Source organism: Marvinbryantia sp., assembly GCF_047017445.1.
Taxonomy (GTDB): Bacteria; Bacillota; Clostridia; order Lachnospirales; family Lachnospiraceae; genus Marvinbryantia.
Map to the genome: position 1 here is coordinate 216078 of NZ_JBKXTT010000001.1, position 57671 is coordinate 273748.

Annotated in this window: 48 protein-coding genes (2 of these 48 cut by a window edge); 3 read left to right on the forward strand and 45 right to left on the reverse strand. The window is 52.8% G+C overall.

All coding sequences use genetic code 11. The annotated features are described in order from the left end of the window. The 3 genes in view from ACLU9Q_RS01010 to ACLU9Q_RS01020 are tightly spaced (at most 56 nt apart) and all read right to left on the reverse strand, a layout consistent with a single transcriptional unit that may run on beyond the window. Positions 1 to 730, reverse strand: partial view of a 6-phosphofructokinase gene (locus ACLU9Q_RS01010; RefSeq protein ID WP_296836817.1) — the 5' portion only. The gene continues 434 nt to the left of window position 1, outside the view; 730 of the gene's 1164 nt are visible here — the first part of the coding sequence; the start codon lies at positions 728 to 730; its stop codon lies off the left edge, out of view. Positions 731 to 732: 2 nt separating this feature from the next. Further along, positions 733 to 1890, reverse strand: a complete 1158-nt coding sequence (locus ACLU9Q_RS01015) for a class II fructose-bisphosphate aldolase (protein WP_296836814.1) — start codon at positions 1888 to 1890, stop codon at positions 733 to 735. Positions 1891 to 1946: 56 nt separating this feature from the next. Then, positions 1947 to 3209, reverse strand: coding sequence for a glucose-6-phosphate isomerase (locus ACLU9Q_RS01020; RefSeq protein WP_296908485.1), 1263 nt, complete (start codon positions 3207 to 3209; stop codon positions 1947 to 1949). A 247-nt stretch (positions 3210 to 3456) separates the two neighbouring features. Between ACLU9Q_RS01020 and aspS the strand changes: the two genes are divergently transcribed. Continuing rightward, positions 3457 to 5220, forward strand: a complete 1764-nt coding sequence (aspS, locus tag ACLU9Q_RS01025; RefSeq protein WP_296841037.1) for an aspartate--tRNA ligase — start codon at positions 3457 to 3459, stop codon at positions 5218 to 5220. A gap of 19 nt (positions 5221 to 5239) precedes the next feature. Here aspS and ACLU9Q_RS01030 read toward each other — a convergent pair whose 3' ends face one another. From ACLU9Q_RS01030 to ACLU9Q_RS01045, 4 genes are all read right to left on the reverse strand, one after another. Beyond that, positions 5240 to 5950: a hypothetical protein gene (locus ACLU9Q_RS01030; protein WP_296841040.1), complete on the reverse strand. Its 711-nt coding sequence runs from the start codon at positions 5948 to 5950 to the stop codon at positions 5240 to 5242. Between the two features lie 25 nt (positions 5951 to 5975). Next, positions 5976 to 6422 carry a DUF1934 domain-containing protein gene (locus ACLU9Q_RS01035; RefSeq protein WP_296841043.1) on the reverse strand — a complete coding sequence of 149 codons (447 nt, stop codon included), beginning with the start codon at positions 6420 to 6422 and terminating at the stop codon, positions 5976 to 5978. Continuing rightward, the gene (gene murI / locus ACLU9Q_RS01040; protein WP_412624557.1) at positions 6423 to 7271 is read right to left on the reverse strand and encodes a glutamate racemase; all 849 of its coding nucleotides are present in this window, start codon (positions 7269 to 7271) and stop codon (positions 6423 to 6425) included. A gap of 67 nt (positions 7272 to 7338) precedes the next feature. Continuing rightward, positions 7339 to 7983: a YigZ family protein gene (locus ACLU9Q_RS01045; protein WP_296908487.1), complete on the reverse strand. Its 645-nt coding sequence runs from the start codon at positions 7981 to 7983 to the stop codon at positions 7339 to 7341. Positions 7984 to 8206: 223 nt separating this feature from the next. Between ACLU9Q_RS01045 and ACLU9Q_RS01050 the strand changes: the two genes are divergently transcribed. Next, positions 8207 to 11011 (forward strand): transglycosylase domain-containing protein, encoded by a 2805-nt coding sequence (locus ACLU9Q_RS01050; RefSeq protein ID WP_296838424.1) that lies wholly within the window; start codon positions 8207 to 8209, stop codon positions 11009 to 11011. 48 nt (positions 11012 to 11059) lie between these two features. On the opposite strand, the gene ACLU9Q_RS01055 is transcribed toward ACLU9Q_RS01050, so the two are convergent. The 36 genes from ACLU9Q_RS01055 to ACLU9Q_RS01230 form a co-directional block, all read right to left on the reverse strand. After that, positions 11060 to 11992, reverse strand: coding sequence for an ROK family glucokinase (locus ACLU9Q_RS01055; RefSeq protein ID WP_296838430.1), 933 nt, complete (start codon positions 11990 to 11992; stop codon positions 11060 to 11062). Between the two features lie 54 nt (positions 11993 to 12046). After that, positions 12047 to 12982: an HPr(Ser) kinase/phosphatase gene (gene hprK, locus ACLU9Q_RS01060; RefSeq protein WP_296838437.1), complete on the reverse strand. Its 936-nt coding sequence runs from the start codon at positions 12980 to 12982 to the stop codon at positions 12047 to 12049. Positions 12983 to 13140: 158 nt separating this feature from the next. Continuing rightward, positions 13141 to 14979, reverse strand: coding sequence for an excinuclease ABC subunit UvrC (gene uvrC, locus ACLU9Q_RS01065; protein WP_296838443.1), 1839 nt, complete (start codon positions 14977 to 14979; stop codon positions 13141 to 13143). 36 nt (positions 14980 to 15015) lie between these two features. Further along, positions 15016 to 16032: a UDP-glucose 4-epimerase GalE gene (gene galE, locus ACLU9Q_RS01070; RefSeq protein ID WP_296838452.1), complete on the reverse strand. Its 1017-nt coding sequence runs from the start codon at positions 16030 to 16032 to the stop codon at positions 15016 to 15018. A gap of 104 nt (positions 16033 to 16136) precedes the next feature. Further along, positions 16137 to 17057 (reverse strand): nucleotidyltransferase family protein, encoded by a 921-nt coding sequence (locus ACLU9Q_RS01075; protein WP_296838456.1) that lies wholly within the window; start codon positions 17055 to 17057, stop codon positions 16137 to 16139. A 12-nt stretch (positions 17058 to 17069) separates the two neighbouring features. Further along, positions 17070 to 18407, reverse strand: a complete 1338-nt coding sequence (locus ACLU9Q_RS01080; RefSeq protein ID WP_296838460.1) for an N-acetylmuramoyl-L-alanine amidase — start codon at positions 18405 to 18407, stop codon at positions 17070 to 17072. Positions 18408 to 18513: 106 nt separating this feature from the next. Then, positions 18514 to 19683, reverse strand: coding sequence for a cell division protein FtsZ (gene ftsZ, locus ACLU9Q_RS01085; protein WP_296838469.1), 1170 nt, complete (start codon positions 19681 to 19683; stop codon positions 18514 to 18516). A gap of 117 nt (positions 19684 to 19800) precedes the next feature. Next, positions 19801 to 20877 carry a cell division protein FtsQ/DivIB gene (locus tag ACLU9Q_RS01090; RefSeq protein ID WP_296838463.1) on the reverse strand — a complete coding sequence of 359 codons (1077 nt, stop codon included), beginning with the start codon at positions 20875 to 20877 and terminating at the stop codon, positions 19801 to 19803. A gap of 13 nt (positions 20878 to 20890) precedes the next feature. Further along, positions 20891 to 22168: a UDP-N-acetylglucosamine 1-carboxyvinyltransferase gene (gene murA, locus ACLU9Q_RS01095; protein WP_302225308.1), complete on the reverse strand. Its 1278-nt coding sequence runs from the start codon at positions 22166 to 22168 to the stop codon at positions 20891 to 20893. A gap of 29 nt (positions 22169 to 22197) precedes the next feature. Beyond that, the gene (locus ACLU9Q_RS01100) at positions 22198 to 23295 is read right to left on the reverse strand and encodes an FtsW/RodA/SpoVE family cell cycle protein (RefSeq protein ID WP_296833765.1); all 1098 of its coding nucleotides are present in this window, start codon (positions 23293 to 23295) and stop codon (positions 22198 to 22200) included. 24 nt (positions 23296 to 23319) lie between these two features. Then, positions 23320 to 24681, reverse strand: coding sequence for a UDP-N-acetylmuramoyl-L-alanine--D-glutamate ligase (murD, locus tag ACLU9Q_RS01105; RefSeq protein ID WP_296833762.1), 1362 nt, complete (start codon positions 24679 to 24681; stop codon positions 23320 to 23322). 39 nt (positions 24682 to 24720) lie between these two features. Next, positions 24721 to 25677 carry a phospho-N-acetylmuramoyl-pentapeptide-transferase gene (gene mraY, locus ACLU9Q_RS01110; RefSeq protein ID WP_296833774.1) on the reverse strand — a complete coding sequence of 319 codons (957 nt, stop codon included), beginning with the start codon at positions 25675 to 25677 and terminating at the stop codon, positions 24721 to 24723. 72 nt (positions 25678 to 25749) lie between these two features. Next, complete coding sequence (locus ACLU9Q_RS01115) at positions 25750 to 27522, reverse strand: peptidoglycan D,D-transpeptidase FtsI family protein (protein WP_412624592.1); 1773 nt, start codon at positions 27520 to 27522, stop codon at positions 25750 to 25752. A 113-nt stretch (positions 27523 to 27635) separates the two neighbouring features. Continuing rightward, positions 27636 to 29780 carry a peptidoglycan D,D-transpeptidase FtsI family protein gene (locus tag ACLU9Q_RS01120; RefSeq protein WP_298512108.1) on the reverse strand — a complete coding sequence of 715 codons (2145 nt, stop codon included), beginning with the start codon at positions 29778 to 29780 and terminating at the stop codon, positions 27636 to 27638. Between the two features lie 29 nt (positions 29781 to 29809). Beyond that, the gene (locus tag ACLU9Q_RS01125) at positions 29810 to 30319 is read right to left on the reverse strand and encodes a hypothetical protein (protein ID WP_296833753.1); all 510 of its coding nucleotides are present in this window, start codon (positions 30317 to 30319) and stop codon (positions 29810 to 29812) included. An 11-nt stretch (positions 30320 to 30330) separates the two neighbouring features. Continuing rightward, entirely contained in the window at positions 30331 to 31269 is a 939-nt protein-coding gene (rsmH, locus tag ACLU9Q_RS01130) for a 16S rRNA (cytosine(1402)-N(4))-methyltransferase RsmH (protein WP_296833750.1), read from the reverse strand. A 15-nt stretch (positions 31270 to 31284) separates the two neighbouring features. Then, positions 31285 to 31716 (reverse strand): division/cell wall cluster transcriptional repressor MraZ, encoded by a 432-nt coding sequence (gene mraZ / locus ACLU9Q_RS01135; RefSeq protein WP_296833771.1) that lies wholly within the window; start codon positions 31714 to 31716, stop codon positions 31285 to 31287. A gap of 307 nt (positions 31717 to 32023) precedes the next feature. Further along, positions 32024 to 32179, reverse strand: coding sequence for a Spo0E family sporulation regulatory protein-aspartic acid phosphatase (locus ACLU9Q_RS01140; protein WP_296833747.1), 156 nt, complete (start codon positions 32177 to 32179; stop codon positions 32024 to 32026). Continuing rightward, complete coding sequence (lgt, locus tag ACLU9Q_RS01145) at positions 32176 to 33045, reverse strand: prolipoprotein diacylglyceryl transferase (protein WP_296833744.1); 870 nt, start codon at positions 33043 to 33045, stop codon at positions 32176 to 32178. Before lgt ends, ACLU9Q_RS01140 begins: the two co-directional genes overlap by 4 nt. A gap of 33 nt (positions 33046 to 33078) precedes the next feature. Next, positions 33079 to 34176: a redox-regulated ATPase YchF gene (gene ychF / locus ACLU9Q_RS01150; RefSeq protein WP_412624561.1), complete on the reverse strand. Its 1098-nt coding sequence runs from the start codon at positions 34174 to 34176 to the stop codon at positions 33079 to 33081. 200 nt (positions 34177 to 34376) lie between these two features. After that, a complete protein-coding gene (locus ACLU9Q_RS01155; protein ID WP_412624562.1) occupies positions 34377 to 35021 on the reverse strand; it encodes a thiamine diphosphokinase in 645 nt (214 codons plus the stop codon). Beyond that, on the reverse strand, positions 35018 to 35671 hold the full coding sequence (gene rpe / locus ACLU9Q_RS01160) for a ribulose-phosphate 3-epimerase (protein ID WP_302225296.1): 654 nt from the start codon (positions 35669 to 35671) through the stop codon (positions 35018 to 35020). Before rpe ends, ACLU9Q_RS01155 begins: the two co-directional genes overlap by 4 nt. A gap of 70 nt (positions 35672 to 35741) precedes the next feature. Beyond that, positions 35742 to 36617: a ribosome small subunit-dependent GTPase A gene (gene rsgA / locus ACLU9Q_RS01165; RefSeq protein WP_296833704.1), complete on the reverse strand. Its 876-nt coding sequence runs from the start codon at positions 36615 to 36617 to the stop codon at positions 35742 to 35744. Between the two features lie 3 nt (positions 36618 to 36620). Beyond that, positions 36621 to 38654: a protein kinase domain-containing protein gene (locus tag ACLU9Q_RS01170; RefSeq protein ID WP_296833701.1), complete on the reverse strand. Its 2034-nt coding sequence runs from the start codon at positions 38652 to 38654 to the stop codon at positions 36621 to 36623. Continuing rightward, positions 38648 to 39391 (reverse strand): Stp1/IreP family PP2C-type Ser/Thr phosphatase, encoded by a 744-nt coding sequence (locus ACLU9Q_RS01175; RefSeq protein ID WP_296833698.1) that lies wholly within the window; start codon positions 39389 to 39391, stop codon positions 38648 to 38650. The genes ACLU9Q_RS01170 and ACLU9Q_RS01175 overlap by 7 nt, the downstream gene beginning before the upstream one ends. 2 nt (positions 39392 to 39393) lie before the next feature. After that, complete coding sequence (rlmN, locus tag ACLU9Q_RS01180; protein ID WP_302225291.1) at positions 39394 to 40443, reverse strand: 23S rRNA (adenine(2503)-C(2))-methyltransferase RlmN; 1050 nt, start codon at positions 40441 to 40443, stop codon at positions 39394 to 39396. Continuing rightward, positions 40443 to 41798: a 16S rRNA (cytosine(967)-C(5))-methyltransferase RsmB gene (gene rsmB, locus ACLU9Q_RS01185; RefSeq protein ID WP_302225289.1), complete on the reverse strand. Its 1356-nt coding sequence runs from the start codon at positions 41796 to 41798 to the stop codon at positions 40443 to 40445. The genes rlmN and rsmB overlap by 1 nt, the downstream gene beginning before the upstream one ends. Next, positions 41791 to 42531: a zinc metallopeptidase gene (locus ACLU9Q_RS01190; RefSeq protein WP_296833768.1), complete on the reverse strand. Its 741-nt coding sequence runs from the start codon at positions 42529 to 42531 to the stop codon at positions 41791 to 41793. The genes rsmB and ACLU9Q_RS01190 overlap by 8 nt, the downstream gene beginning before the upstream one ends. A gap of 98 nt (positions 42532 to 42629) precedes the next feature. Then, the gene (gene fmt / locus ACLU9Q_RS01195) at positions 42630 to 43583 is read right to left on the reverse strand and encodes a methionyl-tRNA formyltransferase (RefSeq protein ID WP_302225286.1); all 954 of its coding nucleotides are present in this window, start codon (positions 43581 to 43583) and stop codon (positions 42630 to 42632) included. Beyond that, positions 43580 to 44071, reverse strand: coding sequence for a peptide deformylase (def, locus tag ACLU9Q_RS01200; RefSeq protein ID WP_296836255.1), 492 nt, complete (start codon positions 44069 to 44071; stop codon positions 43580 to 43582). Before def ends, fmt begins: the two co-directional genes overlap by 4 nt. Before the next feature lie 15 nt (positions 44072 to 44086). Further along, on the reverse strand, positions 44087 to 46315 hold the full coding sequence (gene priA, locus ACLU9Q_RS01205) for a primosomal protein N' (protein ID WP_296836252.1): 2229 nt from the start codon (positions 46313 to 46315) through the stop codon (positions 44087 to 44089). Further along, positions 46312 to 47775, reverse strand: a complete 1464-nt coding sequence (locus ACLU9Q_RS01210; RefSeq protein ID WP_296836249.1) for a UDP-N-acetylmuramoyl-L-alanyl-D-glutamate--2,6-diaminopimelate ligase — start codon at positions 47773 to 47775, stop codon at positions 46312 to 46314. Before ACLU9Q_RS01210 ends, priA begins: the two co-directional genes overlap by 4 nt. A 200-nt stretch (positions 47776 to 47975) precedes the next feature. Beyond that, on the reverse strand, positions 47976 to 49268 hold the full coding sequence (locus tag ACLU9Q_RS01215; RefSeq protein WP_296836247.1) for a family 16 glycosylhydrolase: 1293 nt from the start codon (positions 49266 to 49268) through the stop codon (positions 47976 to 47978). A 157-nt stretch (positions 49269 to 49425) separates the two neighbouring features. Continuing rightward, a complete protein-coding gene (locus ACLU9Q_RS01220) occupies positions 49426 to 50271 on the reverse strand; it encodes a carbohydrate ABC transporter permease (RefSeq protein ID WP_296836245.1) in 846 nt (281 codons plus the stop codon). Continuing rightward, positions 50271 to 51242 (reverse strand): carbohydrate ABC transporter permease, encoded by a 972-nt coding sequence (locus ACLU9Q_RS01225; protein ID WP_296836242.1) that lies wholly within the window; start codon positions 51240 to 51242, stop codon positions 50271 to 50273. Before ACLU9Q_RS01225 ends, ACLU9Q_RS01220 begins: the two co-directional genes overlap by 1 nt. A 79-nt stretch (positions 51243 to 51321) precedes the next feature. Beyond that, a complete protein-coding gene (locus ACLU9Q_RS01230) occupies positions 51322 to 52668 on the reverse strand; it encodes a carbohydrate ABC transporter substrate-binding protein (protein WP_296836240.1) in 1347 nt (448 codons plus the stop codon). Between the two features lie 174 nt (positions 52669 to 52842). Between ACLU9Q_RS01230 and ACLU9Q_RS01235 the strand changes: the two genes are divergently transcribed. After that, positions 52843 to 53622: a helix-turn-helix domain-containing protein gene (locus ACLU9Q_RS01235; RefSeq protein ID WP_412624563.1), complete on the forward strand. Its 780-nt coding sequence runs from the start codon at positions 52843 to 52845 to the stop codon at positions 53620 to 53622. Between the two features lie 32 nt (positions 53623 to 53654). Here ACLU9Q_RS01235 and ACLU9Q_RS01240 read toward each other — a convergent pair whose 3' ends face one another. Both ACLU9Q_RS01240 and ACLU9Q_RS01245 read right to left on the reverse strand, forming a co-directional pair. Continuing rightward, the gene (locus ACLU9Q_RS01240; protein WP_296836235.1) at positions 53655 to 56069 is read right to left on the reverse strand and encodes a GH36-type glycosyl hydrolase domain-containing protein; all 2415 of its coding nucleotides are present in this window, start codon (positions 56067 to 56069) and stop codon (positions 53655 to 53657) included. Between the two features lies 1 nt (position 56070). Next, positions 56071 to 57671: the 3' portion of a GH36-type glycosyl hydrolase domain-containing protein gene (locus ACLU9Q_RS01245; protein ID WP_412624564.1), read on the reverse strand. Its footprint extends 856 nt past the window's final position; 1601 of the gene's 2457 nt are visible here — the last part of the coding sequence; the start codon falls outside the window, past its right edge — the gene reads right to left on this strand; its stop codon occupies positions 56071 to 56073.

Sequence of the window (57671 nt, forward strand, 5' to 3'; positions counted from 1 at the left end):
TTCCGTTCAGCCCGCAGATGCCCTCGCTCACTGTCACCAGAAGCCCTTTGCCCTTTGCATAAGCGTTCCTGATATCCTCCAGCATCTTCTCCTCATCCACCGGCACCTCCGGCAGATAGGTCAGTACCTCGCAGTCGGTAAGTCTTGCTGCCAGTGCACTTGCCGCCGTCACCCATCCGGCATTGCGTCCCATAAGCTCCAGCACTACTACATGAATCGGAAGCCCGGAAGCGTCCAGCGCCAGCTCGCAGGCACTCTGCGCGGCATATCTCGCTGCACTTCCAAAGCCCGGGCAATGATCCGTGATATCCAGATCGTTATCCATGGTTTTCGGGATCCCGATCACGCGGATATTAAGCCCCTCCTTCAGCGCAAGCTCGTTTACCTTATTGCAGGTATCCATGGAGTCATTTCCGCCGTTATAAAAAAAGCAGTCAATATCAAATTTTTTCAGGGTCTCCATCACGGTCGGATAGTCGTCCTCCGTCAGCTTTCTGCGGCAGGAGCCGATGGCTGACGCCGGCGTATCCTTAAGGCGCGCGATCACCTCCGCCGGAACCTCTGTAAGGTCGATCAGATCGCCCTTCAGGATCCCCTCCGCGCCGAAGCGCGCCGCATAAATTTTATCTACCTCGCCCGAAGCGCGCGCTGCTTCCACCACGCCCTGCAGAGAACAATTTATTACGGCTGTCGGACCGCCGCCATGTGCCACAAGTATGTTTTTTCCCATGCCTAAATTCCTTTCTTGCGATAGCGCTCTGCCATCTCATCCAAAGAAACCGTTTCGATGAGCGGAGCCTTGCCCACACTGTCAAATTCCACGATCAGCGTTCCAACCACCTCATGTACGCCCTTTTCGATGCATTCCACGATCAGGGCGACATCCTCATCCGGTACATTTCCGTACATTACCGTGTCCATGATCGGCGGGAAGAATACGCGCGGGTCAAAGGCCGACGGATTCTTGCACAGCAGCTCATAGATCTCGCCGATAGATGCGCTGTTCTGCAGGGACGGATTGTATTTAAACAGCTCGCGCAGGTTGCGGGTAACGGCAAGGCGAATATCCGTGTCTACGTTAATCTTGCGGATGCCAAGCTTCGATACCTCTTTCAGCTGTTCCTTTTTGATGCCGTATGCGTCATGGATATCGCCGCCGAGCGCATTGATCTCGCTGACAATATACTGCGGAACGGTGGAAGAGCCGTGGCTTACCAGCGTGCCCTCGATGCCCTCATGCATCATGCATTCCTTGGTCGCAATCGCAATTTCCTTGCGGATTACCGTGTCCTTGCCCTTATTTGCGCCGTGCTTTGTTCCGTAGCTGATCGCGAGTGCGTCCACTCCGGTATTCTTGAAGAATTTCACCGCGTCCATCGGATTTGTATAGGTGGACGTCGCTGCAAATACATGATCCTCCACGCCTGCCAGCACGCCAAGCTCACCTTCTACCGTGACACCGCGCTCATGGGCATATTTTACAACCTCGCGGGTAAGCTCCATGTTTTCCTCAAACGGAAGGGAAGATCCGTCGATCATAACAGACGTATAGCCGCCCTCGATCGCTGCCACGCAGGATTCCATCGTCTTGCCATGGTCGAGATGAAGCGCTACCGGGATCGGGCTGTTTTCCGCATATTTTTTTACAGCGTTTGCAATGTTCTGTGCACCGATCTTCTTGTCCTCCAGGGTTCCGTTTGCGAAATCAGTACGTCCTCCCATAAAGGCATTTGCCAGATCTGCTCCCTGCAGGATCGCGGCACTGCGGAACATCTCGTGCACCTCGATCACTGCTTTCGCCTGGCAGACTGCATTTACGTTAAATGCTCCCTGGGCGTAATTGTACTTTTCTGTTGCATCTAAAATTGCTCTCATTGGTACTAAAGGCATTCTTTTCTACCTCCTACATATTTTTTCTATCACGCACAGCGTGGAATAGACATTCATTATTTTCCAAGGGTCCGGAACATGTTTTTCTTATAATCCTCAACGCCGGGCTGATCAAACGGATTGACGCCCAGAATGCGCGCTGAGAGATAGCAGGTAAATTCAAAAAAATAAAACAGCATTCCAAAGCTTCTCTCATCAATCGCCGGCACGCTGAGACGCAGGCACGGATATTTCTGTGAATGCGCTTCGATCGTCGCCTCACAGGCCGCCTGATTGATCTCGTTGAAATCTCTGCCATTTAAATAGTCAAAACGGTCGTCGACATCATCCTTCCGCAAAATATAGGCGGCGCCGGTATCGCGTACCTCCAGAAACAGCTCGTAAATAATCGGGCTGCCGTCCTGAAGGAATTGTCCGATGGAATGCAGATCCTCAGAAAAATTTCCAAACAGCGGATACAGGCCCTTGTTATCCTTTCCCTCACTCTCGCCGAACAGCTGCATCCACCACTTTGCAAACCGGAAAAAACGCGGTTCAAAGAAGGAAAGCATTTCCATCCGATAGCCCTTCCGGTACAGCAGGTTGCGGATCGCCGCATAGCGAAGCGCGACATTTTCTGTGGCGTCCTCTGTTTTCAGACGTTTTTCCATATCTGCTGCCCCAGCCGCCATCGCCTGGATATTCATACCCGCCACTGCCATCGGGAACAGGCCGATCGGTGACAGCGCCGTAAATCTTCCGCCGATATCCTCCGGAAACGGCAGGAACGTAAAACCGTGCTCCCGGCTAAGCTCTTCCAGATGACTTCCCTGTGTTCCCGTACAGATGACGCGCTGCGCATATGATTCCCCGTACTGCCCGCGCAGCCAGACACGCAGGGCACGGAAACCGATCCCCGGCTCCAGCGTTTCAAAATTCTTGGCAATGACATTGATGTACACGCTTTTGCCATCCAGCTCCTTCAGCACCTTGCTGATGCTGTAGGCTGAAATGGTATTTCCCGCCCAGATGATATGTACATTGCTCTTTTCCTCAATTGCGTCGATTACGGCCCGCGCAGCCTGATTCGAGCCGCCGATACCGATCACTACCAGCACATCCGCCTTCTGCCGTACCTCCTGCGCCAGCTCCTGGTAGCGGTTCAGCCATTCCTGTCCTGCCCACTCCGATACCCGAAGCCAGCCCAGACTGTTTTTGTACTGCGCTTCCCCTTCTTTTACCTTTTCCAGCAGATCTGCATTTTCTTCCATCATAGAAGTAATCTCTCTCTCCTGCAGACAGCCCGTCGGATCTGCCAGACAAAGCTGTAATTCTTCCATTCTTCACACCTCAAAGCTAAAACTTTTTCTTTACATTTGCAAATGCTTATTTAATTATTTAAATTAATTAATTTATTAGTATCATACCCTATGATCACAAACTTGGCAAGACGGAATATTAGACAAAATTTGATGACTATTTTTAGTAATAAGTACCAGTCAAACATTGACTTCCTTCCCGCCAGATAGTATAATGAACAGCGAAATTTAGCGTGAAAATACATGCTGGAAAAGGATGGATGAAATTATGCAGGGAAGAACACATACCTGCGGCGCTCTTCGTATCAGCGACGTGGGCGCACAGGTAAAAATTGTCGGCTGGTTTGACAATCTCAGAAAAGTAAGCAAAAACCTGGGATTTTTGATTTTGAGAGACTATTACGGCGTGACGCAGGTCGTTATCGAAACAGAAGAAATGATGAATGTGATCGACGGGATCAACTATGAATCCACGATTTCCGTCAGCGGTACGGTGCGCGAGCGCTCCAGCAAAAACGCAGCGCTTCCGACCGGAGAGATCGAGGTGGTTCCGGAGAAGATCGAGCTGCTCGGCAAATGCCGCTACAACGAGCTGCCGTTCCAGATCGCCCGCTCAAAAGAAGCGGATGAGAACACCCGTCTGAAATACCGCTACCTGGATCTGCGCAATCCGGCAGTGAAGGATAAGATTACATTAAGAAGCAAAGTCGTGGCGGATCTGCGCACAAGCATGATCGCACACGATTTCCTGGAGATCACCACCCCGATCCTCACCTGCTCCTCCCCCGAGGGCGCGCGCGATTATCTGGTGCCGTCCAGAAATCATCCGGGCAAATTCTATGCGCTGCCGCAGGCTCCGCAGCAGTTCAAGCAGCTTCTGATGGCGTCCGGCTTCGACCGCTACTTCCAGATCGCGCCGTGCTTCCGCGACGAGGATGCGCGCGCAGACCGCTCCCCGGGCGAGTTTTATCAGCTCGATATGGAGATGGCTTTCGCCGACCAGGAGGACGTTTTTGCAGTCCTGGAGGATGTGCTTCCGCCGATCTTCGCAAAATACGGCGTTTATCACACCGCCTCCGCTGCTCCGTTCAGACGCATCTCCTATCTCGATGCGATGGAGCAGTACGGCACGGACAAGCCCGACCTGCGGATTGATCTGCTGGTGCAGGATGCGACCGCATGCATGGCGGACTGCGGCTTCGGACCGTTCGAAGGACAGACAGTAAAAGCTGTCGTCGTTTCCGGCTTTGAAGGAACAAGAAAGGTAATCGACAAGCTGTGCGCGGACGTTGAGGTGCAGAGCGGGAATAAAGCTTACTGGTTCCGTGTGGATGCTAACGGCGACTTTGTCGGCGGCATCTCCAAATTCCTGCAGGAACGCAAAGCAGAGGTGGTCGAAGCTCTCGGCTTAAAGCCGGGCGACTTTATCGGTCTTTCCGCCGGCAAAAAGGGCGCGGCGCAGAAAACCGCCGGCGTGCTCCGCAAAATGCTGGGCGCAGCGTGCCCTTCCCATATGAAAACAGACTGCTACGAATTCTGCTGGATCGTTGACTTCCCGATGTATGAGATCGGCGAGGAATCCGGCGAACTGGAATTCTGCCACAACCCGTTCTCTATGCCGCAGGGCGGTATGAAAGCGCTTGAAGAGCAGGACCCGCTGGAAATTCTTGCTTACCAGTACGACCTCGTGTGCAACGGCGTGGAGCTCTCCTCCGGCGCTGTCCGCAACCACGATCCGGAGATCATGGTAAAAGCGTTCAATCTCGTCGGACTTGGCGAGGACGCCGTAAAAGCGAAATTCCCGGCGATGTACAACGCATTCTGCTACGGCGCTCCGCCTCATGCAGGTATTGCACCGGGCGTGGACCGTATGGTCATGCTGATCGCCGGTGAGGAAAGTATCCGCGAGATCATTCCGTTCCCGATGAACAAAAACGCGCAGGATATCATGATGGGCGCTCCGGCAGCCGTAGAGCCGAAGCAGCTTGAAGACGTGCATATCCGCATTGAAATGCCGAAAAAAGAGGATTAAAAAGCGAAGGCTGCCGCATCTAAAAGCTAGATGCAGCAGCCTCTTCTATAATCACCAGCGAACCGTTTCTTCCGCTGATAGAAACCGTATATCTGTGTTCCGTTCCGTCCTCTGCCGTGCAGGTAAGCCCATAAGCAGTCATATCTCCGGGGAATGACACTTCCGCGACAAAGATTTCTCCTTCTTCCAGCGCATTGATCACGCACAGCGCTTCCCCGTCCTCATAATCTTCCCCAGGCACAAGGAAAAGAAAGCTTATATCTGTCAGCGGCTCATTTGCCTGGAACGCAATTCTTTCAGGATACCAGGAATCACCTTCGCTATACTCCAGAAACTCTTCATTTTCCGGAAGCGTATCCCCCGCGAAATAAATAGCGACCGGTCCCGGATCGTTCTCTGCAGCGCGCGCTCTCTCCAGATCTACCCAGCCCGCGCCGGATTTCAGCCTGCCCCAGAGATTTCCCTCTCCATCCATTTCCTCTTCCACGATCGTGTAAAGTGTGGAGCGCTCAATGTTTCTCACATAATTGTTATCATAACCCGGTCCGTCAAAAATCGGAATGGAAACGTCAAGCTGCTGAAGATAAGATGTTTCCCTCACTGCGGCGTAATCCGATATGATTCCGACAGATTCTCCGGAAAATGCGCCGTCCTCCTCCGCGAAGCAAATACCGGATGGCGCCATCATGCACAGCGCAGCAGACAACAGAACAAATCTTTTTCTTTTCATAACTGCCCTCCTTTGGATCATCATTCTAACTCAGCCGGAAGTCTCCGCCGTCTTTGGACTGAACGCTCATATTGATGGTGCAGTCCGCCAGATGCTCATAGTTGATATCCAGCGCATAGTTCACCGTCACGGCAATATTTTTTTCATCATTCTTCACGTCGATGTTTGTCGCCGCGATCCCCACCATCAGATTGCCGAAAGGCGTCTCGTAACACGTAACATTTTTCTTGTCCTTTTCAAAGACCATATGGACATTTGTCAGTCCGCGCTTCGTCACTTCCATGCCGTCCGCGTCAAGCTTTATGAGATTCTGAATGGTGCCCTCCATTCCTTCCATGACTTCCTCATAACTGATATAATGCTTTCCGTTTTTGTGCAGGTATTTTCCGCTTGTAACAACCTCCACCTCGTCCCCGTCGTCCATCGCAAGCACCTGCATTCCTTTAATGCTCACCAAAACTTCTTCTGTCATTTAGTACTCCTCGATATTAATTTTCTGTACGTTCTCAATATTTACCGGCAGGATCGAATTTGCAAAGCTGATAAAGCTCTCCGGCGCATCGCTCACGTAGAAACGATGTGGATTTTTCTCCATATCCAGCGGCTCCGTGTTCTGCAGATCCTCCCGGATCAGCAGCTCGCGCAGGCTGCACGCCGTCTCGTATGCCGGATTCACCAGCGTGACGCCGTCGCCCATGATCTCGCCGATCATGGAGCGCAAAAGCGGATAATGCGTGCATCCAAGGATCAGCGTGTCGATATCCTGCTCCTTCAGCGCGGCGAGATAGCGCCTCGCCATTTCCTCCGTCACCGGGTCCTTCATCATGCTCTCCTCCACCAGCGGCACAAACAGCGGGCACGCTTTTCCGATCACCTCCGCGTCCGGCCTGATCTGGCGGATAAATTCCGTATACAGACCGCTTGCGATCGTTCCCTTCGTGCCGATCACGCCGATGCGGTTATTTTTCGTCGCCGCGCACGCCACCTTCGCTCCCGGCTTCACCACGCCGATGATCGGGACAGACAGCTCGTGACGGATCTCCTCCAGCGCAAACGCGCTCGCAGTATTGCACGCCACCACGATTGCCTTTACCTCCTGCGACAGCAGAAAACGCACGATCTGCCTGGAATAGCGCAGGATCGTCTCTTTTGATTTACTTCCATAAGGCACGCGCGCGGTATCCCCGAAATATACGATCCGTTCTTCCGGGATATTGCGCATCACCTCTCGCGTAACTGTCAGACCGCCTACGCCGGAATCAAAGATACCGATCGGTCTTTCCTTTTCTCTGGCTCCCATATATGCTCCCCTTGTTTTCATTCAGCCGGCATCCGCCGCTGCTCTTTCGTACATTATAGCTCTATCCGTAAAAAATGACAAGCGGCTTCTAAAATATGACGGGTTCTTTCCCGACAAACGCAAAAAAGATATTCTTTTCCTCCTCACAGGCCGCTTTTCCATTCGTCGCTTCCGTAATTGCCTCCAGCAGCTTTGCCACGTCATTCTCCTGCACAAGGACCGAGGTTTTCACCACCTCGCTGTACTCGGAACCGACGATCGGAATGCCGCGCTGCCCCAGGAGATACTGCAGCTTTCCAATGCCATTATAGTCTGTCTCGATCGTCAGACGGCTGCCCTTTACTTTCTCGATCACCTCGCTGGCTGCAAGCCCCGCCTGCACCGCTTTGGAATATGCGCGCACCAGACCGCCGGTACCAAGAAGCGTGCCGCCGAAATAGCGCGTCACCACCACCGCCGCATCATGGATATCCGCGCCAAGCAGCACATCCAGCATCGGTCTGCCCGCCGTTCCCTGCGGCTCCCCATCATCGCTGCAGCGCTGCAGCTCCTGGTGCTCCCCGACCACAAAAGCCGAGCAGTTGTGCGTGGCATTCCAGTATTTTTTCTTTAAACCGTTGATAAACCCCAGTGCCTCCTCCTCCGAATGCACCGGCTGTACCGTCGCAATAAAGCGGGATTTCTTTTCCACGATCTCTCCCTCGCCGCCTCTGTAAACAATATTATACGCCATATTTCTCTCCTTGTGGTTTTATCGCGCGCCGTATTCGCGCCTCATGATTTATTAGTATAGCATTTATTTTTGATTTCTGCTATACTATGGATAACTGTTTGTAAAAACAGGTAAACTAATTGTAACATTGTCTTTACCGTTACTGTTCACGCCAGCCTCAACCACTTGCTGTGAACGGAGTGGACAGTAACTCTTTACCCAAATTCAGAAAGGAATGCTGCACATGAAATATGGCAGACACGATATCGAAAAAAAACAGCGGAATATGACAGCGGAAAAGGTAGAACAGAAGGCTGGGATGACGCTCCTTCGCCTGCTTCTCGTTGCACTGTTCGCACTGGTGATCGCCGGTGTATGCGCGGGCTACGGCATGATGCAGGGGCTTTTAAAGAGCGCGCCGGATATCTCCGCATTAAGCACTGCTCCCGCAGAGATGGCAACCTACATTTACAACGCCGAAGGAGAGCAGGTGCAGAAGCTGACAGCCCCCACCTCGAACCGCACGCCCGTTTCCATCGACCAGGTGCCGGAGCATCTGCAAAACGCCGTCGTCGCCGTGGAGGACGAACGCTTTTACGAGCACAACGGCATAGATATCCGCGGCATCCTGCGCGCTTTTGTGGTGGGCATCACCGGCGGCAGCTTCTCGGAGGGCGCCAGCACCATCACGCAGCAGCTTCTGAAAAACAGCGTGTTCCCGGACTGGGTAAACGAGTCCTCTCTGGCGGAGAGCTTTAAGCGCAAATTCCAGGAGCAGTATCTGGCGCTGGAGCTGGAAAAAAATCTGGAGCAGACCATGACAAAGGACGAGGCGAAAAAGAAGATCCTCGAAGATTACTTAAATACCATCAACCTCGGCGCGGGCGCCTACGGCGTGCAGGCTGCCGCCCATCGCTATTTTAATAAGGATGTCTCGGAGCTGACGCTCTCGGAATCCACCGTGATCGCCGGCATCACGCAGAATCCGACCGGCTACAATCCGATCGTCTACCCGGAGGCAAATGCCGCCCGGCGCAAAAAAATACTGAACGCGATGCTGGAGCAGGGCTATATCACGCAGGCGGAGTACGACGAAGCGCTCGCCGACGATGTTTATTCGCGCATCCAGGAGACGGACGTACAGACCGGCACGACCACGATCTATTCCTACTACACCGACGCGCTCATCGAGCAGGTGCTTGAGGATCTGGAAAAAGACGCCGGTTACACGGCGAGCCAGGCATACACGGCGCTCTATTCCGGCGGTCTGCGGATCTTCAGCGTACAGGATGAAGCGATCCAGCAGATCTGCGACGAAGAATTTGCAAACGCAGCCAATTATCCGGTAGAAACGCTGATCGGGCTTGATTACGCCCTCAGCATCCAGAAAGCGGATGGCAGTACGATCCATTACGGCAGCTCCGATGTGCAGGATTATTTTGAGGCACAGGACGCTTCCTTTAATATGATGTTTTACGATGAGGACGCTGCCCGCTCCTACGCGGCGCAGTTTAAAGAGGCGATGACCGCAGAGGGAGACACCGTGCTCGGCGAGCGCATTTCCCTCGTTCCGCAGCCGCAGGCGTCTGTGGTGGTCATCGACCAGTCGACCGGCTACGTGAAGGCGATCGTCGGCGGCAGGGGCGAGAAGGAAGCAAGCCTTACCTTAAACCGCGCTACGTCGACAAGAAGACAGCCCGGCTCTACGTTTAAACCGCTCGCCGCCTACGCTCCGGCAATCGACCATAACGGCAAAACGCTCGCCACTGTTTACGACAACGCGCCCTACACGTATTCTTCCGGTACGGAACTGAAAAACTGGGACAGCGACTACGGGTACAGCGGTCTGGAAACCATTCACTTTGCACTTGTGAAATCCGTGAATGTCGTCGCCGTCAAATGTCTGACAGAGATCACGCCGCAGGTGGGTATCGATTATCTGGAGCGCTTTGGCATCACGACGCTCTACAACAACGACCTGGACGAGAACGGCAACCTGCTCTCCGATGCCTACCAGCCGCTGGCGCTCGGCGGCATCACGGACGGCGTGGTAAATCTGGAGCTGACCGGCGCCTACGCCGCGCTGGCAAACGGCGGCAACTACATTAAACCGAAATTTTACTCCCGCATCGAGGACAGCCAGGGCAATGTCATTCTGGATAACACCAGCGAGGAAACACGCGTGGTAAAGGATACCACGGCATTCCTTATCACAAAAGCGATGGAGGACGTAATTAAGAGTCCGGAGGGCACTGCAAACGGCAGTATCAGCCTGGGCGACATGCCGGTAGCCGGAAAGACCGGTACCACCGACAATTCAAAGGACATCTGGTTTGAAGGCTACACCCCTTACTACACCTGCGGCGTGTGGGGCGGCTACGACAACAACGACGCCCTGCCCGATTATGACAGCAGCTTCAGCCGCTATGCAAAGACGCTCTGGAACGCGATCATGAGCCGCATTCACGCGGAACTTCCGGTCGTATCTTTCGCGCAGCCGGAAAATATCACCACGGCGACCGTCTGCAAAAAATCCGGCAAGCTGGCAGTAGACGGTCTGTGTACCGCAGACCAGCGGGGAAGCCAGGTCTACACGGAATATTTCACGACCGACACCGTCCCGACGCAAACCTGCGACGTCCACGTAGCAGTCGCTGTGTGCACGGAAACCGGTCTGAAAGCCTCCGGAACATGTCCGTCCACGACGCGTGTTTTCGTGCAGCGTCCGGCAGGCAGCGAAGGCACCACGGATGATTCCAATTATGCACCGCCCACACAGCAGTGCCCGGGCCATACGGCTGCCGTGGAAATTCTCACGGAGAAGGAATCCGAAACGGAAACAGAAAAGAAGGATAACACCGGCGACAATCCGACCGGTGAGCCAGACGGCAACACAGACGGCGTGATCCAGATCGGCGGGGATAACGGCTCTGCCGGTTCCGGAACCGCTGATAGCAACGCCTCCCAGACTGAAGCCGGCGGCGGTACCTCCTTTGAGGATATCCCTGCTGACCAGTATTACGACGATGGAGTGATCACCTTTTACTAGAAAAGAGGCGCCTTCCGCATGGAAAGCGCCTCAGATTTTTGATTTCCTTTACAGCACCAGCTTCGCCGCTCCGTAGATCCCGGCGTCGTTGCCGAGTTCTGCGAGCGCAAACGGTGTTTCCTTGCATGCGATGAACGCATACTGTTTATAGTATTTCTGGATGAATTCAAGAAGGATCGGACCTGCCTTGGAGACACCGCCGCCGATTACGAAGATATCGGGGTCGGTGACGCCCGCCACATTTGCGAGCGCAGTGCCAAGATACTTTCCAAACTCCTCAGCAATCTCAATCGCAACTGCGTCTCCCTCTTTTACCGCGTCAAATACGGATTTTGCAGAGATATTTTTTTTACGCAGCACGGACGGCGTTTCGTCCTTCGCCAGACGGCGCTTTGCCAGGAAGGTAATGCCGGTCGCCGATGCCACCTGCTCCAGACAGCCGCAGTTTCCGCAGTTGCACTTTGCCGTGAGCGAATCGGTAACGTGGATGTGCCCGATCTCGCCGCCCGCCCCATGCGTGCCGGTGATGATCTGTCCGTTGTTAATGATACCGCCGCCGACGCCGGTACCAAGCGTTACCAGAACGACATTGTGGTAGCCTGCGCCGCCGCCCTTCCACATCTCACCGAGCGCGGCAACGTTCGCGTCATTTCCGGCCTTGACCGTCAGCCCGGTAAGGCGCTCCATCTGATTGACCAGATGCACATAACCCCAGTGCAGATTTACCGCAGCCGGAACCTCCCCCTCCTCGTTGACCGGTCCCGGAACGCCAAGCCCGACGCCGGCGATCTCATCGCGGTCGAGGTCCTTTTCGCGGATCTTATCGGCGATGGTATCCGCCACATCCGGCAGGATATTGCAGCCGTTGTTCTCCGTCCGCGTCTTGATCTCCCACTTGTCCAGCACGGTTCCCTTCACATCAAACAGGCCGCACTTTACGGTAGTTCCGCCTACATCAATTCCAAAACAATACTTCTTCATTTCCCCATCCTCCATTTTTCGGGCAAAGTCCTCGCCCTTTCTCTTTCCTTATATTTACTGCTCGCGCTTTCTGGTCAGATTCTGCTGCACACGGTTGTACAGCTCCTGCGCCGCATTGTAGCCCATCTTCTTCTGACGGTGGTTGACTGCCGCAGCCTCCAAAATGATCGCCAGGTTTCTGCCGGGGCGTATCGGAAGCGAATGGCAGACCACACGGTTCCCGAGAAACTCAATGTACTCCTCCTCCAGACCGAGGCGGTCGTATTCCTTATCCTTGTCCCATTCCTCCAGCTTAATGACGATATCGATGGTCTGCGTATTCTTCACCGCCTCCACGCCGTACAGCGTCTTGACATTGATGATTCCGATACCGCGCACTTCAATGAAATGGCGCGTGATATCCGGCGCGCTCCCCACCAGGCTGACGTCGCTCACCTTGCGGATCTCCACTACATCGTCGGAAATCAGACGGTGTCCGCGGCGGATCAGCTCCAGCGCCGCCTCGCTTTTTCCGATGCCGCTCTCGCCCATGATCAGAACGCCCTCGCCGTATACGTCCACCAGCACACCGTGGATGGAAATGCACGGTGCAAGCTCCACATTCAGCCACCGCTGCAGCTCCGCCGAAAATGCCGACGTCTCCTTATCCGTAATGAAAACCGGCACGCCGTACTGGATCGCAAACTGCAAAAGCTCCTCCTCCGGCTTTGTCCTTGTCGTATAAATGATGCACGGGCTCTTATAAGAAACAAACCGCTCGTATACGGGCAGCTTTTCCTCCTTTGGGAGCCCCATCAGATAGGTATATTCCACATATCCGATGATCTGCACACGCTCCGAGGTGAAATGCTCAAAATAACCTGCCAGCTGCAGCGCAGCGCGGTTGATATCCGGCACGGTAATGCGGATCTGGCTCAGATCGACCTCCGGCGTCACATTCTTCAGATTCATTTTTTCTACCATTTTCGTCAGTGCCACACTGCTTGCCATGTTCCTTCTCCTTATCTGAATACTTTCCTGTCCGGGTTCCAAAGCAGAAACCCTATTATAAAAAAGTATAGCACACAAAGCGCCAAACTGCAACGCCGGAAATGTTAATTGCACAAAACCGCCTCCTCCCGGGCTGCAAAATCCGGCATTTTCCCGATTTAATGGAAGTAATCGTACACCCTCTGCGCCGCCTGCCGGTTCATGGTTTCCGTAGAGGCAAGCTCCTCCACCGAGGCGTCACGAATCGCCTCCAGGGATTTGAAGCGGCGCAGCAGCGCCTTGCGTCTCGTCTCGCCAATGCCCGCGATATCGTCCAGCACAGAGTGTACCTGCTGCTTGCCGCGCAGAGAACGGTGATATTCGATCGCGAAGCGGTGCGCCTCGTCCTGGATACGCGTGATCAGCTTGAAGCCCTCGGAGCTGCGGTCGATGGGGATTTCCTCGTTCTGATAGTACAGCCCGCGGGTGCGGTGATTATCGTCCTTCACCATGCCGCAGACCGGGATATCCAGATGCAGCTCTTCCAGCACGCGCAGAGCCACGTTTACCTGCCCCTTGCCGCCGTCCATCATGATCAGATCCGGGAAACGGCTGAAGCTTCCAAACTCCGCGTTTTCCTCACGCTCTGCCAGGCCGTGTGCGAACCTTCGTTCCAGCACTTCCTCCATGCTGGCGTAGTCGTCCGGCCCCTTCACGGTCCTGATCTTGAATTTGCGGTAGTCGCTCGTCTTCGGCTTGCCCTTTTCATAGACGATCATGGAGCCGACTGACTCAAAACCGCTGATGTTGGAGATATCGAACGCCTCGACACGCACCACATTCTCCAGACCTAAGAGAGAAGCGATCTCCTTCATTGCACCGATGGTCCTGCCCTCCTCGCGCCTGATCTTCTCGCTGTCCTGCGTGAGTACCATGCGGGCGTTCTGCGCCGCCAGCTCGACCAGCTTTTCCTTCGTGCCCTTCTTCGGCACCCGCAGATATACTCTGCCGCCGCGCCGCTTTGAGAGCCACTCCTCAATGACCTCCTTATCCTCGATTTCCTCCTGCAGCATGATCTCGCGTGGGATAAAAGGGGTGCCGGAATAAAACTGCTTCAGAAAGCTGTCCAGGATCACGCCCGGCGTGTCGTGCGGCGCCACGCGCAGATAAAAATGGTCGCGTCCGATCAGACGTCCGGCGCGCACAAAAAATACCTGAACCACCGCGTCGCGGTCGTCCGCTGCAAGCGCGATCACATCCTTGTCCTCGCCGTCTCCGGAGGTGATCTTCTGCTTCTGCGCGATCTGCTTCACGCTCGCCAGGAGTTCCCGCTGTTCGATCGCAGCCTCAAAATCCAGCCGCTCCGCCGCCTCGTTCATACGCTCCTCCAGCATTTTCAGCACCGGCTTATAATTCCCGTTCAGAAACTCCACCGCCTGCGCCACGCGCTTTGCGTACTCCTCACGGCTCTCATAGCCCTGGCAGGGCGCCTGACACTGTTTAATATGATAATTCAGGCAGGGACGCTCTTTTCCGATATCCCGCGGCAAAACGCGATTGCAGGTACGCAGCTTATAAAGCTTATTGATCAGCTCGATGGTATCCTTGACGGCGCCCGCGCTGGTGTACGGTCCGAAGTAGCGCGACTTGTCTTTTTTCATGGTACGCGAAAAAAGCACCCGCGGAAACGGCTCGCTCACCGTCACCTTAATAAACGGATACGTCTTATCGTCTTTCAGCATGGTGTTGTATTTCGGACGGTGCTCCTTGATCAGATTGCACTCCAGCACCAGCGCCTCCAGCTCGGAATCGGTGACGATGTACTCGAAGCGGCTGATCTTCGTCACCATCTGCTCGATTTTTGCGCCCTTATTGCGGCTGCTCTGAAAATACTGGCGCACCCGGTTTTTCAGACTGATCGCCTTGCCGACGTAGATGATCGCATCCTTTTCGTCGTGCATAATATAAACTCCCGGCTTTGCCGGGAGTTTTTTTAATTCCTCTTGGATATCAAACATGACTGCTCCTTGTTTCGAAGTATACAAAAAGGCAGCTTAATCGGCGTAACCGTTCGGATTGCTGCTCTGCCATCTCCAGCTATCTGCACACATTTCTTCGATTCCTTTTTCCGCTACCCATCCAAGTTCATTCTTCGCCTTTGTCGGATCTGCGTAGCAGGTCGCAATATCGCCCGGGCGACGCGGCTTGATCACATACGGAAGCTCTTTTCCGCATGCCTTCTCAAATGCGTGCAGTACATCCAGCACACTGTAGCCCTTTCCGGTGCCCAGGTTATAGATGCTCACGCCTTCCTTTTTCTTAAGCTTCTCGATCGCCTTTACATGTCCCTTTGCCAGATCCACTACATGAATGTAGTCGCGCACGCCGGTACCATCCGGCGTATCATAGTCGTTTCCAAATACGCCGAGTGCCTGCAGCTTGCCCACTGCCACCTGTGCGATGTACGGCACCAGATTGTTCGGGATACCCTTCGGATCCTCGCCGATCAGTCCGCTCTCATGCGCACCGATGGGGTTGAAGTAGCGCAGAAGCACCACATTCCACTCCGGATCCGCCACATTGAGGTCGGTGAGCACCTGCTCCAGCATCCCCTTGGTCTGTCCATACGGATTGGTAATTTTGCCCTTCGGGCATTCCTCTGTGATCGGCACGAACGCCGGATCACCGTAAACGGTAGCGGAGGAGCTGAACACGATGTTCTTCACGCCATGATTTCTCATAACATCGCAGAGGTTGAAGGTACCCGTCATATTGTTATGGTAGTATTCCAGCGGCTTCGCAACCGATTCACCCACCGCCTTTAAACCTGCAAAATGAATAACCGATTCGATATCCTCTTTGTCAAATACTTCCGCCAGAGCTTCCTTGTCCAGCAGGTCCACCTTATAAAATTTCACTTTTTTCCCGGTAATCTGCTCAACGCGCTCCAGCGCTTTTTCGCTGGCGTTATAAAGATTATCTACTACAACAACCTCATAGCCCTCGTTCAGCAGTTCTACACATGTGTGGCTCCCGATATAACCGGCTCCGCCTGTTACTAAAATAGCCATTCGAATCTTCCTCCCTGTTTATCTTTTTGCAGTTTTCTCTGATTCTTCTCCTGCAAAAATAAGTATATACCATTTTACATGAAAATGGTATATACTTTCTTCATTTATCCCCACAAATTTTCCGGATACACGCCCGCCGCCTTCAGATCGCGCATCGCCTGCACGACCACCGGCTTATCCTGCTTGTAGGTGACGCCGTACCAGCGGTCCCCGGTTTTGAGCACCTGCACGGACGCCTTTCCCTCTTTGATCAGGTCGTTTACCGCAAACGGCAGGAAATATTCACACTTTAAGGGGTTGACCGGCAGATTCTCTTTGAGGAAACGCGGAAATCCATCCTTCAGCTCCTTCAGCATACTGCGGCTGAAGCCCCACATATTCATGGAAACAATGCTGCCCGCCGGGATGACGTTCCAGGTCTTTCCGTCGTCCTCCGTGTATGCCGTCTCGTCGCCGCGGCGCTCAATGCGCGTGCGCTCGTGGATGTCAGTCAGAAAGCCTTTTTCGTCTGTCACGCAGATACCGCGCGCAACATGACCGTTTTCCGTCAGCGTGTTCTCCAGAATGTAGCCGACCATCGCATAGCGGTACTTGTCGTCGTCCTCATGCGTCGTCAGATAATCGTACATCTGACGGTAAGCGGAAACACCGTAATAATCGTCCGCATTAATAACAGCAAACGGTCCGTCGATGCAGTCGATCGCGGAGAGCACCGCCTGTCCGGTTCCGAACGGCTTCACTCGTCCCTCCGGCACGGAAAAGCCCTCCGGCAGATCTGTCAGACGCTGATAGGCGTATGCCACCTCGATCTGCTTCTCCATGCGGTCGCCAATGGACGCCCGGAAATCCGCCTCATTTTCCTCTTTGATGATAAACACTACCTTCTCAAATCCGGCGCGCACCGCATCATAAATAGAAAAATCCATAATGATATGTCCCTGATCGTCTACCGGATCGATCTGCTTGAGTCCGCCGTAGCGGCTGCCCATTCCTGCTGCCATAATTACCAGTGTCGGCTTGTTCATGATATCCTCCTTTTATTTACGGTTTGTGCATACGCCCTTCGCATTAAACTTGTACTTCTTTCCGCTTATGGTTTTTGTCGTGCTGACGTAAGCATAACCGTCTTTTCCGATATAATAATATTTTCCGCTCAGATGCAGCCATTTTCCCTTTACCTGCTCGCCGCTCTCACGCCGGAAGTACATCAGCTTTCCATTGGAGAGCTTCACCCATTTTTTCTGTTGAACGCCAGTGGTCGGATGAAAATAATATGTTTTCTTTCCGATCGTTTTCAGTCCCTTATACGCTCTGGCGGTCGTCGGGCTGAAATAATACGTCTTTCCGCCGATTGTCTGCCAGCCCATCTGCAGGATGCCCTTGCTGTTGGCATAGTAGTGCCTGCCCTTGTATTCTACCAGTCCACTCTGGCGCACGCCGCTCTCATTGGTAATATACGCTGTCTTGCCAATCTTAAACGGACCAGTCTTCATATATCCGCTCGCGTCAAAATAATAATATTTTCCGCCGATATTTTTCCACTTAGCCTTCAGCTTTACGCCGTTTACATAGTAGCACTTTTTTCCATTCTCCGTCTTCCAGCCGTTTTTCACAGTCGGAGCAGCAGAGCCTTTCTTTTTCAGTCCAAAATACTTTGCAATTCCCTGCGCATCCGCAACGCCGAGCTTTTTCAGCTTTGCTTCGCTGCTCAGATACTTCTGGCAGTCGCTCTTGTTATCCAGGAAGCAATGCTCAATGATCATACTCGGAAGACGATACGTACCGACGCCCTTCTTTTTTCCCTCACTTGTTTTTACGGTTTCGTTCTTCTTTTTCATACCATACAGAAGGATGCCCAGCTCGTCGTCATACTGAAAACCGCCGCCATAGATCTTCAGCCCCGCCGTACTTTGAAGCTGTGTGAGGATCGTTCTTGCGAGCGTCCGGGATTCTGCCGCTTCCGCATAGGGATAGCCTGAGGGCGACGGCACCATTGCAAGCGCGCCGCTTGCCTTTCCGCCTCCGCCGCTGTTTAAGTGAATGCTCACCAGTGCGGAAGCCTTTTTGTTTTTTGCAAATTCCACACGCGCCTGCCGGTCCATATAGGCAATCGTATTAGTCGTCCGCGTCATATATACCGTGACGCCGCTGTATGTCTCCAGCTCCGCCTTTGCGTATTTTGCAATCTTCAGGTTCAGGATCTCCTCATAGTAATTCCTGCCATTCCAGGTACGGCGTGCGCCGATCTCCGTGCCGCCATGTCCCGGGTCAAGCACGACCACGATATTGGCCGCCTTCGCCGCTCCCGATGGGAACAGCAGCAGCGCAAACAAAAGAAGCAGTCCGCCAAGACTCTTTTTCGTCCATGTTTTCATTATGTATCCCTCATACTCTTTCCTGCTTTGCAGCATTTTTCCCTTCGTGACAACTATAAAAAGGCAAGGCCATCGCCTGTAATGCGCAGCCCTGCCTGTAATGCTTTTATCTTCTCTTTAAGAAATCCGGAATCTGGATGTCTCTTTCCTGTACTTTTCCTTCCGGTGCACGCAGCTTACCTGCGGAAGATCCGCTGTTATTCAGCCCCGCAAGCGGCGTTGGCGTACGCAGGCCAGACGGCATTTCCGTCCTGCCGGTATTCGGCTGATAGTTGAACTCCGGAACGATCCTTCTGCCCGTGCCGGTCTTTTTCGGAGCTGTCTCCTGTTCCTTATTCTCATCGTGCAGGCCTGTAGCAATAACGGTGATACTTGCCTCGTCGGCATATGTATCGTCGTACATAGCGCCAAAAATGATGTTTGCGTTCTCGCCTGCCATCTCCTGCACATAGCTTGCCGCGTCGTTTGCATCCATAAGGGAGATGTCTCCGGAAATATTGATGATGACGTGGGAAGCGCCGCTGATGGTCGTCTCAAGCAGCGGGCTGGATACCGCCTGCTTTACTGCTTCGAGCGCCTTGTCGTCGCCCTTGGCCTGTCCGATACCGATGTGTGCGATGCCCTTGTCGGTCATAACGGTCTGTACATCCGCGAAGTCCAGGTTGATCAGCGCCGGAAGATTGATAAGGTCTGTGATGCCCTGTACCGCCTGCTGCAGTACCTCATCCGCTTTTTTGAGCGCCTCCGGCATGGTGGTGCGTCTGTCCACGATCTCCAGAAGCTTGTCGTTCGGGATAACGATCAGTGTGTCTACATTGTCTTTTAATTTTTCGATGCCGGCAAGTGCATTGTTCATACGCGTCTTTGCCTCAAAGCGAAACGGCTTTGTGACAACGCCGACGGTAAGGATGCCCATCTCTTTTGCAAGACCTGCAACGACCGGAGCCGCACCTGTTCCGGTGCCGCCGCCCATGCCGCAGGTAACAAATACCATGTCCGCGCCGGTGATCGCCTGCTTGATCTCCTCGGAGCTTTCCTCCGCCGCCTGCTGTCCAACCTGCGGCTTTGCTCCTGCGCCAAGTCCCTTTGTCACTTTCTCACCGATCTGGATCGTATGCGGTGCACGGCAAAGATCCAGCGCCTGTTTATCTGTGTTCACAGCGATAAAATCCACACCGGCAATCGCCTCATCTACCATTCTATTTACTGCATTTCCGCCCGCACCGCCGACACCAATGACGATAATCTTCGCTGCAGACTCTGCTTCATTTGACATAATCTCTAACAAGGTATTTCCTCCTTCTCGTCCTCTGTCCTACGACAGTATTTTCCCACTATTATCTCTATAATATAAGTTTTCATGGGATTTAGCAAGTATTTTTTCTATTAAATATCAATTATTTAAAATATACGCACCCGTATACGGATCAATATAGCCATAGCCGTCGGTGATGATCTGACCGTCGTCGCCGAGATAAGGCTGATCGAGGTTGGTGGTGACGTTGCCCGCTGCATCGGTGTAGATCTCGTTGCCGTTTGCGTCGGTTGAGAATCTGCTGGAGTCCTCGACATAGCCGCTGCCGCCGCTTTCCGCATCGGTTTCCCCACTGGTTTCCGCTGTTCCTTCCTCGGAGGACGGGACAATTTCGCCATTCTCATCGGTTTCTGTCTGCTCCTCCTCAGAGGATGATACTCTGTTCTGATTGATGAGCAGCTCCTGTTCCTCCTCGCCGCGCTCACCCGGAACGAAACGGACGGACACGGCATCGGGCGTATAGGTCTCCATGTGGAGTGTCCCGGACATTCCCTCCATCTGCGGATAGATCGCGGCAAGCTCCTCCAGCTTTTCCTCCATGTAGGAGGTGTCTCCCAGCATCACCCGGCTTTCTCCAAAATAGAGAATCATATTCTGCTGATCATCATAATGAATTTCATCGGGCGTCAGACCGCTCTGATGCAGCGCGCGCGCGTTCGCTACGATATCAGCGAGAAAGGCGTCATCCGTTACCGGCAGCGGCTCGCCGAGCGCCGGCTGCCCGATAGAAACCCCGGATACCGGCGGAACGCCGTCCCGCTCCTCCCCGGAAATTTCCACAACGTTCCCGTCGGTATCGAAATATACCCGCGAACCGGAAAACATCAGATATCCGGCAATTGTTTTTTCATACACCCGGATCTGCACATGCCACGGCTGCAGCATCGTTACCTCCACCGCGCTCAGAAACGGAAGCTCCCCCGCCGCCTCCGGGTCGCTGTATTTCCAGGTAAGATAAATTGTATTTTCCGCCAGAGAATCCGACATTACCATTTTCTGGATTTCTGCCGCAGAATAAAATTCATTTCCAATGACGTCCACCTGCCGGATGTGAAACAGCCCGAAAATCACCGCAAAGCCAATGACGACCACCACCAGAAAAACCAGCAGCGGCAGCTTCAGCAGATTTCGTTTTTTTCTCCTCTGCAGTTCCATGCACAAACACCTCTCAAAGTTCTTTTATATCCGCCCCCAGACCGGAAAGGTCGCGGCAGATATCTTCATAGCCTCTCTTTATAAAATGACTGCCCAAAATAATAGTTTCTCCCTCGGCCATCAGACCTGCCGCCACAAGCGCCGCTCCCCCGCGCAGTTCCTGCGCCTGCACCGTGCATCCCTGCAGTCTTTTTTTCCCTTTTATCACAGCGCATTGCCCGTCTGTGACGATCTCCGCGCCCATCCTGCGCAGCTCCTCCGCGATCAGAAACCGCGATTCGAAAAGCCGCTCCTCGATTCTGCTCATCCCGTCCGCCCCGGTCAGAAACACCATAAGCTGCGACTGCAGATCTGTCGGGAATCCCGGATACGGCTCCGTCCGGATGGCAGGAACCGAACGGTGTGCCCCTTGCGCATCCATACGGACTGTATCGCGAAAAGTCTCTATCCGTGCGCCGGTTTTTTGCAAAATTTGAGTGAGCGTGCCCAGATGCTCCGGGCAGACGCCGCGCACGGAAATGCTTCCTCCGGTTCCCGCCGCCGCAAGCAGATATGTACCGGCGACGATCCGATCCGGCATCAGTGTATACTGTGAATCCTGCAGATCGGTCACGCCGGTGATCGTAAGCTTTCTTCTGCCGATCCCCTCGATCCTGGCTCCTTTCGCATTTAAAAAGCGGCACAGCTCTGCGATCTCCGGTTCCAGGGCGCAGCCGTCGAGCACCGTCGTGCCATCCGCAAGCACAGCCCCAAGGATCGCGTTCTCCGTCGCACCCACACTCGGAAACGCAAGGCGGATGCAGCAGCCATGCAGACGAGCGCCTTCTGCAGATTTACAGCATGATCCGGCGTACACGCCGATTTCTTCCTCCTCCGGCAGGATCTGCGCGCCCATACGTTCAAACACCTGCAGGTGCAGGTCGATCGGGCGCTGTCCGATCGTGCAGCCACCCGGATAGGGCAGGCGCGCACAGCCGCATCTTCCGAGCAGGCTTCCCATCAGAAGCACAGAAGCGCGCAGCCGCGTGGCAAGCTGCGGCAGGACGCGGCAGCCTGCTATTTCCCGCGCATCTATGATCAGTGTCTGGCCTTCGCGCGTCACGGTACATCCAAGCCCGCGCAGGATCCCGCTCATATATTCCACATCCAGGATCTGCGGACAGCGGTGGAGTACCGTCGTTCCTCTGTGAAGAACCGCTGCCGCCATCAGCGGCAGGGCAGCATTCTTCGATCCCTGTATTGTCACTTCTCCGCACAGCGGAATGTTGCCCCTGGTCTGTATCCGATCCACACCCTTACCTCCGCACATACACACATACGTTAGTATATGCCGGAGTTTCCTTTTTGCCACCTGCTGACGGAGAGCGCCAGCCCCATTTCAGAGAGCAGAAAAAGCACGGAGGTGCCGCCGTAGCTGATAAATGGCAGCGTGATTCCGGTGTTCGGGATCGTGTTTGTGACCACCGCAACGTTTAAAATAACCTGAATAGCAATATGCCCCATGATTCCGGCACAGATCAGCGCGCCGAACAGATCGGGCGCGTGCGTGGCGATCACCATGAACCGCCAGAGCATCAAAAGAAAAATAAACAGCAGAAGCAGCGCGCCCATCAGACCAAGCTCCTCGCAGATGATGGAAAAGATCATGTCGTTCTGCGCCTCGGGCACAAACCCGAGCTTCTGCAGGCTCTCGCCAAGCCCTCTGCCAAAGAGCCCGCCGGAGCCGATCGCATAAAGCCCCTGGATGGTCTGAAAGCCCTTCTCGTAGGCTTCCGGATTGCGCCAGATGGCGAGACGCTCCATCCGATACTGCTCCATGCTCAGAAAAACGGCAATAAATCCGACGCCCGTCGCTCCGATCCACACAAACTGCAGATATTTCGGGTTGGAGACAAACGCCAGAATGACGGCGATTCCCAAAATGATGATCGCCGTGCTTAAGTTATTCGTGCCGACCAGACCAACGATCGGCAGCACCAGCGCCACAACGCCGACCAGCAGCTTTAAGCTTCCCTGATTTTTTCTGCGCGTGCTGATAAACCAGGCGAGAAACAGAATGACCGCCGGTTTTGCAAACTCCGAGGGCTGAAACGAAAGCGGTCCCAGGGACAGCCAGCGCTTTGAGCCGTTGTAGGAATCGCCCACCAGCAGAACCGCGCCCGACAGCGCCAGGGACATAAGATAGCCCCAGACGGCAAACCGGGAAAAGATGTGGTAGTCCATGCGGGAGATGATCCCCATAGCGGCCAGCCCGAGCGCTGTGGCAAATAATTGTTTTTTGAAATAGTAGCCGGCATCCAGAAAGCGGACGCTGCCGTTGTATGCGCTTGTACTTTGCAGTGTAACCAGCCCGAAAATGACTAGGGCAAGCACAATTATCAGCAGTGTGAAATCCAGATTCTTCTTTTCCGGATGCACGAAACCACTCCTGTCAATTCTATTTTATCTCTTCTCCAGCCGATGCACCATCTCTTTAAATACCCTGCCGCGCACCTCGTAATTCTGGAACATTCCCCAGCTTGCGCAGGCGGGCGAGAGAAGCACAGCGTCGCCCTTCTGTGCGTGCTCCGCGCAGAAGCGGAAGGCTTCCTCAAAGGAGTCGCAGAGCACGGTGTCTGTGAAGCCGCAGCGCTCCGCCGCCGCCCTGATCTTCTCACGCGTCTGACCGATGAGCACAAGGCAGCGCACCTTGCCGTCAAACGCCCGGATCCACTCCTCATAGTCGGAATTTTTGTCGTAACCGCCGCCGATGAGCAGCGTCGGACGATCCATCGCCTGAATGCCCTTGATGGCAGCGTCCGGATTTGTTCCCTTGGAATCATTGTAGTAGACGACACCGTCCACCTCAGCCACAAATTCGATACGGTGTTCTACCGCCGTGAAGCGCTTCAGCACATAGCAGATGTCCTCCACGGAAACGCCGTATGCCAGCGCCATCGCCGCAGCCGCCATTACATTCTCGTAATTGTGTCTTCCCGGAAGCTTCAGCTCCTTCGTGCTGCAGAAGGAGATGACCGAATTTCCGTCACGGTATTCGATCATATCGCCGTTCAAAGAAATTCCTTTTTCTAATGTACGCAGGCTGCTGAAAAATATGACGCGGCAGGAAAGCGTTTGGCCAAATTTCCGCAGGACCTCATCCTCATAATTCAAAACGCAGGTATCCTCCGGCGTCTGGTTTGCGGTGATCAGCTCCTTTACCCGTATGTATTCTTCCATGGTATGATGCCGGTTCAGATGATCCGGCGTGATATTTAAGATCGCGCTGACCTTCGGGCGGAACGCCTCAATGGTCTCCAGCTGGAAGCTGCTGATCTCCGCGACTGTCACGGAATTATCTGCGGTCTGCGTAACCATCTGTGTGTAGGGCGTGCCGATATTTCCGACAATAAACACCGAATCCCGCACGTGCTCCATGATCGCGCCAAGCAGGCTGGTGGTGGTCGTCTTTCCGTTTGTACCGGTAATCGCAAGCACGTCGCCGCGGCTGTTTTCATAGGCAAGCTCAATCTCACCCCATATGCGAAGACCGCGCTCGCGCAGAGTATTCACCAGCGGAAGGTCCGTGGGCACGCCGGGACTTAACACCACCAGAGAAAGCTGCTCTATCACTTCCCCCGGCAGCTCACCGAGATAAAGCTCCGTCTCAGACTCGCCAAGCTTCTCGTAGATATCCTCTTTTTTTAAGGTCGCATTTCCGTCAAAGAGTACCGGACAGGCGCCCATTCTTTTTAAGAGCTGCGCCGCGGCGATGCCGCTGATGCCTGTCCCGAAAACCAGTACCTTTTTATTTTGTAAATCCATGTCGTTCTCCTCCGTTTTTTGCAAAACCTATTTAAATCCCTACAGTCCGCACAGGCAGATCAGGCACAGCAGCGCTGTGACTATCGTGAAAGCCGCCACGATCTGCGTCTCCGACCAGCCGCAGAGCTCGAAGTGGTGATGGATCGGAGCCATCTTAAAAAATCTTTTACCGCCTGTCTTTTTAAAGTAAGTGACCTGGATGATCACCGAGATCACCTCGATCATATAGATGAAGCCAAACACCGGGATCAGGATGGGGATCTGCAGCACATAGGCGCAGCCCGCCACAAAGCCGCCGAGCGCAAGGGAACCGGTATCGCCCATAAATACCTGCGCCGGATGCGAGTTAAACAAAAGGAACCCTAAGAGCGCTCCGGTGACTGCCGCCGTGATCGGCTCGATGCCCGCCTGCGTTCCCATGGAAACGATCGTAAAGAACACCGCCACCATCGTTGTGACACCCGTGGCAAGCCCATCCAGTCCGTCGGTGAAATTCACGCCGTTGACCGTGCCGAGCACCACCAGATAGACAAGCGGCACCGTCACCCACACACAGTCAAAATACATTCCTCCGGTAAACGGCAGCATGATCAGCAAACAGTCGGGATCGACCACCAGTATGTAGATCACAAAGATCGTCGTAATAACAATCTGCAGGATGAATTTCTGCTTTGGCAGCAGTCCATCCGAGCGGCGCAGCACGACCTTCAGATAGTCATCCAGAAAACCGATGATCCCGAAGCCGAGCGTGAGGAACAGGATCGGAATGATGCGCGGATAGCGCCCGATAAATAAAAGCGAGGTGATCAGCACGCTGATCAGAATGATCAGACCGCCCATCGTCGGCGTACCGTTTTTTTTCAGATGCGACTCCACCCCGTCCGTGCGCTCAGTATTTCCCACCTTCAGTTTGCGAAGGAAGGGGATCACAAAGGGGCTTAAAATCACACTGATGGCAAAGGCGATCAGCAGCGACCAGACTATTTCCAAACTTATCATTTTTTATCCTCCTGAAAAAGACTATATATCTGAATTATAAGTCTTTTTTCTCTATTAGGCAACCAAAACTTAGTGATCAGATGTCACATCCTGTATCTCCCGCATCTCATCCTTCTCAATTTCAAGATATGGCAGGATATTGGAGAAAATTTCCCGGATGACCGGCGCCGCGATCGTTCCGCCATAATAAACGCCCTGCGGATTATGGATGACGCAAAGCCCGATGACCTGCGGATCGTCCGCCGGAGCAAAACCGATGAAGGAGGATATGTATTTGTTGGCACTGCGCGGCAGCGTCTCGGAGGTAGCCGTCTTTCCGCCGACATGATACCCCTCCAGATAGGCGTTTTTGCCGGAGCCGCCGTCCACTACCTGCTCCAGCACATAGCGCAGTTTTTCGGAGGTCTCTTCTGACAAAATCTGCTCCCCTTCCGGATATTCCAGCACCTTCAAAAGCGTTCCTTCATTGTCGCGCACCTCTACGCCGAAATGCGGCGTAATGCGCCTGCCGCCGTTGATCAGCGAGCTGACGGTAGTGATAAGCTGGATCGGCGTGATCTGGAATGACTGTCCGAAGGCGACGGTGGCAAGCTCCACCTGCCCCATATTTTCCATCTTGTGCATGATGGTCGCAGCCTCGCCAGGCAGGTCGATGCCGGTTTTTGAGAGAAGCCCGAACTGTTCAAAATAATGGTAATACCGCTCCACGCCCAGCCGCAGCCCCACCTCGATAAACACCGGGTTGCAGGAATTCTGCGCGCCCTGCACGAAATTCTCACTTCCATGCCCCACCACCTTGTGGCAGCGGATTTTTCTGTCCTCCACGATCTTGTAGCCCGGGCAGGAAAACTGATCGGTGAGGGATACAACGCCCTCCTCCAGCCCGGCGGACGCCGTGATGATCTTGAAGGTGGAACCCGGCTCGTAGGTGTCGTTGATGCAGCCGTTGCGCCACATCCGGTTCCAGGCGTCCTGCCGCTCGGCATCCGTCATGGCTTCTGCAGCATCCGTGCCGGCGCTTTCCTCCTGCCCGGCGTCACTCTCTGCCTGTGTGGCCGTATCCGCCGCCGCATCCACCGAATTTAGCTCGAAGGGATTATTAAGGTCAAATTCCGGCACATCGACCATCGCCAGGATCTCCCCGTTTGACGGCCGCATAATAATAATGGAAACGCGGTCGGCGCTCTTCTTCTCCATTACCTTTTCAGCCGCCTGCTCTGCAAATTTCTGGATATTGGCGTCAAGACTGATGCATAGATCATTCCCTGCGATCGGCTCCAGGCGGCTCTCGCCCGCCTCCGGCAGCTCCACGCCGCGCGCGTCCGTGAGTGTGAGAATCTTGCCGTCGCTCCCCTTTAAAATATCCTCATATTTTACCTCCAGCCCGACGATACCCTGGTTGTCGCCGCCGGTAAAGCCGAGCACCTTGGAGGCGAGCGTGCCGTAGGGATACCAGCGCTTAAAATCCTCGTCCACTTTCACGCCCGCCAGATTCATTTCACGGATCCTGTCGCCGATCTCCTTGTCAACGTTTGTCTCAATACGCTCGATAGAGCTGCGCTTCTCCACGCGCTTTCGCACCGTCTCCTCGGAAAGACCGAGCTCCTCTGTCAGCGCACGGATAACCGCCTCCGGGTCCTCAATCTGGCTGTGAATGACGGAGATCGTGCAGACTGTCTGGTTCGTGGCAAGCACATTTCCGCAGGCGTCAAGGATCCGGCCGCGGGCCGCCTTAATGTCGCGTTCGCGCTCATGCAGATCCTGCGCCTTCTTCGCGTAGTACTCTGATTCGAACAGCATCAGCTTCATCAGACGCCCCGCGAGAAACACGAGTGCAAGCATGCAGACAAGAAATACAGTGACCACTTTTTTCCGGTGAAATGTTTTCAGTCTCAAAACAAAAACTCCGCAGAAGGTATTCACTGTAGTTTATGAATCCTTCTGCAGAGTTATGTTTACTCGTAGATATATTCCTCCGGATTTGCGGCGTCCGCCTGGTTTTCGTCCACGGTGCCGTCGTCTGACTGCGTGGGCGGCGCTACGTTTCCGTATACGTTGTCCGCCTCGTACTCGCTTTCTGTCACTTCCACAGGAACCAGCTCGGTGAGCGGCTCCCAGGTCGTCTCATCATACATTATATTGCCCCACTCGTCATACACGTACTGCGCCACCATCTCGGTCTCCGGCTCTCTGTCGACCTGCATACCGAGGTTCTGCTGTTCCTCCTCCGTAAGCTCCCCGGTGGGATAGATGCCCATGTACGGCAGAATTTCCTGCATGATACTTTTCACAAGATTCTTCGTGTAGGACCCGTCCTCCTGGTTCTCGATGTTCGGTTCGTCGATCACCGCGTAGACAACCACCTGCGGATCGTCGATCGGCGCCGCCGCGATATAGGAAATAATGTATTTTCCGTTTCCACGCGGAATTTTTTCCGCCGTTCCGGTTTTTCCGCCGATATCATAGCCTGCGATCTGTGCGTCCGTCGCGGTGCCCTCTGTGACTACCATCTCCAGGTAATCCCGCAGCTGATAGGAAGTTTTCGTGGATACCGGCTGTGAGATCAGCAGCGGCTCAATATTGGAAACTACGCTGTTGTTCTCATCAAGAATCTGCTTCGCCACATGCGGCTTATAATAGTAGCCGCCGTTCACTACTGCGCAGAACGCTGCCAGTTCCTGGATCATCGTCGCCGTAAAGCCCTGTCCAAAGGAACAGGTACACAGCTCCATGATCCCCATTTTGTTGACCCCGTGCAGCGCGCCGGAGTTTTCATTCGGCAGGTCGATGCCGGTACGTTTTCCAAAACCAAAGATATCCTGGTATTTACAGAAGATATCCACGCCCATGTCCATACCGATCGTCATCATACCGGGGTTGCAGGAGTTTTTCAGCACATCCCCCAGCGTCTCCTCCCCGTGAATGCCGGTACAGTTGATCGGATCCTCCTCCGTCACCGGCTGCAGATAGCCGTTGCAGGTAACGCCGAAGTTCGTTGTGATACTGCCGCTGTCGAGCGCCGACGCCACCACGATCGGCTTGTAGGTGGAGCCAAGCTCGAACGCCTCGGAAACACAGAAGTTGTACCACATCTCGTTCAGCGCCTCGGACTTCTCCTCGTCCGTCATCGCCTCCAGATCCTTTTCCGAGTACCAGCCCGACAGATTCTGTGGGTCATTTAAATCGAACGTTTTATCTGTCGCCATCGCAAGGATCTCCCCGGTCTTCGGATCCGCCACGATCACGCCGGTGTGCTTGCTGGCATGTCCCTGCGTCTCCTCCCAGGGTCCGTTTTTATTTTCCTCCTCAAACTGCGCGATATATTTTTCCACAACCTGCTGGATGTTGACGTCGATCGTCGATACGACATTGTGTCCGTTTTCCGGCTCAATAATGTTTTCCTGCAGCTCCCGATCGGAATTCAGATAGCCGTATTCCCTGCCGTCCACGCCGTTTAAAATCTCGTCATAGTACGCCTCCAGGCCGAAAATACCGTCGTTTAAGGAGTTTGCAAAGCCCAGCACCGTGCAGGCGACGTTGTTCATCGGATAGGACCGCACATAATCCTCCTCAAACCAGATGCCCTGCACGTTTTCAAGCTCCGTCCGCTGCGCCTGTGTGAGGCTGCGCTCCTCGGAAAGATCGGTGTAATCGTCATACGCCTGCTTTTCCTCCAGCGAAATGCCGTATTTTACGATCTGATACTGACTGTTTTTCGTCTCCTCGCTCGAAATGCGGTTCCGCACCTCCGCCTCATCCAGCCCGAACACACTCGTGATCGCCCGGATGGTCGGCTCGATGTAGTCGTCCGAGCTGTTGATCACCTTGCAGTCCAGCACTACATTATATACCTTATCGCTCTTTGCCAGAATATTTCCATTGCGGTCGAGGATCTCTCCCCTGCGGTATGGGATGGTCTTACTGTCGTACGTCTGCTGCGACAGTACAACCTTTGCGTACTGCTCTCCGCTCTTTGCATTGATATAAGCGATAAGTAAATTTAAAATAACAAGCAATAATAAAACGAATGCAAATATCGCCAAAAGCTTTATTTGCATTTCTTTCGTAAACCTTTGTTCTCTTTTTTTTCTTGCTGCCATCTGCTCACCCTTTACTGTATATGCAGCATCTATTCCTGCGGAATCTCTTCATACTGCCGGATATAATCTTCCTTCTGGCTGCTGTAGACGATTACCTGCCCCTCGTCCGCATAAACCATGCCAAGCTCATTTACGGCAACTTCCTTGATCTGCTCCATACTTACGGACGAGATCGCCTCTTCGTATGCGCTGTCGTTCGCAAGCTTTGCCTCGCTGAGGGTACTCTCCAGCGCCGCGATATCACCGCGGTAGCTGGTGCCGAGCGCCTGCAGCTGCAGATACTGCACGCAAAGAAATACGGTCGCGATCGCCGCCGCAGTAAGGAACATCACATACGGCATCGTCATATTCAGAGCCTTTTGCCTGTTTCTGCGGGTATTTACCGCCTGCGATCTGCGCGCGCGCTGCTGACGCTCACGCTGCGGATCCGTCTGGATGTGGCGCACCACGTTGCCGTCAATATATGTAGTTGTGTAGCGGCGGCCGGTGCTCTGGCGCGATGCCTGTGTCCGGTCTGCCGTTCTGCGCGGTGCAGCCATAAGATCTCCTCCTACTTTTTCCGTTCAAAGACGCGCAGCTTTGCGCTCTTCGCCCGGCTGTTTACTTTTATTTCCTCCTCACCCGGAAGAATCGGTTTTCTGGTGATCACGCTCCCCTTCGGCTCTCTGCCGCATACGCACACCGGAAATTCTTTCGGACAAATGCAGGGATTTTCATTCCTTCGGAAGCCGTTCTTTACAATACGATCCTCCAGCGAATGAAAGGTAATGATGCAAATGCGTCCCTTATCGTTTAAAAGCTCTATCATATCATCCAGTGAATCTGACAGAACTCCCAGTTCATTATTCAACTCGATCCTGATTGCCTGGAATGTCTTTTTAGCCGGGTGTCCTCCAACCGCTCGGACTTTCATCGGTATCGCCGCTTTTATCACATGAATTAACTCCCCAGTTGTTTCCAGTGGTTTCTCCTGCCGTGCCAGCACGATATGCTTCGCGATATTCTTTGCGAACCTGTCCTCCCCGTAATCACGGATGATGCGGTAAAGCTCCATCTCGCTGTACTCATTCACAATATCCCTCGCCGTGCGCGTCTGACGCTGATCCATCCTCATATCGAGCGGAGCGTCCTCCCGGTAGGTAAAGCCGCGGTCTGCCGTGTCCAGTTGGTAGGAGGAAACACCAAGGTCCAAAATAATTCCATCTGTGCCTGTCACTCCTATGCCAGCCAGTTTTTCCTTCATCTCACAGTAATTGCTGCGGATGATCGTTACTTTATCTTTAAACTCCCCTAAGCGCTCCGATGCCGCCGCGATCGCCGCCGCATCCTGATCGATGCCGATCAGCCGTCCTTTGCCGGACAATCTTTTGCAGATTTCATAAGAATGTCCGCCGCCGCCCAAAGTACCGTCCACATAGATCCCATCCGGGTTGATATTCAGAGCATCTATGGTCTCTTCCAGAAGTACAGAAGTATGCTTAAATTCCATACAGTCCTCCCCAGGCTATATGACAAGCCCAATATCTGACATCTGTTCCGCGATCTCATCCATATCGTCGTATGAATTGTTCTCGCTCCATTTTTCCTTGCTCCAGATTTCAATCCGGTTGAGCATCCCGGTCAGTACCACGTCTTTCTCCAGACCAGCAAATTCCCTAAGCGTTCCCGGTAGAAGAATTCTCCCCTGCTTGTCCAGCTCGCACGGCGTGGCGCCCGCCACAAAGAAACGTGAAAATTGTCTTGCGCTCTTATTCGTAAGCGGAAGCGCACGAAGCTTTTCCTCAAATTCGTGCCATGCATCGTTGGGAAATACAAACAGACAGCCATCCAATCCCTTTGTAACCACAAATTCTTCTCCAAGCTCTTCTCTGAATTTGGAGGGGATGATCAGCCTGCCTTTGGTGTCTATCGCATGATTGTATTCTCCCATGAACATATGACACACCTGCTTTCGTACCGCATCCCTCTGATGCGGATGGGGATTGCTGGGATTTTCCTCCCATTTTGTACCACAATCCACCACTTCTCTCCACTTACACATTAATAATAGACCAGTTTCAGGGAAATGACAAGTGTTTTTTTCGTTTTTTTATTTTTAGTCACATAACAGAACACGCTTTGTGCACCTGCAGGACCTGCCGCCGGCAGCTTCCTGTGGATGCATGGCAACAAAAAAAAGTACCCTCTTTCGGGTACTTTTCCATATGTTGCGTTTGGTGCAAACTCGCGCACATTATCTTGTGTTAGTTGGTAAGACTGATATATTCCTCCATCAGTCCGTCCAGTTTTCTGCTCTGCATCAGCACATCCTCCATGGTCAATGTCATGGTACTGAGCATTTCCTCCAGTTTCCGGCGTTCCTTTTCGATCTGTACTTTCAGATTTTCGATTTGATTCATCTTGCTTTCTGGTTCCTTTCTCTTCTTCTCCGAACGGCAATGATGAGCACCGAGACAATTACAAGCAGGATAGATAATGCCTGTGAAACCGGGATATTGATTCCCGGCAGCAGAAGCTGATCCGTCCGCAGTCCCTCGATCCACGCCCGTCCAATGCCGTAGCCTGTGAGGTAAAGCAAAAACACTTCACCGTGAAAATGTTTCCGGCTGGTAAACCACAGCAGAAAAATGAGCAGAGCCAGATTCCAGAGAGATTCATACAAAAAGGTAGGATGAACCTGTATAAATTCCACTCCGTCAATGACCTGTATATGCTCCAGCATTTCCTGCGTGATCTCGCCTGCGCGCACCGCTTCCTTCGGGAGTGCCATCGCCAGCAGGTTGTCCGTATAGCCTCCGAATGCCTCGCGGTTGAAAAAATTGCCCCATCTGCCGATAAGCTGCCCTAAGACAAGTCCGACACAGATGGTATCGGCAAACTGACCGAAGTTTTTCTTCTTTACCCGTGTGTAAACCCACACGGTGAGCGCTCCTGCAATCACGCCCCCGTAAATCGCCAGTCCGCCTCCCCGGAAATTTAAAATCTCCCGGAGATTGTCTTTATAGTATTCCCAGGAAAATACTACATAGTAAATCCTTGCGCCAAGAAGCGCAATGACGATCGCGATCAGACTGACGTCAAAATACTGATCGTCGTCCTGCCCCGTCTTTTTTGCCACATGCAGCAGCAGTGCGATACCGCACGCCATCGCAAGGGCAATGATGATTCCATAGTACGCGATTTCAAATCCGAAAATATCAATCGTTTTTCCTACATTCCTGAATGTAAGTCCCAGATTCGGAAAAAGAATCGTCCGTTCACTCAAAATTCATCACTCCATTTTCCGGTGAGGGACCGCTTACACATTGAAGCGGAAGAGAATCACGTCTCCATCCTTCACCACATAATCTTTTCCTTCCAGTCCCACCAGCCCCTTTTCCTTTGCCGCCGCGATGCTGCCGCATTCAAGAAGATCCTGATAGTTTACAACTTCCGCGCGGATAAAACCGCGCTCAAAATCGGAATGTATCTTTCCGGCTGCCTGCGGCGCTTTGGTGCCGACCCTGATGGTCCACGCGCGCGTCTCCGGCTCTCCGGCAGTGAGGTAGCTGATCAGACCAAGGATACGGTAACTTGCCTGGATGAGCTTTTCAAGCCCGGACTGCTCGATCCCCAGGTCTTCGAGGAACATTTTCTTTTCGTCCTCCTCCAGCTCGGCGATCTCCTGCTCGATCTGCGCGCAGATGACAAACACCTCGCTGCCCTGCTCTTCGGCAAGTTTTCGTACAGCCTGCACATATTCGTTGGAAGCGCCGTCGTCCGCCAGATCGTCCTCCGCCACGTTTGCAGCGAAGATCACCGGTTTTCCGGTAAGCAGATTGTAGCCAAAGAGCCACTCCTGCTCGTCCTCATCATCCGTCGTAAAAGTGATGGCAAGCTTCCCTTCCTCCAGGTGCCCCTTCAGACGCTGCAGCAGCTCCAGCTCCTTCGCCTGCGCCTTATCGTTGCGGGCACCTCTGGATACCTTGGCGATCCTGCGCTCCAGGATCTCGATGTCCGAGAAGATCAGCTCCAGATTGATGGTTTCGATGTCGCGCACCGGATCCACGCTGCCGTCCACATGGATAACATTGGTATCGTCAAAGCAGCGCACCACATGAACGATAGCGTCCACCTCGCGGATATTTGCGAGAAACTGGTTGCCCAGCCCCTCTCCTTTGGAGGCGCCCTTTACCAGCCCTGCGATGTCGACAAATTCAATCACCGCCGGCGTCACCTTTACGGAATTGTACAGCGCCGCCAGCTTCTGCAGACGCTCGTCCGGCACCGGCACCACACCCACATTCGGGTCAATCGTGCAGAACGGGTAGTTCGCCGATTCCGCACCTGCTTTTGTAAGGGAATTAAACAAAGTACTTTTTCCGACATTCGGAAGCCCTACGATTCCGAGTTTCATCTATTTATCCTCCTGAAAACTTATAATCTTTTAATATGGTACAGTTTAGCACAAAATACGACAAGCTGGCAAGTATTTCCGTACGTCATATGTCGACGATGTTCGACACACGCTGATGAACGCCTGCCGCCTGTATCCGCCTATCGTCTGCCCTCGGAAGCACGACACTGTTTCCTGATGCCGACGGATTGCCTGCTCCTTTAATCGCGCGACTCGATAACAAGCAGCCGCCCGCTGTCGAACGTGATGCGCGCCTCGTTCTCCGTGATCTGGTTGCTGACGCCGATGGCATCGTCACACGTCATAGTATACCCGTCGAGCGGATAGAAAAAACCGCGCAGCGTAAGATTTGTCACCGGCTCCCCGAAGGCAAGGAGCGATACATACTTTCCGTATTGCTCCTCTTTTTTTATCGTCAGCGGTCCGCCGAACAGCCGGATGCGGTTGTGCGCGTCCACGATACTGCACGGCACTCCGGCGCACAGCGCCAGCGACAGATTTCTGATACTGCCAAGCATGTGATCCATCCGGCTGCCGGTCGCTCCAAGAACAGTGATCTGTGTGCTGCCGTTCTCCAGCGCCATCAGCACGGCGATCTCCATATCCGTCGAATCCTTCTGCGGCTGGAATTTGCGGATCTCCACCTTCTTTTCCGCAAACCAGGCAAGGGTTTCCGGGGAAACCGAATCAAAATCCCCCACGATCACATCCGGCAGGCGCTCCGCACGCCGCAGAAACTCCATGCCCTTATCCGCGGCAATGACAAAATCATGTGGATTCTCTCTCATAAAAGCAAGGGCAAAATCATAATCGATATTGCCCCCGCCGATAATCAATGTCTTCATTTCATCATTTCCTTTAATTCCTCTACATTTTTGCGGATATCGCCGCCGAAGACCGCCGAGCCTGCTACGATCACATTCGCGCCCGCCTCCAGCACCTGCGGAAGCGTTTTCCGGTTGATGCCGCCATCCACCTCAATGTCGATCCGGCGTCCCTCCGCCTCCAGGCGGCTGCGCAGCGCCCTTATCTTTCCCAGGCTGCTCCCGATAAACGCCTGTCCGCCAAAACCCGGATTAACCGTCATCAGCAGCACCATATCCGCCTTGTCCAGCACATAATCCAGCTGCTGCAGAGGCGTCGCCGGATTGAGCGCAACGCCCGCGCGCAGCCCAAGCTCCCTGATCTCCTGCAGTGTGCGATCCAGATGACGGCAGCACTCGGCATGTACCGTAATGGAATCCGCCCCGCAGTCGGCAAAGTCCTTCAGATAGCGCTCCGGTTCCTGGACCATCATGTGGACGTCAAACACCTTTTTCGTCGCCCTGCGGAGCGAAGCGACAACCGGCATTCCAAAAGAAATACTCGGCACAAACATCCCGTCCATCACATCAATATGGATATAGTCCGCTCCCGCCTCATCAGCCGCCCGTACCTGTTCTCCGAGCGCGCAGAAATCCGCCGCAAGTATGGATGGTGCAAGTAAATTTTTCATATTCGTTCCCCTTTTTATATGATCCCCTCGGATTTTTCCGCGCTTTGCGCCTCCAAAATCCCGGACATCATTAATATCTTCTCTTATTTTTTAACTCATCATACATTTCCAGATAATTTTCGTAGCGCTGGCGGCTGATCCTGCCTTCCGCAAGCGCTGCCTTCACCGCGCACCCCGGCTCGTGCGTATGCGTGCAGCCAAGAAAACGGCAGTCCCCCCGGTAGGGCGCAAACTCCGGAAAATACTCCTTCAGCTCCTCCTTTTCCATATCCCACACAGAGAGAGAGCTGAAGCCGGGCGTATCGCACAGAAACGTGTCTCTGTCTATCGCAAGGATCTCACTATGGCGGGTGGTATGCTTTCCGCGATCGATCTTCTCGCTGATCGCTCCGGTTTCCATCTGCGCATGCGGCACAAGCAGATTGACAAGCGACGACTTCCCGACGCCGGAGGGACCGGCCACCGCGGTCGTTTTCCCTTTCAGGATCTCACGCACGCCTGATAAGCCCTCCTGCGTGAGCGCGCTTGCAAACAGCACCCGACAGCCACAGTTTTCATACACAGACCGCAGCCGCTCGCACTCCTCTTTCTCCACGATATCCTGCTTGTTGAAACAGATTACCGATTTCACCGACTGCTTTTCCATTGCCACCAGAAAGCGGTCGAGCAGATTGAGGTTCGGCTTTGGCTTTGCCGCCGCAAAAATAACCAGCGCCTGGTCAATGTTGGCGACCGCCGGGCGGATGAGGGTATTTTTCCGCGGCAGGATCTTTTCAATGCTGCCCGTGCGCTCCGCTTCTTCAAGAACGTTAAGCTCCACATTGTCGCCGACCAGCGGCTTCGTGCCGTCTTTGCGGAAAATTCCCTTCGCCTTGCATTCATAAACGCCGGACGCTGTCTGCACATAATAAAATCCGGCAATTCCCTTAATGATTTTTCCCTGCATAAATTAATTTACCTGTGAAAACGGAACCACATAGGAGGCCAGGAAATCATATTCTCCCGTCTCGCTGTTCAGCACATACATATAAACCGTTCCTATGTCTTCCCCGGCCTTGCCTGTAACAGCAAGATCATAAGGGAAGGTGATGGAGCCCTGTGCGATTACCGTCGTATCTTCTCCCTGCATCAGGTCCAGTCTCGCCTCTTCGCCATTATAACCCGCGGGCGCCTCCAGCTGCGCGTTGCACGCCCATGTGCCCGACGCCGTATTATCACCGGAGCCGCTTCCGCTGCTCACGATCAGGATCACCGTCGTGCCCGGCACTGCCGTTCCCGTGACACTCTGCTCAAGTACCGTGCCCGCTGCGGCGCCGTCCTCGTTATCCTGCCGCTGTACATAAAAGCCTGCGGACATCATCATATCATATGCCGTATCGTAATCGAGCCCGGTAACATCCGGCACGCTCACAGGATTGCCCCGCTGCGGCATCTGTTCTGTCTCACTCTCCGTCTCAGCCGGCGCTTCTGTCTGCGTCTCTGTTTCCGGATCCGTCTCCTCCGGCATCTGGACCGGAGCCTGCGTCTCCTGTGCCTGTTCCTGACCGGTAATCTGATTCTGCGTCTGCTGTGAGCCGGCATCCTGCTGCGTTTCCTGCCCGGAATTCACCGTGCTCTCCGTCACCTTTTCCGTCTGGCTGCTTCGCCCGAAAAGCGACGGAAGGCTGAATTTAATGATCCCGAGCGCATTCGCCACCAGTCCAAGGAAGATACAGGCGATCAGAATAGCAACGATAATGCCGCCCACCGTCACGATCTTCTCCAACCGCGAATTCAGGATGCCGTCGTCGTCATCGTCCTCCTGATAACGGTTATCATTGTCGTACTCCTCCTGATAATCGTAGCCGCGCTTTCCGTAAGCGCGTCCGTATGGATCATACGGCTGTTTTCCATAGTTCTGCTGACTGCCCGGTTGCTGTCCATAGCCCGGCACTCCTCCCGGCTGGCGATATCCCGGCTGACCGTATCCCGGCGCATTTCCCGGCTGTCCATAGCCCGGCGCATTTCCCGTCTTTTGCCCTGCATAGCCGCCGGTCTGCTCGCCCGGATTTTCCGAAGCGCCCGCACTGTGCGCGCCCTCTTTGATCGCGCCAAGCTCATCCTTTGAGATGACCACGGTGCGCCCGGTATTATTCGGATTTACGATATGAACAAAGTCCCCGTCCGGGTTGATCAGCGATTCCTTTAAATCGTAGATCAGCTCCGCCATGTTCGCGTAGCGTCTGTCCGGGCTTTTCTGTGTACACTTGTAGATAATCTGCACCGTACTCTTCGGCAGATTCGGCACGTAAATTTCCGGGGATTTTATCTCCTCCTGCAGATGCTTGATCGCGATCGCCACCGTCGTGTCGCCGTCAAACGGTACGCGCCCTGTAAGCATCTCATACATCGTAATGCCGAGCGAATAAATGTCGCTCTTGGCGTCGCTGTAGCCGCCGCGCGCCTGCTCCGGAGAGCTGTAGTGCACAGACCCCATCACCGTCGTGTTGATAGTGTTGCTTGTGGTCGCGCGCGCAATACCGAAGTCCGTCACCTTCACCTTTCCGTCCGTGGAAATGATGACGTTCTGCGGTTTGACGTCGCGGTGGATGATCCCGCTGTTGTGCGCGGCCTCCAGTCCCTGCGCGACCTGGATCGCGATGCTGGTCGCCTCGCGCACGGCAAGCTTGCCTTTTTTCGCGATATATTCCTTGAGGGTGATCCCTTCCACCAGCTCCATAACAATAAAATTGACATCGTGATCCTCCCCGACGTCGTAGATATTTACGATGTTCGGATGGGCAAGCCCGGCAGCCGCCTGCGCCTCTGCCCGGAATTTCGTGATAAATGCTTTGTCCGAACGGAATTCCTTCTTTAAGACCTTGACCGCGACAAAACGGTTCAGCTTGTGGTCCCGCGCCTTGTACACATCCGCCATACCGCCGGCGCCGATCTTGCCGACGATCTCATAGCGTCCCTGTATAAACATTCCTTCCTTTAACATTTTTTCACCTCATTTCTGCGCAGTCTCACCAGAAGCGCCGTAATGTTATCGGAGCCGCCGTTTCTGTTGGCCGCTTCCACCAGACGCTTCCCCGCCATGCGCAGACTGCTCTCTTCTTTGATGATGCGCTCTATCTCCTTATCTGTCAGCATATTACTGAGCCCGTCCGTGCAGAGCAGCAGCGTGTCATCCTTTTTCATCTGCACGTCAAAAAAGTCGATCGCCACGCGCTCCTCCACGCCGATTGCCCTTGTGATCACGTTTTTATCCGGGTGATAGCGTCCCTCCTCGCGGGTGATCCCGCCCGCCCGGATCATTTCCTCTACCAGCGAATGATCCCTGGTGATCTGACGGATGGTGTCTCCGATCAGATACAGACGGCTGTCGCCGACATTCGCCACATACAGGGTGTCCTTCACGATCGTCGCAACGACCATCGTGGTGCCCATGCCCTGATACTTTTCTTTGGATTTTGCCTCCTCCAGCACCTTCGTATTTGCCTTTTCGATGGATCTGCGGATGATCCGGATCGGATTTTTGTCCCGCTCCCACCTTACGCTTCTCAGGAAAACCTCCACCGCATAGCTGGACGCGCGGTCCCCTGCGTTGTGCCCGCCCATGCCGTCTGCGACGACAAAAAGGTTCGGCAGCTTTCCAACCGGTGTATCGGACGCAAACACATAGTCCTGGTTTATGCTGCGGATGCGGCCAACATCCGTAATACAATATGATTCCATGTCTATTCCTCTCCTCTGGCTCTGTCCAGATAACTCTTTCTCAACTGACCGCATGCGCCGCCGATATCACGGCCCATTTCCCTTCTAATTGTAACATTTATTCCGTATTTTTCAAGTTTTGTTTTAAAGTCTGCGATCACCCGGTGATCTGACTGCACATAGCTTCTTTCCCTGATCGGATTTACCGGGATCAGATTAACGTGACAGTTCAGACCGGCGAGCAGCCCGGCAAGCTGCTGCGCATCCTTTTGCGAGTCGTTCACGCCTCCCACCAGACTGTACTCAAACGTGAGCCGTCTTCCTGTCTCTTTAAAATAGGCGCGGCACGCTTCCATCACCTCAGAAAGTTCATATTTATAGGCGATCGGCATCAGCTCCATGCGCTTCTCCTGCGTCGATGCGTGCAGGGAGAGTGCCAGCGTGATCTGCAGCTTTTCTGCGGCGAGCCGGTAAATATTCGGAACGATGCCGCAGGTGGATACCGTGATGTTTCGCTGGCTGATGTTCAGCCCGTGCTCATCACTTAACATATGTATAAATTTTACCAGATTTTCATAATTATCAAGCGGCTCGCCGGTACCCATCACCACCAGATTCGATACGCGCTCGCCGCTGTGCTTCTGGATCTTGTAGATCTGATCAAGCATCTCCCCCGGAAGCAGACTGCGCGTCAGTCCGCCGAGCGTCGATGCGCAGAAGCGGCACCCCATGCGGCACCCCACCTGCGAGGAAATGCAGACGGAATTTCCGTGATGGTATTTCATCAGCACGCTCTCGATCACATTTCCGTCCGACAGGCGGAACAGATACTTGCGCGTACCATCCGCCTTTGATTCCAGAACGTCCACGATCTCCAGGTTTGTACAGTCATATTCGCAGCATAATCTCTCCCGCAGCTTCGCCGGAAGATTGGTCATCTCCTGCGGCGTGTCAATAAGCTTTTCGTGGAGCCACTGATAGATCTGCTTCGCGCGGAAGGATTTTTCCCCGAGCGCCGCAAGCTCTTGCTGCAGCTCCTCATAATCCAGGGAGCGAAGATCTGTTTTTTCCATTATTTTACCCTCTTAAATCTGGCAAGAAAGAAACCGTCCGTACCGTGAATGCCCGGCAAAAGCTGCAGATAGCCCGCCTTCGTGGTGCGGCTCTTCAGCGCGTCGCACAGGTACGGGTCGATACTCTCCAGCCTGAACGGATAGTTCTCCAGAAACCATTTTACATTGTACTGATTTTCATCTGCACCGATAGTGCAGGTACTGTAGATCAGTGTGCCGCCCACCTTGACGTAGGACCACACCGTATCGAGAATTTTGCGCTGCAGCTTCACCAGCTCCTGCTGCTTCGCCTCTGTCATTTTGTATTTAATATCCGGCTTTCTGCCGATCACGCCCAGCCCGGAGCAGGGCAGGTCCGCCAGCAGGATGTCCGCCTTTTCCACGGAAGCGCCGTCAAACACGGTCGCGTCCTGGCGCACAGCCGTCATATTAATCCGTCCGGTGCGCTCCAGATTTTCCTGCATCAGCGACACCTTTATGTCCGTCAGATCGCGCGCCTCCACATAGCCGCTTCCGTTCAGCTTGTCCGATAAATGCAGGCTCTTTCCGCCCGGCGCCGCGCAGACGTCGATACAGTAATCGCCCCATTTCGGCGCCGCCACCTCCGCCACCAGCATCGAGCTGACGTCCTGTACCTGAAACAGTCCCTCTTTAAACGCCGTGATCGCCTGCAGATAGTTATAATCGGAAATCTCCAGCGCATAGGGCAGATACGGCACCTCTTTTACCGTGATATTCTGCGCCCGCAGCTTTTCAATGATCGTCTCCTTCGGCGCGCGGCTTAAGTTACAGCGGATGGTGGTACGGCTTTCCTGCCACAGCCCGCGGCAGATCTTCTCCACCACCTCAAAGTCAAACTGCGCAAGCCATTTCTGCAGGATCCACTCCGGCATCGAGTAGCGCACGGAGAGATATCTGCGCGGCGTCCGCTCCGCGTCGGGAAAGGAAACCTCTCCCATCCCCCGGTCAGCGGCGCGCAGCACGCCGTTCACAAAGCCTTTTAAGGTGTAAAAACCCTTTTTCTGCGTCAGCTTGACCGCCTCATTGACCGCCGCTGAGCGCGGCACACCGTCCATGTACTGCATCTGATAGACGGACATGCGCAGAATATTGCGGATGACCGGCTTCATGTTCTGCACCTTTACCGTGGAGAACTGCTCCAGAATATAGTCGATCTGGATCATGTTCTCCATCGTCCCCTCAACGACTCTGGAGATGAACGCCCGGTCTCGTTTTTCCAGATACTGATATTTCGTGAGCACATCGCGCAGGACGATATGGCAGTATTGCTCCTCCTCCGTGATCTCCATCAGCGCTCCCAGAATGATTTCCCGCGTGTTTACAATACTAGTCACGATCATTCCTCCTGGAAAGCAAAATCAGGCGAAGAAGCTGCAGAAGCGAGCTTGCAAGCGCCGCCACATAGGTCATTGCCGCCGCCCGCAGTACCTTTTTCGCCCCGGTCATTTCCTGGCTGCCAAGCATCCCGGTGTCCTCCAGGATGCGCAGAGCGCGCGAGGAGGCGTTAAACTCCACCGGAAGCGTGACGAGCTGGAACAGCACCGCCAGCGAAAACAGGATAATGCCCGCCATCACCAGCGGCTGCAGTGAAAAAATCAACCCGGCGATAAATACCGGCCAGGAAAGCTGCGAGCCAAAATTCGCCAGCGGAACCAGCGTACTGCGCAGCACCAGCGGTCCGTACTTTTTCTGATCCTGCACGGCGTGCCCGCACTCGTGCGCCGCCACGCAGACCGCCGCCACCGAATTTGAGGAAAAGGTGCTGTCGGATAAATTCAGAGTCTTATTTCTCGGATCGTAATGATCGGTCAGATTTCCTCTGACATGCCGTATCTGCACGTCAAAGATCCCTGCCGCATGCAGCACCTGCTGCGCCGCCTCCGCGCCCGTCATGCCGCGCATACAGCGCACCTTATTATATTTTGCAAAGGTCGAATTTACCCCGGCGCTGGCGATCATCGTAAGAATCAGCCCCAGAAGTGCCAGGATCATCGTCGGATCAAAATACAGTCCGCGATATCCGTACCCATATCCAAAAAAATTGTTTGCATAGCTCAGCAGCATCATATCACATGCCCCTTTCTTTTTTGTTTATACTGTGCCCCTGCCGCTTTTCCATCCGGCGCGCCTTCCGGCTGCGCACAGCGCTGCCGGATGAACGCCTCTCATTCCTTTACGCCGAGCTTCGCGCCCTCCGCTATGGAAAAGCCGCGCAGAAACGCCGCGGTATCCATGCGCTTCTTTCCCTCAAGCTGCACCTCTTCCAGTGCGAGAATGCCGTCGCCGGTCTGCACGAAAATTTCGAATTTCGTCACGCGCACCACCGTGCCCGGCGCGGCGCAGTTTCCTTCGCAGCCCTCCGCCGCGCAGAGCCTTGCCCGCCAGATTTTTAACGTTTTTCCGTCCAGATGCGTGTAGGCGCTCGGCCATGGATTCAGCCCGCGCACCAGACGCTCGATCTGCGCGGCGCTTTTCTCCCAGTCGATCTCGCCGTCTGTTTTTTTCAGCATCGCCGCGTAAGCGGTCGGACTTTCCTTCGGCTGCGGCGTCGGCGTCACGCTTCCCGCTTCCAGCTCGTCCAGCGTTTTCAAAAGAAGCTCTGCTCCGACAGCGCTTAATTTGTCAAACAGGCTGCCGCCGGTCTCGTCCGGCGCAAGCGCAACCTTTTCTGTCAGCAGCATATCGCCGGTGTCCAGCCCGGCATCCATCTGCATCGTCGTCACACCGGAAAAATCTTCCCCGTCGATGACCGCCCACTGGATCGGCGCCGCGCCCCGGTATTTCGGGAGCAGCGAGGCGTGGACATTCACGCAGCCATATTTCGGGATATCGAGCACCGCCTGCGGGATGAGCTGTCCGAAGGCGACCACCACGATCACGTCCGGCGCGAGCTCTTTTATCTGCGCGACCACGCTCTCCTCGCGCACGCGCGCCGGCTGATACACCGAAAGTCCGGCTGTCAGCGCCACCTCTTTCACAGGCGTCTGCTGTACCGCCTTGCCTCTGCCCTTCGGCTTATCCGGCTGCGTAAACACCGCCGCCACCTCATGACGCGAGGAGATCAGCGCCTGCAAGGTGCCGACCGCAAAGTCCGGCGTCCCCATAAAGATCACTCTCATGCTTCTTCCTCCTCATTCTCCGGCAATTCAGAGTTATCATAGATTTTCCCTTCTACCTTCGAAGTATACATGATTCCGTCCAGATGATCACATTCGTGGCAGATCGCCCGCGCCAGAAGCTCCTCTCCCTCCAGAACGTATTCCTGCATATTTTCATCAAGCGCGCGTACACGCACGTAGTTCGGGCGCGTCACGATGCCGCTCTTGCCCGGAAGGCTGAGGCATCCCTCATAGCCTCTCTGCTCACCGGAGGTTTCCTCTATCACCGGATTGATCAGGACATACGGATCCTCGCCCGTCGTATCGATCACGACAATGCGCTTCAGAACGCCGACCTGCGGAGCCGCAAGCCCCACGCCGCTCTGATCGTACATCGTTTCAAACATATCGTCGATCAGCGCACGGATGCGCGGCGTCATCTCCTTTACCTCCTTGCATTTTTTCTCCAGAACCTTGTCACCCTGTATTCTCACATTGCGAATCGCCATGTTTCCTTCCTCCTTCTATTCATTCATATCGAACTGGATCCCCACGCTGCGGTAGCCTTCGTTCGCCTCAATATATTGCTCCAGGCGATCCTTGATCGCCGTCAGCTCCTCCGTTGTTCCTGCTTTAATATAAAGTACCTTGCGGTACACCTCCTGTATCTTCGCGATGCTCTCCTGAGCGGGACCGATCACATTGCCCTCGCTGTTTTTGTAAATGCGCTCCGCCATGCGCCGCAAATACTCCATCGCCATGCCGAGATGCTGCTCGTCGCGGCAGGCGCCGTGCACGGAAAGCATTTTCCGCACCGGCGGATAACCCGCCACCATGCGATAGCTGATCTCCTCCTCATAAAAGCTCCGGTAATCCTGCGCCGCCGCCGTGCGGATGCAGTAGTGCTCCGGATCGTAGGTCTGAATGACCACCATGCCGGGATCCTTTCCCCTGCCCGCACGCCCCGCCGCCTGCACCAGAAGCTGGAAGGTGCGCTCGGAAGCGCGATAGTCGTCGGCAAAAAGTGACAGATCCGCCGCCAGGATGCCCACCAGCGTCACGTTCGGGAAGTCGTGTCCCTTCACGATCATCTGGGTGCCGATCAAAATATCCGCCTCCTGATTCGCAAAAGCGGAGAGGATTTTTTCATGCCCGTCCTTCCCGCGCGTGGTGTCCATATCCATCCGCAGAATACGCGCCTGCGGAAACTCCTTTGCCACCATCTCCTGCGCCTGCTGTGTGCCAATGCCGAAGCCGCTCAGAAATTCCGAACCGCATTTGGGACAGCGCGTCGGGCGCCTCTCCGTATGCCCGCAGTAATGACAGACTAACTTTCCGTTGTTATGCAAAGATAGCGATACATCGCAGTGCGGACACATCAAAACATGCCCGCAGGAGCGGCAGGACAGAAACCCGGAATAGCCCCGCCGGTTTAAAAACAGCATTGCCTGCTGCCCGCGCGCAAGGCATTTTTCCAGCTCCTCCTTCAGCGTTTTTCCGAGAATGGAACGATTGCCCTCCTGAAGCTCCCGCCGCATATCCACCACGACCGTCTCCGGCAAAGCGCTTTCCTTCGCCCTTTTTTCAAGCGTATAGAGCACATATGCACCGTCAAGCGCCCGGCTGTACGCCTCCAGAGAGGGCGTCGCCGAGCCAAGGATCACCTTCGCATGCTCAAGCTGCGCCCGCTTTATCGCCACCTCACGCGCATGGTAGCGCGGCGTCTGCTCGCTCTGGTAGGTCGGCTCATGCTCCTCGTCGATAATGATAATGCCTGTCTTTGGAAACGGCGTAAACAGCGCCGAGCGCGGTCCGATCATCACGTCGATGTCACCCGAACGCGCACGCTGGTACTGATCGTAGCGCTCGCCCGCCGAGAGCCGGGAGTGGATAATGGAGATCCGGTCGCCAAACCGCCGGTAAAAGCGCATCACCGTCTGGTACGTCAGGGCGATCTCCGGGATGAGAACAATTGCCTGCTCCCCGCGCGCGATCGCTGTGTCGATCAGCTCCATATAAATTTCCGTCTTGCCGCTGCCGGTGATCCCGTGGATCAGTGAGACGAGATGCCCCGGTTCCTCCCAGTTCCGGCGGATATCCTCCACAATGCGCGCCTGCTCCTCATTTAAGGGAATGCGGATATTGGACGCGCCGTCCGTATGCACAGGATTGCGGTAGGCCGTCGCCGTATCGCAGGCGATCACGCCCTGCTCCTGCATCGCCTTCACTGTGGCAGCGGAAATATTCAGCCTGCCTGTCGCCAGCTCGTAGGGAAGCTCCCGCTCCTCCAGGAGCGCTTCTAAAAGGCGCAGTCTTGCACGCTGGTTTTTCTGCCGGTAGAACGCCAGCTTTTCCCTGGCCTGCTCCTCATCGAGCAAAAGACGAAGGCTCCTTTTTTGGCGCGGCTTTATCTTCTGCTTCACCGGTATGACCGTGCGCAGCGCCTGAGCCATCGTGGAACCGTAGCGCTCGCGCATCCAGGCGGCAAGCGCCACCAGATGATCCTCCCCCGAGGCGCCGTCACTCACTACCTCCTGTATTTCCTTCATCCTGGCAAGCGCGACCTCCGGCTTCCCGGTAATTTTCATCACATAGCCCTTCGTCATGCGATCTCCCTTTCCAAAGGGGATCCGCACCACGCTGCCCTGCCGCACCGCGCCCCGCAGCCCCTCGGGAATGCGGTACTGAAAGGTGCGGTCCAGCCGCTCATGGGAAATATCTACAATAATATCTGCAAAGAGTGATTCCGTCAAGCCTTATCCTCCGCCAGGATTTCACGAATCAGCACGCGCTCATCCATCGGATGCTTCACGCCGCAGATTTCCTGGTAATCCTCATGTCCTTTTCCCGCAAGCACGATAACGTCGCCCGGCTGCCCGTGATGGATCGCGTAGGCGATCGCCTCCTTGCGGTCGATAATTTTAATATATTTTCCGTCGGTCTTTTTCATACCGGTTTCAATATCCTCCAGGATCGCCTCCGGCTCCTCAAAACGCGGATTGTCGGAGGTGATAATGGTGAAGTCCGCATATTTTCCGGAGACCTCTCCCATCTCAAACCTTCTGGAACGCGCACGGTTGCCGCCGCAGCCGAATACGCAGACCAGTCTTCCCGGATCGTATTCCTTTAGGGTCGTAAGCAGGCTCTCCAGACTCATCGCATTGTGCGCATAGTCGATCATCAGCGTGAATTCATCGGACACTTTGATCATCTCGATGCGTCCTTTCACCTTTGCCTTTTTGAGCGCCGCGATCATCTTTTCCTCGTCCACGCCAAAATAATCGCAGACCGCGATCGCAGCAAGGGAATTGTAGATGCTGAATTTGCCCGGAATATCGATCTCCACAAAGAAATTGCGCTTTCCGGTCACGTGATAGGCAATGCCAAGATAACCCGGCTTCGAGACAAGCTTTGCCTCCGACGCCCGGAAATCCGCCTTTTCGCTGAAGCCATAGGTTTCCACATCGCAGGTGTGCCCCTCCAGGATCGCCGGAAGATGCGCATCGTCCGCATTAAAAATACCATGACGGCACTGCTTAAAGAGCATCGCCTTGCAGCGCAGATAATCCTCGAAGCTCTCATGCTCCGCCGGTCCGATGTGATCCGGCTCCAGATTCGTGAAAATGCCGATCTCAAAGGTAAAGCCCGCCGTGCGGTGCAGCATCAGCCCCTGCGAGGACACCTCCATCACCACGCAGTCGCAGCCGATATCCACCATCTCTGCAAAGTATTTCTGGATCGCCGTCGACTCCGGGGTAGTGTTGCACGCCGGGATCACCCTGTCGCCGATGATCGCCTCGATCGTGCCGATCAGTCCGACCTTATGCCCCGCCGCTTCCAGAATCGATTTTATCATGTAAGTAGTCGTCGTCTTCCCCTTCGTTCCGGTAATACCGATCACCTTCAGCTTCTCTGCCGGGTGCCCGTACCATGCCGCCGCGATCAGCGCCATCGCATAGCGGCTGTCCGCCACCTTAATCACCGTAACATCTGCGGGAACCTGCACATCGTCCTGTACCACCAGCACCTTCGCGCCCTTTCCTGCAACCTCCTCAGCGTATTTATGTCCGTCTGAAACAGCGCCCTTAATGCAGAGGAACAGACAGCCTTCGCTCACCTTCCTCGAATCGTTGACGATGTCCGTCACCTCAATATCTATATTGCCCTGTACGCGCTCATATTCCAGTCTCTCCAACAACTCTGTCAGCTTCATAAACGTCCTCCCCGTTCTTAGATTTACTGTCCATATCCTTATTTCACAAACGCACAGGCAGCCACGTCCAAACCTTCCGTTTTCCGCGTTCGTTGCCCATGCGTTCATGATAACACACTTTTTCTATCGTTTCAATTCATAAAAAAGCAGATGCTTAAGCCAAACTCCAGCATCTGCTTTTAAACCCAATATTGACCGTTTTAGTCTGCTGTTTTTTCTATCCGCACGTTGCTCAGATAAACGGCAGCCGCGGAATTTTGATTCCCAAGGTTAAATTCCAGACGTCCGTTGTCGTCATCTTCCCCGGTCATTTCAAATACATACTCAAACGTCTGCTTTTCTTTTGTCAGCGGAACTTTTGTATCCTCAAAGTACCGAATCCATCCCACATCCGGAGCCGATACAGTCACAATTACCGTCCGTTCCTCATCCGCATATGCATCAAAGGATATCCGGTACCGTTCTCCCTGTATCATCGGAAGCCCCGCCTGAACAAGCTGCACACTGTAATCCAGCTCTCCGGCATCCTCCGTTACGATGCGCAGCTCCCGGTCAGCAATTTCTGCATTTGCCGCCCCATCTCCTGCAAGAAGGAATACCCAGTTTTCTTCGTCGGAAAGCTCCTCCGCTTCCGAGAAATCCCCGTTTGTAATATAATTGCCGGTGGCATCCGCCTCCTTCAGCTCTAATACTTTTTCCGGTTTTTTCACATTTTCGTCATAGCTTTCTTTCTGATAAACCCGCACGTAATCTACCTTCATGGCAGCAGCATCGTCAAAAGTTGTCGATTCATCCGGATTGCCCGGCCAGTTTCCGCCGACTGCAACATTTAAAATAATGTAGAACGGCTGATTAAACGGCGCCGGATACGGCTCCTCATCAAAACCTTCTTTTCTTGTGAACCAGTCATTCACGGAAAAATACAGTTCATTGTCCAGGTAGAATTTAATTTCACCCGGTTCCCACTCACACGCATAGACATGGTACTCTTCCGCAAGATCACCGTCCTCTAAAGTATAGGTTCCCTGCTGCTGAGTATGAGGTTCTCCGTAATGCAGCGTTCCGTACTGGCAGTCCGTCTGATTTCCAAGGACCTCCATAATATCAATTTCCCCGCACTTCGGCCATTGACCATAAAAGTCTTCATCCTCAGGCATCATCCAGAACGCCGGCAGAAATCCCTGACCTTTCGGTACTTTAATTCTTGCTTCAAACCATCCGTATTGAAATCCATGCTTATTGTGCGTATTAACTCGCCCCGAAGTATAACTGGCTCCGCCCTTTTCATCCAGTATCTTAATTGGCTGAATGATTAATTCGCCGTCTTTTACATATGCATTCTCACTGCTTTTTACATATTCCTGCAATTCATTATTGACCCAGCCAGGCTGATGATACTCATAATTCCAGCTATTTTCATCGAGCGTATCTCCGTCAAAGTCATCCTCCCACACAAGATGATATCCCTCCGGAATCGTTGTCTTTGCTGTCATATTGCCTCCACCACTACTTTTACCCACACTTTCAGCTGTTTCTGCCCCCGCATTTACTCCACATACAGTTATACATCCCGTTAAAACCACCGTAAATATTACATTCCATAAAATTTCTTTTCGCAGCATATACCTTCCTCCAAAAAAGAATACGTCACTACTCTTTTACGCCGCCAAGCGCCACACCTTCAATAATAAATTTAGACAGAAACAGGTATACCAGAATAATCGGCACAATCGCTATCAAAATCATCATGTACACCTTTCCCATATCAAATTTCAGGAAATCCGCGCTTCGCAGGCTTGCGATCATAATCGGCAGTGTCTGTTTCTTCTTCGTTGTGATAACCAGAGCCGGAACAAAATAGTTATTCCATGCGCCTACAAAAGAGAAAATAGCCTGCACGGCAATTGCCGGTTTTAGAATCGGAAGCACAATCGCGTTAAACGTTCTGAATTCGCCGGAGCCATCGATCCTCGCCGCCTCTACCAGCTGCATCGGCAGGGAAGACTGCATATAGCTGTACATAAAATAAAATACATACGGTGCCGCTATAGACGGAATAATCAGCGGTATCAGAGAATCATTCAGATGCATTTTTGTAATCAGCCGCAGGAAGCCAAGTGCTGACACCTGCGTAGGCATTACCAGAATCATCATGATAAATGTAAAAGCCGGTTTCTGAAGCTTGAAATCATATGCATATAAACCATAAGCTGTCATTGCCGAAAAATAAGTGCTCAGAGCCGCGCAGCCGCCCGATACGATCAGACTGTTAAGAATACCGTTCAAAATAGGAACATTGGCATCATTCAAAACATTCTTAAAGTTGGTTATAAAATTTGACCCCGGCAGGAAGGAAAATCCTTTCTGCAGCTCAAAATGTGTCCTGGTCGCGTTAACAATTAATATATAGAAAAAGAACAGACACAGGAAGGATAAAAATATCAGTACTACATGTGCGATTATCGAACGCACATGGGAAGGTTTCTGTGATTTCATTATGCTCTTCCTCCCTTCTTAGCAAGTCGTTTTGCCTTTTTCGCGGCAGCTTTTGATCCGTCTGGATCATTTGTATTCATCATACGGAACACAATAAAGCATAAAACTGCGCTGACAATAAACAGATATACGGAAAGCGCTCCTGCCATACCATAGTTTTTGCTGCCAAGGTGATTATTCAGATACATGATCAGAGTCGTCGACGTTCTGTTCGGCGTACCCTCGCCATTTGTCAGGATCTGCGGAACATCGAACATCTGCAGACCGCCGATCATAGATGTAATCAGTGTATATGACAAAATCGGTTTGATAAGCGGCAGTGTAATTTTAAAGAAAATCTGTGTATGGTTGCATCCGTCAAGCTCCGCCGCTTCAAACAGGGATGAATTGATTCCCATAACGGCAGCCATCAGCATGATGGTGGTATTTCCGAACCACATTAAGAAGTTCATTAATCCGATCAGGCCTCTGGTACCGCCCACCGTCGCCATAAAACGTATTTCTTTATCAATAATGCCCGCATTCATCAGGAATGAATTTACCGGTCCGTTATCCGAAAACAATGTAAAAAACAACATTGCAAACGCAGATGCCATAATCAGATTCGGAAGGTAAATCACAACCTTGAAAAACTGTTTTCCCCTGATTTTCAGACGTGAGTCTGTAAACCACGCCGCAAGCACCAGGGATACAATAATCTGAGGCACAAATCCAATGACCCACAGAATAAATGTATTTGATGCATACTTTGGTAAATCTGTTTTTAAAAGTGTCAGGTAATTCTGTAATCCAACAAAATTAGGACCAATTTCTTTCAATCCGGAACGGTAGTACTCATAGAAGCTGTATCGTACCGTATCCATTAACGGAATGAAAGAGAAAATAAAAAATGTTGCAAAAAATGGAAGTATAAAAATATAACCCCATTTTGCGTAACTCACCGTTTTCTTTTTCGCATTTTTCTCCTTCATGATAAAACTCCCTTTCAAAAAGTAGCGGGGCGGGTAAAACCCACCCCGGGATACTGCAGATTAAAACTGTTCTATATCATTATTCCGGCCAGATTACCTCGGTGATTTCCGGATAAGTCTCTTTAATTCCTGTTTCAAAGTTGGCTTTTGCTGTTTCAAAGTCAACATTTCCATCAAAATAGTCGTGGAAATGAACCTGAATCTGCTCATTGCAGCCCTGATCATAAGCAGAAACGTTGCTCATGTCAATCGTCGGAGCCACTTCAGAGAACAGTGCAATGTGATTCTGTCCGCCGAGGAATTCAGACTGGAAGTTCGGGTCCTCTGCAATCTCCTGCATACCAGCCATTGTATTCGTATAATCCTGGATTTTGCGGTTTGTAGTCATTTCTTTCATAATATCTTTTGTGCAGGTCAGTTTCAGCATAACGTCCTTTACAAGAGTCGGATTATCTGTTCCTCTTGCGCCTACAAGCCATGTTCCGCCCCAGTAATACGGCTGCGGTCCCTGGCATACTGCCCAGTCGCCAAAGCCTGCCTCACCGGCATTGCCAACCAGCGTAAAGTTGATTCCCCATGTAGAATAGAAGAAGCCGAATACCTTTCCGTCTACACCCTGATCCTGTGCCCATGTATCGCTCCAGAGACCAGACCTGTGATTATATTCCTTATCTGTAAATTCTTTTGTCTGCTCTATCCATGCCATGATGTTCGGGTCTACTGTAACAGTTGTTCCTGTAACCCACGGCTGTGATACGTTATTAGAAAATACGCGATATGTATCATCATAGCCGGATACCATATAGTACCCTTTTTCCTTTGCCTGTGCCGCTACTTCGCCAAATTTTGTCCAATCAGAAAGAGCTGCCTGAACCTCTGCCGGATCATCCGTTCCAAGAACATCTTTTGCGATGGAGCGTCTGTAAGCAAACAGACCCGGAGCTGCCTGCCAGGATGTTGCTCTCTGCTCGCCGTTTTCATCAGAAACGATATCTTTTGTATACTGATACTGGTCGGCAAGATCTTCTGCCGTGATTCCCAGCTCAGAAAGCGGCATTGCAACATCAACATCTGCACTTACATATTTCAGTGCATAGTCTGCTTCGATCAGGAAAATATCAATTTTATTATCTTCGCTGGCATCTGCCTGTGCCATCAGTGCTTCATCCAGCTTGTTCTGATAATTATTGTCCTGATTCGGATTGATGGTCCATTTTACAACAGTGCCATCCTTCAGCGTCGTGGTAGATTTGTCCTCTGCTACAGACTCAACTTCCGGGTAATAATCGTTAAAACGGCTCTGAAATTCGTCATTCCAGCACCATATATTAAGGATTTTCCCCTCTTCAGATGCCGCTGCACCTGCAGACAGCGCGCTCACGCCCATAGCTGAGACAAGCAATACACCAAGTAACTTTTTGTTCATAAATTTTTACCTCCTGTAAATTATATTTTATTTGCCGGAAGGAATTCTCCTCCGTTAAATTATCTATATTCTAGCGTGTTTCTTCGTTATAATATATAAGATTAATTGCAAAAATGTCAGATTTATGATATCATCTTTTTATCTTCCATATATCTTTCAGGCAGGAGGTCGGATATGGGATTATTACAGGAATGGTTTTTGCATGAAACAAAAAACAGCGAAGAAGAAATGGAGCACCGCCCACAAAATGAAGAGATCAATTTCTACCGCGCGGTCAGCTCCGGAGATATGGACGCAGTACGCCGGAACTGCGAGCAAAACAGATTTACCGATACAGAGGGTGTCGGTACCCTTTCCCGCAATCCGGTAACCAATTTAAAATATCATTTTGTAATCACAACGGCATTTGTGACCAGGCTCTGCGTGGAAGCCGGCATGGAGATGGAACAGGCATTTCGTTTAAGCGATTTCTATATATTAAAGCTGGATAACCTTTACACGGCGCAGGCAGTCTCTGCTCTCCACGACCAGATGGTTCTGGACTTCACGGGAAAGATGCGCCTCCTTCAAAAAAATATCGGCACATCAAAGCCGGTCACCGAATGTATTGATTACATTTACTTTCATATTAAAGAGCGGATTACGGTGGAAGACCTGGCAGCGCATACTGGTCTTTCCCCCAGCTACCTGTCCCGGCTTTTTAAAAAGGAAATCGGCATCTCTATCAGTGATTATATCCGTGAAAAAAAGATTGAAAAGGCACAGAATCTGCTGAAGTTCTGTGATTACAGCCTGATTGAGATCGCAACCTATCTTTCCTTTTCCTCTCAGAGTCATTTTATCCAGCAGTTTAAAAAAATTGTCGGCATGACTCCCAAAAAATACCGTGATCTTAATTACTGTACCGTATGGAATACGACCGCAAACAAGAAACCGGATACTGCAGCGCCTTAAGCAGTATCCGGTTTCTTTTCTGAATCAGTGGTTCAGGACATTGTCAATACGACCTCTGTCTGCCCGGTCATCAATTCCTCAGGTATATAATTTCCCTGCATTTCTTTTCCGTTGACCACAAGCTTTTTGCAGCCCACCTCCTGGTGTCCCGGATTGCGGACAACAATATGCAGATGCTTTCCTCTGAAGTCCTTCTCCATTTCAAAGGATTCCCATTCTCTCGGAATAGACGGAGCAATCCTGAGTCCGTAAAAATCCGGACGCATACCCAGTATTCCCTCTACGCAGCCTACCATAACGGTAGATGCTGTCCCTGTAAGCCAATGTACATGAGAGCGGCCAAAATGCGGACTGTCCTTCCCCTCTGTAAACTGCCCATAGCAGTAAGGCTCCAGTTTTCGGATCTGTGCCCTGTCGTTCTGGGCTGCCGGTGCATTCTCCATAAAGTAAGTAAATGCACGGTCACCGTGTCCCTGCAGCGCTTCTGCAAGAATAATCCACCCCTGGGACTGGGAGAAGATACCTGCGTTTTCCTTTGTTCCGGCGTTATAGATAACGGCAAGAGCTCCTTCGAAAGCATCGGTATGATATGGCGGATCCATCAAAATTACACCGTATTCCGTATTCAGTCTCTGATATACCGTGTCCAGCGCAGTGTCTGCCTGCTCCTGCGAGGCAAACCCGCTGATGACCGACCAGCTCTGCGGATTCAGCCATATGTTTGCCTCCTTGTCCGTGCGTTTTCCGATCACTGCCCCCTCTTCTGTGAACCCCCGGATAAACCGGTCCTCATCCCAGCAGAGCGCCTCCATTGTTTTTCTCAGCTTCTTCTGCTCTTCTTCCAGGTAGTCCGTATAAGCTTCATCCCCTTTGTGCTCTGCGAATTTCTTCATAATGGACATGGCAAGGTAAAACTGGAACGCCACGAATGTGGATTCGCCCTCTTTTCCAAGTCTCAGACAATCATTCCAATCCGCGTACAGGCCGGCCGGCATTCCATGAGGCCCCATATGATTTACGGAAAACGCGATTGCGCGTTTCAGATGCTCATACACGCTTCCCTCATCTTTATTCGCAAAAGGTATCACCTCATCGAGGAAGAAAACATTTCCTGTCTCAGAAATATATTTATAGACTGTCGGAAACAGCCACAAAGCATCATCCGCCCTGTATGCGGGGTGCCCCGTTTCCTTTACGTAGGACGGATCATCCGGCGTGTCTTCATGTCCCGGATGATGGGTAAACTTGACGAGAGGCAGTCCCCCTCCATTATCCACCTGTGCGGAAAGCATAAAGCGGATTTTTTCTACTGCCATTTCCGGGGCAAGATGAATAATTCCCTGGATATCCTGTACAGTGTCCCGGTATCCATATCCGTTTCGCAGACCACAGTAAGTAAAGGAAGCCGCCCGGGACCAGATAAAGGTCATAAAGCAGTTATAGGCATTCCATGTATTGATCATCGTATTAAATTCCGCACTCGGCGTCTTTACCTGGAAGTGCGAAAGCTTTCCGTGCCAGTAGGAAATCAACTCATCCAGATCAATTTTGCATATCTTCTGCGGGTCTTCGTATTTTTTCAGAATCTCTCCCGCTTCCGCATTTTTTTTCATGCCGAGAAGGAAGGCAAGGCTTTTTGTCTCGCCCGGTGCCAGTCTGATCTCTGTGGAAAGCGCCCCGCATCCATTTCCGTTATAATTCAGCTCTCCCCCGAGGTCGCCGCCTGCCACGCCTGCCGGATTTCCGTATCCGCAATATGGTCCGAGAAACTTTTCTCTGTCTCCGCAATAGGAAGAAACCTTTCCTCCTGCCAGTCCAAAGAAGCGCTCAACAACAATTTTATCATCTACATCCTTTCCCTCTTCCAGACCGTCCAGATTTCCGTGGATCAGCTGCCGGATCCGGTTCCCCTCAAATACCGTTCTGGTAATAAATTGGGAATACTGCAGATTCACCTGATCCTGCTCGTAATTGCTGTTATTCGTAAACTCAGCGTAGCCGGTAATGTTCAGTTTTCTCTCTCTTTCAGAATTATTCGTGACATTTAAATGCCAGACTTCATAGGATTTATTCATGGGAACATAATATAGCGCTTCGGAATGAATCTCATCATAATCTGCCGACAGCCTTGTATATGCGGTTCCATGTCTGCACTCACTTTTATATACCGCAAGATCCTTTCCCACCGGCTGCCATGAAGCGGACCAGTAATCCTTGCTGTCGTTGTCACGTATGTAAATATAGCGGCCCGGCCGGTCGAAATCGTTAAAGATATAGCGGAGGATCCGCCCGTTTGCTCCGGACTTTGCAAAGCTATATCCTCCTGCATTATTGGAAATCACCGCCCCATACTCCGGCGATCCAAGATAGTTTGCCCAGGGTGCCGGCGTATCCGGTCTTGTAATTACATACTCCCGCTTTTCATCGTCAAAATATCCATACCTCATATCAGTTCTCCTCTTTGCTGTTTTCTCCCATAACTACTACAACATGACATTCTTTTTCTCCCTTCCCCGTAAGAATACTGTTTCCTGCCAGCGGCTCTCCATTTACTGTGACAGATGCAACGCCCTTTTGAACATGTGCCGAATTATCCACAGTAATATGATATTTTACCCCGCGATAAATGCGCTCTGCCGTATATCCGCCCATCTCCTCCGGGATACACGGATCAATTCTCAGGCCGTCCAGCGTAGGACAAATTCCAAGAATGTACTGACTGATACAGGTAAATGTCCATGCAGCTGTTCCCGTCAGCCAGCTGTTTTTCCCTTCCCCAAAGCCGGGAGCATCTCTGCCCGCTATCATCTGGCAGTATACGTACGGCTCCGTGCGGTGAATCTCACTGATATCCTCAAGATAAACCGGACACGTCTTTTTAAATACCTCGAAAGCACGGTTTCCGTTCCCCAATTCTGCCTCCGCGCAGGCGATCCACGGATTATTGTGGCAGAAAATTGCCCCGTTCTCCTTATATCCGGGCGGATAAGAGGTGATTTCACCAAGCTTTGCATGGTATTTTGTGTAAGCCGGCTGCAGCAGGACAATTCCGTATTTGGTATCAAGCATTTCTCTGACGCTGGCCAGTGCTGTTTCCGCCTTGCCGTCATCCTTTCCGATTCCTGCCATTACACACATACCCTGCGGCTCAATATAAATCTTTCCTTCCTCGTTGATATGACTTCCCACCGGATTCGAAAATGCATCAAAGGCACGGATAAACCATTTTCCATCCCATCCCGCGCTCTCCGCAGCATATCTCATTTTCTCCACTTCCGCTTCCGCCAAAGCCGCTTCTTCCGTAAGCCCGAGTCTCCGGCACAGTTCTGCATATTCCTTTCCGTATTTTACAAACATCCCCGCAATAAACACCGATTCCGCCACAGGTCCGTCATCCGGTCCAAATGTCTGGAAGCTCTCTCCCGGCTCTTCCGAAAAGCAGTTCAGATTCAGGCAGTCATTCCAGTCTGCCCTGCCGATCAGCGGCAAACCATGCGGTCCTTTGTGATGAACCGTATACTGAAAGCACCTTCGCAGATGCTCCATAAGCGGTTCTCCCTTTGTAAAATCGCTGTTCCACGCACACACTTCATCCAGTATGGAAAAATCACCGGTTTCCCGAAGATACGCGCAAACAGCCGCTATCAGCCACAGAGGGTCATCATTAAAACCGCCTCCTATATCCGCATTTCCTTTTTTGGTGAGAGGCTGATACTGATGATAGGCGCTGCCGTCTTCCATCTGCGTGTTGGCAATATCCAGGATTCTTTCCCTTGCACGCTCCGGGATCAGGTGGACAAATCCGAGGATATCCTGGCAGGAATCCCTAAATCCCATCCCTCGTCCCAGTCCACTCTCAAAGTAGCTGGCGCTGCGGCTCAGATTAAAGGTAACCATGCACTGATACTGGTTCCATATATTAACTACCCGATTCAGTTTTTCATCCTTTGTCTCTACGGCAAACGCAGATAAGAGTTCTGACCAGTACTCCTTCAGCTCTTCAAAAGCCGCGTCGACCTGTCGGTCCGTCTGATATTTTCCCAGAAGAG

Excerpts from the sequence above, each read along its gene's own strand:
- murD (WP_296833762.1), bottom strand. The coding sequence starts at position 24,681 with ATGGATTTACAAAATAAAAAGGTACTGGTTTTCGGGACAGGCATCAGC.
- ACLU9Q_RS01190 (WP_296833768.1), bottom strand. The coding sequence starts at position 42,531 with ATGATGCTGCTGAGCTATGCAAACAATTTTTTTGGATATGGGTACGGA.
- ychF (WP_412624561.1), bottom strand. The coding sequence starts at position 34,176 with ATGAAACTCGGAATCGTAGGGCTTCCGAATGTCGGAAAAAGTACTTTG.
- ACLU9Q_RS01125 (WP_296833753.1), bottom strand. The coding sequence starts at position 30,319 with ATGGCTGCACCGCGCAGAACGGCAGACCGGACACAGGCATCGCGCCAG.
- ACLU9Q_RS01115 (WP_412624592.1), bottom strand. The coding sequence starts at position 27,522 with ATGCTTGCACTCGTGTTTCTCGCGGGGCGTCTGATGAAGCTGATGCTG.
- hprK (WP_296838437.1), bottom strand. The coding sequence starts at position 12,982 with ATGGCAAGCAGTGTGGCACTGACGAAAATGGTAGAAAAAATGAATCTG.
- ACLU9Q_RS01050 (WP_296838424.1), top strand. The coding sequence starts at position 8,207 with ATGAAATATGGCAGACACGATATCGAAAAAAAACAGCGGAATATGACA.
- ACLU9Q_RS01030 (WP_296841040.1), bottom strand. The coding sequence starts at position 5,950 with ATGAAAAGAAAAAGATTTGTTCTGTTGTCTGCTGCGCTGTGCATGATG.
- ACLU9Q_RS01225 (WP_296836242.1), bottom strand. The coding sequence starts at position 51,242 with ATGAAGGAGAAAAATGCGAAAAAGAAAACGGTGAGTTACGCAAAATGG.
- ACLU9Q_RS01020 (WP_296908485.1), bottom strand. The coding sequence starts at position 3,209 with ATGGAAGAATTACAGCTTTGTCTGGCAGATCCGACGGGCTGTCTGCAG.
- ACLU9Q_RS01170 (WP_296833701.1), bottom strand. The coding sequence starts at position 38,654 with ATGTTAAAGGAAGGAATGTTTATACAGGGACGCTATGAGATCGTCGGC.
- rpe (WP_302225296.1), bottom strand. The coding sequence starts at position 35,671 with ATGAAAAATTTACTTGCACCATCCATACTTGCGGCGGATTTCTGCGCG.
- ACLU9Q_RS01235 (WP_412624563.1), top strand. The coding sequence starts at position 52,843 with ATGGGATTATTACAGGAATGGTTTTTGCATGAAACAAAAAACAGCGAA.
- rsmH (WP_296833750.1), bottom strand. The coding sequence starts at position 31,269 with ATGGAATTTAAGCATACTTCTGTACTTCTGGAAGAGACCATAGATGCT.
- def (WP_296836255.1), bottom strand. The coding sequence starts at position 44,071 with ATGGCGATTCGCAATGTGAGAATACAGGGTGACAAGGTTCTGGAGAAA.
- ACLU9Q_RS01015 (WP_296836814.1), bottom strand. The coding sequence starts at position 1,890 with ATGCCTTTAGTACCAATGAGAGCAATTTTAGATGCAACAGAAAAGTAC.
- galE (WP_296838452.1), bottom strand. The coding sequence starts at position 16,032 with ATGGCTATTTTAGTAACAGGCGGAGCCGGTTATATCGGGAGCCACACA.
- ACLU9Q_RS01140 (WP_296833747.1), bottom strand. The coding sequence starts at position 32,179 with ATGAATCAAATCGAAAATCTGAAAGTACAGATCGAAAAGGAACGCCGG.
- ACLU9Q_RS01240 (WP_296836235.1), bottom strand. The coding sequence starts at position 56,069 with ATGAGGTATGGATATTTTGACGATGAAAAGCGGGAGTATGTAATTACA.
- aspS (WP_296841037.1), top strand. The coding sequence starts at position 3,457 with ATGCAGGGAAGAACACATACCTGCGGCGCTCTTCGTATCAGCGACGTG.
- ACLU9Q_RS01155 (WP_412624562.1), bottom strand. The coding sequence starts at position 35,021 with ATGAAGACATTGATTATCGGCGGGGGCAATATCGATTATGATTTTGCC.
- ACLU9Q_RS01215 (WP_296836247.1), bottom strand. The coding sequence starts at position 49,268 with ATGACAGCAAAGACAACGATTCCGGAGGGATATCATCTTGTGTGGGAG.
- murI (WP_412624557.1), bottom strand. The coding sequence starts at position 7,271 with ATGAAAACAAGGGGAGCATATATGGGAGCCAGAGAAAAGGAAAGACCG.
- ACLU9Q_RS01120 (WP_298512108.1), bottom strand. The coding sequence starts at position 29,780 with ATGGCAGCAAGAAAAAAAAGAGAACAAAGGTTTACGAAAGAAATGCAA.
- ACLU9Q_RS01055 (WP_296838430.1), bottom strand. The coding sequence starts at position 11,992 with ATGAAGAAGTATTGTTTTGGAATTGATGTAGGCGGAACTACCGTAAAG.
- uvrC (WP_296838443.1), bottom strand. The coding sequence starts at position 14,979 with ATGTTTGATATCCAAGAGGAATTAAAAAAACTCCCGGCAAAGCCGGGA.
- ACLU9Q_RS01175 (WP_296833698.1), bottom strand. The coding sequence starts at position 39,391 with ATGGAATCATATTGTATTACGGATGTTGGCCGCATCCGCAGCATAAAC.
- ACLU9Q_RS01080 (WP_296838460.1), bottom strand. The coding sequence starts at position 18,407 with ATGAAAACATGGACGAAAAAGAGTCTTGGCGGACTGCTTCTTTTGTTT.
- ACLU9Q_RS01075 (WP_296838456.1), bottom strand. The coding sequence starts at position 17,057 with ATGAACAAGCCGACACTGGTAATTATGGCAGCAGGAATGGGCAGCCGC.
- ACLU9Q_RS01090 (WP_296838463.1), bottom strand. The coding sequence starts at position 20,877 with ATGGAACTGCAGAGGAGAAAAAAACGAAATCTGCTGAAGCTGCCGCTG.
- fmt (WP_302225286.1), bottom strand. The coding sequence starts at position 43,583 with ATGAGAGTGATCTTTATGGGGACGCCGGACTTTGCGGTCGGCACCTTG.
- ACLU9Q_RS01220 (WP_296836245.1), bottom strand. The coding sequence starts at position 50,271 with ATGAAATCACAGAAACCTTCCCATGTGCGTTCGATAATCGCACATGTA.
- mraZ (WP_296833771.1), bottom strand. The coding sequence starts at position 31,716 with ATGTTCATGGGAGAATACAATCATGCGATAGACACCAAAGGCAGGCTG.
- ACLU9Q_RS01045 (WP_296908487.1), bottom strand. The coding sequence starts at position 7,983 with ATGGCGTATAATATTGTTTACAGAGGCGGCGAGGGAGAGATCGTGGAA.
- rlmN (WP_302225291.1), bottom strand. The coding sequence starts at position 40,443 with ATGGAAAAAACAGATCTTCGCTCCCTGGATTATGAGGAGCTGCAGCAA.
- ACLU9Q_RS01035 (WP_296841043.1), bottom strand. The coding sequence starts at position 6,422 with ATGACAGAAGAAGTTTTGGTGAGCATTAAAGGAATGCAGGTGCTTGCG.
- rsgA (WP_296833704.1), bottom strand. The coding sequence starts at position 36,617 with ATGCAGGGAAAAATCATTAAGGGAATTGCCGGATTTTATTATGTGCAG.
- ACLU9Q_RS01210 (WP_296836249.1), bottom strand. The coding sequence starts at position 47,775 with ATGAAGCTGACAGAGTTGTTGGAGAGACTGGAATATGAGCGCGTACAG.
- ACLU9Q_RS01230 (WP_296836240.1), bottom strand. The coding sequence starts at position 52,668 with ATGAACAAAAAGTTACTTGGTGTATTGCTTGTCTCAGCTATGGGCGTG.
- ftsZ (WP_296838469.1), bottom strand. The coding sequence starts at position 19,683 with ATGTCAAATGAAGCAGAGTCTGCAGCGAAGATTATCGTCATTGGTGTC.